Annotated in this window: 51 protein-coding genes, 5 tRNA genes and 3 other annotated features (1 of these 59 running past the window's edge); of the genes, 48 read left to right on the top strand and 8 right to left on the bottom strand. The window is 31.8% G+C overall.

Annotation, left to right across the window (positions count from 1 at the left end; genetic code table 11):
- The 5 genes from IAI10_RS07800 to IAI10_RS07780 form a co-directional block, all read left to right on the top strand.
- Positions 1 to 3,707, top strand: the 3' portion of a protein-coding gene (locus IAI10_RS07800; protein ID WP_315672737.1) for an acyl-CoA dehydratase activase-related protein. Its footprint begins 577 nt before the window's first position; the window shows 3,707 of its 4,284 coding nt (coding positions 578-4,284); its start codon lies off the left edge, out of view; its stop codon occupies positions 3,705 to 3,707.
- 53 nt (positions 3,708 to 3,760) lie between these two features.
- Positions 3,761 to 3,988 (top strand) — a binding site (T-box leader).
- A gap of 43 nt (positions 3,989 to 4,031) precedes the next feature.
- Positions 4,032 to 6,677 carry a valine--tRNA ligase gene (locus tag IAI10_RS07795; protein ID WP_315672736.1) on the top strand — a complete coding sequence of 882 codons (2,646 nt, stop codon included), beginning with the start codon at positions 4,032 to 4,034 and terminating at the stop codon, positions 6,675 to 6,677.
- A 9-nt stretch (positions 6,678 to 6,686) separates the two neighbouring features.
- Complete coding sequence (locus IAI10_RS07790) at positions 6,687 to 7,991, top strand: folylpolyglutamate synthase/dihydrofolate synthase family protein (RefSeq protein ID WP_315672735.1); 1,305 nt, start codon at positions 6,687 to 6,689, stop codon at positions 7,989 to 7,991.
- A complete protein-coding gene (locus IAI10_RS07785; RefSeq protein WP_315672734.1) occupies positions 7,978 to 8,223 on the top strand; it encodes a TIGR03905 family TSCPD domain-containing protein in 246 nt (81 codons plus the stop codon). Before IAI10_RS07790 ends, IAI10_RS07785 begins: the two co-directional genes overlap by 14 nt.
- A gap of 194 nt (positions 8,224 to 8,417) precedes the next feature.
- The gene (locus IAI10_RS07780) at positions 8,418 to 9,296 is read left to right on the top strand and encodes a YncE family protein (protein ID WP_315672733.1); all 879 of its coding nucleotides are present in this window, start codon (positions 8,418 to 8,420) and stop codon (positions 9,294 to 9,296) included.
- Here IAI10_RS07780 and IAI10_RS07775 read toward each other — a convergent pair.
- On the bottom strand, positions 9,293 to 9,820 hold the full coding sequence (locus IAI10_RS07775; protein ID WP_315672732.1) for a DUF4364 family protein: 528 nt from the start codon (positions 9,818 to 9,820) through the stop codon (positions 9,293 to 9,295). The genes IAI10_RS07780 and IAI10_RS07775 overlap by 4 nt on opposite strands.
- Positions 9,821 to 9,949: 129 nt before the next feature.
- On the opposite strand from IAI10_RS07775, the gene IAI10_RS07770 reads away from it, so the two are divergent.
- On the top strand, positions 9,950 to 10,708 hold the full coding sequence (locus IAI10_RS07770) for a polysaccharide deacetylase family protein (protein ID WP_315672731.1): 759 nt from the start codon (positions 9,950 to 9,952) through the stop codon (positions 10,706 to 10,708).
- 165 nt (positions 10,709 to 10,873) lie between these two features.
- A complete protein-coding gene (locus tag IAI10_RS07765) occupies positions 10,874 to 11,542 on the top strand; it encodes a single-stranded DNA-binding protein (protein ID WP_315672730.1) in 669 nt (222 codons plus the stop codon).
- A gap of 74 nt (positions 11,543 to 11,616) precedes the next feature.
- Here IAI10_RS07765 and dapD read toward each other — a convergent pair whose 3' ends face one another.
- Positions 11,617 to 12,327 carry a 2,3,4,5-tetrahydropyridine-2,6-dicarboxylate N-acetyltransferase gene (gene dapD, locus IAI10_RS07760; protein ID WP_315672729.1) on the bottom strand — a complete coding sequence of 237 codons (711 nt, stop codon included), beginning with the start codon at positions 12,325 to 12,327 and terminating at the stop codon, positions 11,617 to 11,619.
- A gap of 170 nt (positions 12,328 to 12,497) precedes the next feature.
- On the opposite strand from dapD, the gene IAI10_RS07755 reads away from it, so the two are divergent.
- The 6 genes from IAI10_RS07755 to IAI10_RS07730 all read left to right on the top strand — a co-directional run bounded on the left by IAI10_RS07755 (position 12,498) and on the right by IAI10_RS07730 (position 19,914).
- The gene (locus tag IAI10_RS07755; protein WP_315672728.1) at positions 12,498 to 13,637 is read left to right on the top strand and encodes an aminotransferase class I/II-fold pyridoxal phosphate-dependent enzyme; all 1,140 of its coding nucleotides are present in this window, start codon (positions 12,498 to 12,500) and stop codon (positions 13,635 to 13,637) included.
- Positions 13,638 to 14,245: 608 nt separating this feature from the next.
- The gene (locus IAI10_RS07750) at positions 14,246 to 15,943 is read left to right on the top strand and encodes a peptide ABC transporter substrate-binding protein (protein WP_315672727.1); all 1,698 of its coding nucleotides are present in this window, start codon (positions 14,246 to 14,248) and stop codon (positions 15,941 to 15,943) included.
- Between the two features lie 104 nt (positions 15,944 to 16,047).
- Positions 16,048 to 16,998 carry an ABC transporter permease gene (locus IAI10_RS07745; RefSeq protein ID WP_315672726.1) on the top strand — a complete coding sequence of 317 codons (951 nt, stop codon included), beginning with the start codon at positions 16,048 to 16,050 and terminating at the stop codon, positions 16,996 to 16,998.
- A 12-nt stretch (positions 16,999 to 17,010) separates the two neighbouring features.
- Positions 17,011 to 17,925, top strand: coding sequence for an ABC transporter permease (locus IAI10_RS07740; protein WP_315672725.1), 915 nt, complete (start codon positions 17,011 to 17,013; stop codon positions 17,923 to 17,925).
- Between the two features lie 11 nt (positions 17,926 to 17,936).
- Positions 17,937 to 18,953, top strand: coding sequence for an ABC transporter ATP-binding protein (locus IAI10_RS07735; protein WP_315672724.1), 1,017 nt, complete (start codon positions 17,937 to 17,939; stop codon positions 18,951 to 18,953).
- 1 nt (position 18,954) lies between these two features.
- A complete protein-coding gene (locus tag IAI10_RS07730; RefSeq protein ID WP_315672723.1) occupies positions 18,955 to 19,914 on the top strand; it encodes an ABC transporter ATP-binding protein in 960 nt (319 codons plus the stop codon).
- Positions 19,915 to 19,952: 38 nt separating this feature from the next.
- Here the strand turns inward: IAI10_RS07730 and dapB are convergent, their stop codons facing one another.
- Both dapB and dapA read right to left on the bottom strand, forming a co-directional pair.
- On the bottom strand, positions 19,953 to 20,702 hold the full coding sequence (dapB, locus tag IAI10_RS07725; protein ID WP_315672722.1) for a 4-hydroxy-tetrahydrodipicolinate reductase: 750 nt from the start codon (positions 20,700 to 20,702) through the stop codon (positions 19,953 to 19,955).
- A 10-nt stretch (positions 20,703 to 20,712) separates the two neighbouring features.
- Positions 20,713 to 21,591 (bottom strand): 4-hydroxy-tetrahydrodipicolinate synthase, encoded by an 879-nt coding sequence (gene dapA / locus IAI10_RS07720; protein ID WP_315672721.1) that lies wholly within the window; start codon positions 21,589 to 21,591, stop codon positions 20,713 to 20,715.
- Positions 21,592 to 21,841: 250 nt separating this feature from the next.
- Here dapA and IAI10_RS07715 point away from each other — a divergent pair, with 250 nt between their 5' ends.
- From IAI10_RS07715 to IAI10_RS07680, 8 genes are all read left to right on the top strand, one after another.
- The gene (locus tag IAI10_RS07715; RefSeq protein ID WP_315672720.1) at positions 21,842 to 22,093 is read left to right on the top strand and encodes a small, acid-soluble spore protein, alpha/beta type; all 252 of its coding nucleotides are present in this window, start codon (positions 21,842 to 21,844) and stop codon (positions 22,091 to 22,093) included.
- A gap of 80 nt (positions 22,094 to 22,173) precedes the next feature.
- Positions 22,174 to 22,929, top strand: a complete 756-nt coding sequence (locus tag IAI10_RS07710; RefSeq protein WP_315672719.1) for a class I SAM-dependent methyltransferase — start codon at positions 22,174 to 22,176, stop codon at positions 22,927 to 22,929.
- Between the two features lies 1 nt (position 22,930).
- Positions 22,931 to 23,809, top strand: a complete 879-nt coding sequence (hslO, locus tag IAI10_RS07705) for an Hsp33 family molecular chaperone HslO (protein WP_315672718.1) — start codon at positions 22,931 to 22,933, stop codon at positions 23,807 to 23,809.
- Positions 23,810 to 24,036: 227 nt separating this feature from the next.
- Positions 24,037 to 24,112, top strand: a tRNA-Val gene (locus tag IAI10_RS07700).
- Positions 24,113 to 24,123: 11 nt separating this feature from the next.
- Positions 24,124 to 24,200 (top strand) — tRNA-Asp (locus IAI10_RS07695).
- Positions 24,201 to 24,203: 3 nt separating this feature from the next.
- A tRNA-Phe gene (locus tag IAI10_RS07690) sits at positions 24,204 to 24,276 on the top strand.
- Between the two features lie 9 nt (positions 24,277 to 24,285).
- A tRNA-Gly gene (locus IAI10_RS07685) sits at positions 24,286 to 24,357 on the top strand.
- A gap of 13 nt (positions 24,358 to 24,370) precedes the next feature.
- Positions 24,371 to 24,444, top strand: a tRNA-Cys gene (locus tag IAI10_RS07680).
- 54 nt (positions 24,445 to 24,498) lie between these two features.
- On the opposite strand, the gene IAI10_RS24655 is transcribed toward IAI10_RS07680, so the two are convergent.
- Positions 24,499 to 25,200: a DUF6873 family GME fold protein gene (locus IAI10_RS24655; RefSeq protein WP_396334357.1), complete on the bottom strand. Its 702-nt coding sequence runs from the start codon at positions 25,198 to 25,200 to the stop codon at positions 24,499 to 24,501.
- 181 nt (positions 25,201 to 25,381) lie between these two features.
- Between IAI10_RS24655 and ytxC the strand changes: the two genes are divergently transcribed.
- The 11 genes from ytxC to IAI10_RS07620 all read left to right on the top strand — a co-directional run bounded on the left by ytxC (position 25,382) and on the right by IAI10_RS07620 (position 38,418).
- Positions 25,382 to 26,275 (top strand): putative sporulation protein YtxC, encoded by an 894-nt coding sequence (ytxC, locus tag IAI10_RS07670; protein WP_315672716.1) that lies wholly within the window; start codon positions 25,382 to 25,384, stop codon positions 26,273 to 26,275.
- 36 nt (positions 26,276 to 26,311) lie between these two features.
- Positions 26,312 to 26,417, top strand: a sequence feature (ribosomal protein L20 leader region).
- A gap of 230 nt (positions 26,418 to 26,647) precedes the next feature.
- Positions 26,648 to 27,160 (top strand): translation initiation factor IF-3, encoded by a 513-nt coding sequence (gene infC, locus IAI10_RS07665; RefSeq protein WP_315672913.1) that lies wholly within the window; start codon positions 26,648 to 26,650, stop codon positions 27,158 to 27,160.
- Between the two features lie 20 nt (positions 27,161 to 27,180).
- A complete protein-coding gene (rpmI, locus tag IAI10_RS07660) occupies positions 27,181 to 27,378 on the top strand; it encodes a 50S ribosomal protein L35 (RefSeq protein ID WP_315672715.1) in 198 nt (65 codons plus the stop codon).
- Between the two features lie 27 nt (positions 27,379 to 27,405).
- The gene (gene rplT / locus IAI10_RS07655; protein WP_315672714.1) at positions 27,406 to 27,765 is read left to right on the top strand and encodes a 50S ribosomal protein L20; all 360 of its coding nucleotides are present in this window, start codon (positions 27,406 to 27,408) and stop codon (positions 27,763 to 27,765) included.
- Between the two features lie 58 nt (positions 27,766 to 27,823).
- Positions 27,824 to 28,597 carry an RNA methyltransferase gene (locus IAI10_RS07650; protein ID WP_315672713.1) on the top strand — a complete coding sequence of 258 codons (774 nt, stop codon included), beginning with the start codon at positions 27,824 to 27,826 and terminating at the stop codon, positions 28,595 to 28,597.
- A 40-nt stretch (positions 28,598 to 28,637) separates the two neighbouring features.
- Positions 28,638 to 28,859, top strand: a binding site (T-box leader).
- Between the two features lie 80 nt (positions 28,860 to 28,939).
- Positions 28,940 to 29,959, top strand: a complete 1,020-nt coding sequence (gene pheS / locus IAI10_RS07645; RefSeq protein WP_315672712.1) for a phenylalanine--tRNA ligase subunit alpha — start codon at positions 28,940 to 28,942, stop codon at positions 29,957 to 29,959.
- Positions 29,960 to 29,971: 12 nt separating this feature from the next.
- Positions 29,972 to 32,350, top strand: a complete 2,379-nt coding sequence (pheT, locus tag IAI10_RS07640; protein WP_315672711.1) for a phenylalanine--tRNA ligase subunit beta — start codon at positions 29,972 to 29,974, stop codon at positions 32,348 to 32,350.
- A 120-nt stretch (positions 32,351 to 32,470) separates the two neighbouring features.
- A complete protein-coding gene (locus IAI10_RS07635) occupies positions 32,471 to 33,064 on the top strand; it encodes a cell division protein ZapA (protein WP_315672710.1) in 594 nt (197 codons plus the stop codon).
- Between the two features lie 141 nt (positions 33,065 to 33,205).
- Complete coding sequence (locus IAI10_RS07630; protein WP_315672709.1) at positions 33,206 to 35,545, top strand: U32 family peptidase; 2,340 nt, start codon at positions 33,206 to 33,208, stop codon at positions 35,543 to 35,545.
- A 33-nt stretch (positions 35,546 to 35,578) separates the two neighbouring features.
- A complete protein-coding gene (locus tag IAI10_RS07625; protein ID WP_315672708.1) occupies positions 35,579 to 37,942 on the top strand; it encodes an endonuclease MutS2 in 2,364 nt (787 codons plus the stop codon).
- Positions 37,939 to 38,418, top strand: a complete 480-nt coding sequence (locus IAI10_RS07620; RefSeq protein ID WP_315672707.1) for a DUF523 domain-containing protein — start codon at positions 37,939 to 37,941, stop codon at positions 38,416 to 38,418. The genes IAI10_RS07625 and IAI10_RS07620 overlap by 4 nt, the downstream gene beginning before the upstream one ends.
- A gap of 33 nt (positions 38,419 to 38,451) precedes the next feature.
- On the opposite strand, the gene IAI10_RS07615 is transcribed toward IAI10_RS07620, so the two are convergent.
- Complete coding sequence (locus tag IAI10_RS07615; protein WP_315672706.1) at positions 38,452 to 39,915, bottom strand: aminotransferase class I/II-fold pyridoxal phosphate-dependent enzyme; 1,464 nt, start codon at positions 39,913 to 39,915, stop codon at positions 38,452 to 38,454.
- Positions 39,916 to 40,081: 166 nt separating this feature from the next.
- Between IAI10_RS07615 and IAI10_RS07610 the strand changes: the two genes are divergently transcribed.
- The 10 genes from IAI10_RS07610 to IAI10_RS07565 all read left to right on the top strand — a co-directional run bounded on the left by IAI10_RS07610 (position 40,082) and on the right by IAI10_RS07565 (position 50,299).
- Entirely contained in the window at positions 40,082 to 41,815 is a 1,734-nt protein-coding gene (locus tag IAI10_RS07610) for a phospho-sugar mutase (protein ID WP_315672705.1), read from the top strand.
- Between the two features lie 253 nt (positions 41,816 to 42,068).
- The gene (locus IAI10_RS07605; protein WP_315672704.1) at positions 42,069 to 43,142 is read left to right on the top strand and encodes a tetratricopeptide repeat protein; all 1,074 of its coding nucleotides are present in this window, start codon (positions 42,069 to 42,071) and stop codon (positions 43,140 to 43,142) included.
- Positions 43,143 to 43,146: 4 nt separating this feature from the next.
- On the top strand, positions 43,147 to 43,815 hold the full coding sequence (locus tag IAI10_RS07600) for a GNVR domain-containing protein (protein WP_315672703.1): 669 nt from the start codon (positions 43,147 to 43,149) through the stop codon (positions 43,813 to 43,815).
- Positions 43,816 to 43,825: 10 nt separating this feature from the next.
- Positions 43,826 to 44,509: a CpsD/CapB family tyrosine-protein kinase gene (locus tag IAI10_RS07595; RefSeq protein ID WP_315672702.1), complete on the top strand. Its 684-nt coding sequence runs from the start codon at positions 43,826 to 43,828 to the stop codon at positions 44,507 to 44,509.
- Positions 44,510 to 44,533: 24 nt separating this feature from the next.
- Positions 44,534 to 45,298 carry a CpsB/CapC family capsule biosynthesis tyrosine phosphatase gene (locus IAI10_RS07590; RefSeq protein WP_315672701.1) on the top strand — a complete coding sequence of 255 codons (765 nt, stop codon included), beginning with the start codon at positions 44,534 to 44,536 and terminating at the stop codon, positions 45,296 to 45,298.
- Positions 45,299 to 45,396: 98 nt separating this feature from the next.
- Positions 45,397 to 46,290 (top strand): UTP--glucose-1-phosphate uridylyltransferase GalU, encoded by an 894-nt coding sequence (gene galU, locus IAI10_RS07585; RefSeq protein ID WP_315672700.1) that lies wholly within the window; start codon positions 45,397 to 45,399, stop codon positions 46,288 to 46,290.
- A 65-nt stretch (positions 46,291 to 46,355) separates the two neighbouring features.
- Entirely contained in the window at positions 46,356 to 47,774 is a 1,419-nt protein-coding gene (locus IAI10_RS07580; protein WP_315672699.1) for a flippase, read from the top strand.
- Positions 47,775 to 47,785: 11 nt separating this feature from the next.
- Positions 47,786 to 48,895: a glycosyltransferase family 4 protein gene (locus IAI10_RS07575; RefSeq protein ID WP_315672698.1), complete on the top strand. Its 1,110-nt coding sequence runs from the start codon at positions 47,786 to 47,788 to the stop codon at positions 48,893 to 48,895.
- 68 nt (positions 48,896 to 48,963) lie between these two features.
- Positions 48,964 to 49,524 carry a nitroreductase family protein gene (locus IAI10_RS07570; protein WP_315672697.1) on the top strand — a complete coding sequence of 187 codons (561 nt, stop codon included), beginning with the start codon at positions 48,964 to 48,966 and terminating at the stop codon, positions 49,522 to 49,524.
- Between the two features lie 133 nt (positions 49,525 to 49,657).
- Positions 49,658 to 50,299: a cyclodeaminase/cyclohydrolase family protein gene (locus IAI10_RS07565; RefSeq protein ID WP_315672696.1), complete on the top strand. Its 642-nt coding sequence runs from the start codon at positions 49,658 to 49,660 to the stop codon at positions 50,297 to 50,299.
- A gap of 60 nt (positions 50,300 to 50,359) precedes the next feature.
- Here the strand turns inward: IAI10_RS07565 and pdaA are convergent, their stop codons facing one another.
- Positions 50,360 to 51,262 (bottom strand): delta-lactam-biosynthetic de-N-acetylase, encoded by a 903-nt coding sequence (gene pdaA / locus IAI10_RS07560; RefSeq protein ID WP_315672695.1) that lies wholly within the window; start codon positions 51,260 to 51,262, stop codon positions 50,360 to 50,362.
- A 76-nt stretch (positions 51,263 to 51,338) separates the two neighbouring features.
- Between pdaA and IAI10_RS07555 the strand changes: the two genes are divergently transcribed.
- Positions 51,339 to 53,078, top strand: a complete 1,740-nt coding sequence (locus IAI10_RS07555) for an Eco57I restriction-modification methylase domain-containing protein (RefSeq protein ID WP_315672694.1) — start codon at positions 51,339 to 51,341, stop codon at positions 53,076 to 53,078.
- A 56-nt stretch (positions 53,079 to 53,134) separates the two neighbouring features.
- Here the strand turns inward: IAI10_RS07555 and speE are convergent, their stop codons facing one another.
- A complete protein-coding gene (gene speE / locus IAI10_RS07550; RefSeq protein WP_315672693.1) occupies positions 53,135 to 53,965 on the bottom strand; it encodes a polyamine aminopropyltransferase in 831 nt (276 codons plus the stop codon).
- A gap of 366 nt (positions 53,966 to 54,331) precedes the next feature.
- On the opposite strand from speE, the gene spoIIAA reads away from it, so the two are divergent.
- From spoIIAA to IAI10_RS07525, 5 genes are all read left to right on the top strand, one after another.
- A complete protein-coding gene (spoIIAA, locus tag IAI10_RS07545; RefSeq protein WP_315672692.1) occupies positions 54,332 to 54,667 on the top strand; it encodes an anti-sigma F factor antagonist in 336 nt (111 codons plus the stop codon).
- A 15-nt stretch (positions 54,668 to 54,682) separates the two neighbouring features.
- Positions 54,683 to 55,114, top strand: coding sequence for an anti-sigma F factor (gene spoIIAB, locus IAI10_RS07540; RefSeq protein WP_315672691.1), 432 nt, complete (start codon positions 54,683 to 54,685; stop codon positions 55,112 to 55,114).
- 10 nt (positions 55,115 to 55,124) lie between these two features.
- On the top strand, positions 55,125 to 55,880 hold the full coding sequence (gene sigF, locus IAI10_RS07535) for an RNA polymerase sporulation sigma factor SigF (protein WP_315672690.1): 756 nt from the start codon (positions 55,125 to 55,127) through the stop codon (positions 55,878 to 55,880).
- Between the two features lie 185 nt (positions 55,881 to 56,065).
- Positions 56,066 to 56,758: a response regulator transcription factor gene (locus IAI10_RS07530; RefSeq protein WP_315672689.1), complete on the top strand. Its 693-nt coding sequence runs from the start codon at positions 56,066 to 56,068 to the stop codon at positions 56,756 to 56,758.
- Positions 56,748 to 57,671: hypothetical protein (locus IAI10_RS07525; protein ID WP_315672688.1), on the top strand; the 924-nt coding region annotated here is incomplete at its 3' end. The genes IAI10_RS07530 and IAI10_RS07525, both read left to right, overlap by 11 nt.

The following is a 57,671-nucleotide window of genomic DNA, read 5'->3' as shown; positions in this document are numbered from 1 at the left end:
TAGTTAATCAGACTATAAGTGGACTAGCGTGTGGTAAACCTATAAGAGGTAACATAGCATTTTTAGGAGGTCCGCTATATTTTTTGTCTGAACTTAGAAAAAGATTTATAGAAACATTAAATTTAACTGATGAACAGATAATTTTCCCTGAAAATTCTCAGCTTTTTGTGGCCATAGGAGCAGCTTTGAAATCTAGAGAAGAAAAACCTCAATTGTACTCTGATTTAATGGAAAAGTTACCAGGACTAAAGGGAAAAAATGCATCTGAGATACATAGACTTAGACCTCTTTTTGCAGATGAAGATGAGTTTAAAGAATTTAAAGCTAGACACGATAAGGATAGAGTTAAAAGAGGAGTTTTGGAAGATTATAAAGGAAACTGTTATCTAGGTATTGATGCAGGGTCAACCACTACTAAGGCTGTTCTTATAAGTGAAGATGGAGAACTTTTATATAGTTTTTATGGAAGTAATAAAGGAAATCCTTTAAAGCAATCTATAAATATACTAAAGGATATATATTCTAAGATGCCTAAAGAAGCTAAGATATTGAACTCTACAGTTACAGGTTATGGTGAAGGACTGATTAAGTCTGCATTAAACATAGACATTGGAGAGATTGAGACTATAGCTCATTTTAAGGCTGCTGAACACTTCTTGCCAGGAGTAGAATTCATATTGGATATAGGCGGACAGGATATGAAATGCCTAAGAGTTAAGGACGGAGTGATAGATAGTATACTGCTAAATGAAGCTTGCTCTTCTGGCTGCGGATCTTTTATAGAGTCCTTTGCTAACTCTCTTAATTTAGGTATTGAGGAATTTGCAAGTGAGGCTCTTAAATCAAAAAATCCAGTAGATTTAGGATCAAGATGTACAGTATTTATGAACTCAAGAGTTAAACAAGCTCAGAAGGAAGGGGCTTCAGTAGGTGATATTTCCTCTGGACTTTCCTATTCGGTTATAAAGAATGCCCTTCAAAAGGTTATAAAGATAAGAAACCCTGAAGAAATGGGAAATAAAATAATAGTTCAGGGAGGAACTTTTTATAATGATGCGGTACTTAGAAGCTTTGAATTAGTTTCTGAAAGGGAAGCTATAAGACCAGATATTGCTGGACTTATGGGAGCTTTTGGAGCTGCATTAATAGCAAAAGAAAGATATAAGGAAGGCTATAAGACTACTATACTGGAAGAAAGTAAGCTTGAAAGCTTTGAAGTAGAAAGCTCTCTAAGAAGATGCGGCCTTTGCGCTAATAACTGCCTTCTTACAATAAACAAATTCAACGATGGAAACCAGTTCGTTACAGGAAATAGGTGCGAAAGAGGAGCAGGAAAGCAAATAGTTAAGAATGAGCTTCCTAACCTCTATGACTATAAATATAAGAGAATGTTCTCTTATAAGCCTTTGGAAGCAAATAGCGCTAAAAGAGGAACTGTAGGAATACCTAGAGTGCTTAATATGTATGAAAACTATCCATTTTGGTTTACTTTCTTTACAGAGCTTGGCTTTAGGGTTGAAGTATCACCAAGATCCTCAAAGTCAGTTTATGAAAAAGGAATAGAAACTATACCCTCAGAATCTGTTTGCTATCCAGGAAAGCTAGTTCATGGACATATAATAAGCCTTATAGAAAAAGGAATTAAATTTATATTTTATCCTTGTGTTCCTTATGAAAAACAGGAGGACAAAAATGCAGACAACCATTATAATTGTCCGATAGTAACTTCCTATCCAGAAGTTATAAAAAACAACATGGATATAATAAAAGAAGATAATATTAATTTTATGAATCCTTTTGTTTCTTTAAATGATAAAAAGAAACTCTATGGTAGGTTATTCGATGAACTTAAGGGCTTCAACATTCCATTTGAGGAAATAAAATCTGCGATTAACAAGGCTTGGGAAGAAAGAGCAAATGTAGAAAAGGATATAAAAGAAAAAGGTAAGGAAGCTTTAGAGTACCTTAGAAAGACTGGCAAGAAGGGCATAGTTTTATCTGGAAGGCCTTATCATATAGATCCAGAAATAAATCATGGAATCCCTAATGTTATTACTGGTTTCGGTATGGCTGTACTTACTGAGGATTCAGTGGCAGATTTGGCAGAAACTCCTAGACCATTAAGAGTTGTGGATCAGTGGGTATATCACTCAAGAATGTATAGAGCGGCTGCTTATGTGGCTACTCAGGAAAATCTTGAACTTATCCAGCTTAATTCCTTTGGCTGTGGATTAGATGCAGTAACTACAGATCAGGTTCAAGAGATATTAGCTTCTAATGGTAAGATTTATACTGTGCTTAAAATAGATGAAGGAAGTAATCTAGGAGCTATAAGGATAAGAATAAGATCCTTAAAGGCAGCTATGGAAGAGAGAGAGAATAGTAATATTAAACCTCATATTGTTCCGCTTGAAAATAACAAAGTTGTATTCACAAAAGATATGAAGCTGATGCATACAATACTTGTGCCCCAGATGTCTCCTATACATTTTCAATTTTTAGAAGAGGCTTTTGGAGAGTCCGGTTACAATTTAGAAGTTCTGCCTTCAGTTGATACCAGTGCGGTGGATGAAGGATTGAAGTATGTAAATAATGATGCCTGCTATCCAACAATAATAGTAGTAGGGCAAGTGATTGAAGCTTTAAAATCAGGCAAGTACGATCTTAACAATGTATCTGTAATGATAAGTCAGACTGGCGGAGGCTGCAGAGCAACTAATTATATAGCTTTTCTTAGAAAAGCCTTAAAGGATGCAGGACTTTCTAATATACCGGTAATATCTTTAAGTGCTATAGGTATGGAGAAAAATCCTGGGTTTAAGATTAGTCCATCACTTTTAAATAAATCCATGATGGCGTTAGTTTACGGAGATCTTCTAATGAGAGTGCTTTATAGAGTAAGACCTTACGAGAAGGTTAATGGATCGGCTAATGCCTTATATGAAAAATGGGTGGAAGAATGTAAAAAATCTGTGGCTACTGGAAGCCACTCTAAGTTTAAAAATAATATTTACAGCATAGTAAATGAATTTGACAGCTTAGAAGTTTTAGATGTAAAGAAGCCTAGAGTTGGACTAGTTGGTGAAATATTAGTTAAATTCCATCCTACGGCTAATAATAATGTGGTTGATGTGGTAGAAAATGAAGGTGCTGAAGCCGTAATGCCTGATCTTATGGATTTCTTAATGTACTGTGCTTATGACGCTAATTTTAAATACGAATTTTTAGCAGGCAGCAAGGTAAGCCAGATAGCTAGCAATGCGGCTATAAAGGGAATGGAATTTTACAGAAAACATATGAAGAAAGCTCTATCTCAAAGTAAAAGATTTACAGCTCCTAAGTCCATAGAAGAATTGGCAGAAGGAGCAAAGGAGATTTTGTCTCTAGGGAATCAAACTGGAGAGGGCTGGTTCTTAACTGCAGAGATGATTGAGCTTATAGAAAGCGGAGTGGAAAATGTTATTTGCATGCAGCCTTTTGCCTGCCTGCCTAACCATGTAACAGGTAAAGGTATGATAAAGGCTCTTAAAAATAAGTATCCATTATCAAATGTGACTCCTGTGGATTATGATCCCGGCGCCAGCGAAGTTAATCAGCTTAACAGAATAAAACTTATGATGGCAACAGCCTTCAAAAATCTTCAGAGCAAAGAAGAAATGTCAGAAGATATAAGCATAAATACTGATGTAGCAGGAGAAAAAATGTAATACTATTGACAGTATATAAATAATGTATATAATATTGTTAGGTATGAATTTTATATAGGACTGTGATAAAGAGGAGTAAGGGTTAGGCACTATTATTGAAGAAAAGTGTTTTCTTCGAAAAGAGAGGGGTTTCTAGGCTGTAAGAATTCCATAGTGTTCCCTGAAGGTAGCTTTTGAGTTTCCTTTCTGAAATAAAAGTAGGATAGGACGGTTTTCTCACCGTTAATATATGAGTGCCCGTTTTGGGAAAAAAGGTGGTACCGCGAGTCTTCGTCCTTTTGGATGAAGGCTCTTTTTTTATTAATTGAAACAGGAGGAATAAACATGGAAGAGAAAATGAATATAGCAACTACATATAATCCAAAGGATTTTGAAGAAAGAATTTATAATACATGGCAGGAAAAGGGTTATTTTACACCAAAGGCTGATAAGAGTAAAAAGCCATTTACTATCGTTATGCCGCCTCCAAATATAACAGGAAAACTTCATTTAGGTCATGCGCTTGATAATACTATGCAGGATATACTTATAAGATTTAAGAGAATGCAGGGTTATAGTGCTCTTTGGCTTCCTGGTGAAGATCATGCAAGTATTGCAACTGAAGTAAAGGTGGAAAATGAACTCTTAAAGCAGGGCATAAAAAAGAAGGAGATCGGAAGAGAAGCCTTTCTTGAAAAAGTTTGGGAATGGACAGATGAATACAGAGAGAGGATAAGACAGCAAATAAAGAAGCTTGGATGCTCAGCGGACTTTACTAGGGAAGCCTTTACCATGGATGAAAACTTAGACAAAGCAGTAAAGCATGTATTTGTTAAGCTTTATAATGAAGGATTAATATATCAAGGAAACAGAATAACTAACTGGTGTCCAAAATGTCAGACAGCTCTTTCAGATGCTGAGATAGAATATGAAGAACAGGAAGGAAATTTTTGGCACATAAAATATCCTGTAATAGGCAGTGAGGAATTTATAGAAATTGCCACAACAAGGCCAGAAACCTTGCTGGGAGATACTGCAGTGGCTGTAAACCCTGATGATGCTAGATACGCTAGCCTTGTAGGTAAGAAGCTTATGCTTCCATTAGTAAACAGAGAGATACCTATTGTAGCAGACAGCTATGTAGATATGGAATTCGGAACAGGGGCAGTTAAAATAACTCCAGCTCATGATCCTAATGATTATGAGGTTGGAAAGAGACATAGCCTTCCGGAAATCAGAGTATTAAATGACGATGGAACTATCAATGAAAATGGTGGCAAATATGCAGGGTTAGATAGATATGAAGCAAGAAAAGCCATTGTTGAGGAGTTGAAAAATCAAGGCTTCTTAGTTAAGATAAAACCTCATGTACATAATGTAGGCTGCCATGATAGATGCGGCAGTGTAATAGAACCGATGATCTCAAAGCAGTGGTATGTAAAAATGGAATCTCTAGCTAAACCAGCTATAGAAGCTGTAAAACAAAATAATACTAAGTTTGTTCCTGAGAGATTTGAAAAAATTTATTTTAACTGGATGGAAAACATACAGGATTGGTGCATATCAAGACAGCTTTGGTGGGGACATAGAATACCTGTGTGGTATTGCAAGGACTGCGGAGAAATTATAGTATCAGAAGAAGCACCAACAAGCTGTTCAAAATGTGGAAGCCATAACTTGGAGCAAGATAAAGATGTTTTAGATACATGGTTTAGTTCAGCACTCTGGCCTTTTTCTACTTTAGGATGGCCAAGAAAAACTGAAGACCTAGAGTATTTTTATCCAACCAATGTTTTGGTAACTGGTTATGATATAATATTTTTCTGGGTTGCTAGAATGATGTTTTCAGGAATACACAATATGGGTAAAGTACCATTTGATACTGTGCTTATTCACGGAATAATAAGGGATAGTCAAGGAAGAAAAATGTCTAAATCTCTTGGAAATGGTGTGGATCCATTAGATGTAATAGAAAACTATGGAGCAGATGCTTTAAGATTTATGCTAGTAACTGGAAGTGCTCCAGGAAATGACATAAGATTTTATGAAGAAAAAGTAGAGGCAGCAAGAAACTTTGCTAACAAGATATGGAATGCTTCAAGATTCGTTATGATGAATTTTGATGAGCAGCTTATGAAAAAATATGAAACCTGCACTGACTATAATTTGGCAGATAGATGGATACTTTCAAGATTAAATACTGTGACTAAGGAAGTGACAGAAAACATAGAAAAATATGAGCTTGGAATAGCTCTTCAGAAGGTATATGACTTCCTATGGGGAGAGTTGTGCGATTGGTACATTGAACTGTGTAAACCTGTATTATACGGAGATGATGAGAAAGCCAAAGCAGTTACATCAAATGTGCTGTACAGAGTATTAACTTCAGGATTGCAGCTGCTTCATCCAGCGATGCCTTTTATCACAGAAGAGATATACACTCATCTTGGGGCAGAATATGAATCTATAACTATATCAAAATGGCCAGAATATGAAGATAAACTTTATGATGAAGAAGCAGAAGAAAATATGTCTTATATTATAGAAGCAATAAAAGCCATAAGAAATGTTAGAACAGAGATGAATGTACCGAATTCAAGAAAAGCAAAGCTTATAGCTTATGTTAAGGAAAATGCTAAAAATGCTTTTTCTGCTGGCAAGATATATTTTGAAAAGTTAGCTTCTGTAAATGAAATTGATATAGTAGAGGATAAGGAGAATATACCTGAAAATGTAGTGTCTGCAGTAACAAAGGGTGCAGAGTTATTTATGCCGCTTTTAGATTTAATAGATGTAGAGAAGGAAATAGAGAGATTAAATAAGGAAAAAGTAAAACTTTTGTCTGAAATTGAAAGAGTAGAAAAGAAGCTAAATAATGCAGGTTTTGTCAGCAAGGCTCCTGAGAGTGTTGTGGCAGAAGAAAAAGCTAAAGGTGAAAAATACAAGGAAATGCTTAAATCAGTTTTAGACAGGATAGATAGTTTGAAATAGGTGATTAATATGAATTATGAAGAAACTATGGCCTATATAACTGAAACCACTAAATTCGGAAGCAATTTAGGCCTTGAAAGAACCTATAAGATTCTAGAGTTTTTAGGAAATCCTCAGGATAAAATAAAATGCATTCACATAGCTGGTACTAATGGCAAAGGCTCTACTTCAGCCATGATAAACCAAATACTTATAGAAAACGGCTATAAAGTTGGGCTTTATATCTCACCATATATAGAATGCTTTGAAGAAAGAATGCAGATAAATAATGTAAATATACCTAAGAATAGGCTTTGTGAAGTTGTGGAAAAAGTATCTGAGGCAGTAAAGAAGGTCGTAGCAGCAGGTTATGATCATCCTACAGAATTCGAAATTATAACCTGTGCTATGTTCCTCTATTTCTACGAGGAAAAAGTAGATTTTGGGGTTATTGAAGTAGGACTTGGAGGAAGGCTTGATTCAACTAATGTTATAACTCCTATCTTAAGTGTTATAACTTCTATAAGCTATGATCATATGAATATACTTGGAAACACACTTGCTGAGATAGCTTATGAAAAAGCTGGAATAATAAAAGAGAAAATTCCAGTTATAAGCTATCCTCAACAGGAGGAAGCACTAGAAGTAATACAAAAAGTTTGCGCTGAAAGAAATGCTAAGCTTACTATAGTTTTCCAAAATTCTGGGGAATTTATAAGAATTGAAGACTATAAGCAGATAATAGAAATAAATACAAAAGTGCAATCTTATGAAATAAAACTTCCTTTGCTGGGGATACATCAAATTAATAATTGCTCAGTAGTTATAAGTGCCATTGAAGCTTTGATTAGCTTAGGTTATAATATTAATGTAGATTCCATGAAATCAGCACTTTTAAAGGTAAAATGGAAGTGCAGGATGGAAGTGCTTGGTACAAAGCCTACTGTTCTTGTAGATGGAGCTCACAACATAGATGGTATTTCAAAATTATCTGAAAGCATAGGCAAGTATTTCAGTTATAAAAAAATGTATCTTATAATAGGAATACTGGCAGATAAGCAGGTTGATGAAATGCTTAGGACTATAACACCTATGGCTTCAAGAGTTTTTGCTGTAACACCTCACAGCGATAGGGCTGAGGAAGCAGATGCACTAAAGGATAGAATAGTGTCTATCAATACAAATGTGGAAGCCTTTATGAATTATGAAGAGGCCTATAAGGAGGCACTTCAATGCTGTGAAAAGGAGGATTTGCTTGTAATATGCGGATCTCTATACATGGTAGGAGATATGAGAAAAATTATAAGGGGAGATGGATGTAATGTACACATATGAAACTAAAGGGGTATGCTCCAAAAAAATTGATTTTGACATAGTGGATAACAAGGTAGCTGAGGTTAGATTTACTGGCGGATGCAATGGAAATTTGAATGGCATATCTAAGCTTATTGAAGGTATGAAGGTGGAAGAAGCCATAGATAGACTTAAAGGAATAAAATGCGGAACAAAAGCTACTTCATGTCCAGACCAGCTTGCCATTGCTTTAGAGCAATGCTGCAATAAATAATTATAATCAAAAGCATAAGTCATTAAAAGAGGTTGCTGCACAACTAGCATTTATATAGTTGTGCAGTGACTTTTTTTATTTGATTTTAAATTTAGAGGTAAAAATTCTTATGAAATTTTATAAAAATAATTATAACGCAGGCAAACATTTCTACATATTATAGTTTTATGAACAGTAGAAAAGTGGTGGGTAAAGTGGATTACTTATTTGTTTGCAATTCAGGATCAGACGATGTATCAAAAATAAATTTGAAAGATTTCCATGAGGACAGTCGAATTCCTATGAATGGAATAGGCGGGAGAATAGGCCCACACGGAATTTGCGGCTGGAAAAGCAATATAATTACTGCTGATAATTATAGTAATAGTATAACTATAATAGATGTATTATCAGAAGAATCTCAAAGTTATTATATTGGTGGATACTGCAATGATATTGCTATTTATAGAAATGAAGCTTTTATTGCTTGCGGAGAGAGTAATGATATAGTTGTTTTTGATCTGCTGTCTGAAAAAGTTGAAGAGGAATTGCCAGTAGAAAATTTGCCTCATTCTGTGGAGCTAAATGCAGAGGGGAATCTAATGGTCACTACCAATATGTTAAGTGACAGTATAACCATAATAGACGCAGTAAAGAGAGAAACTTTAGTGAATATAAAAGTTGGACATTGCCCTACAAAAGCTGTTTTTTCTAGTGATAGCAAATATATTTTTGTATGTGAAAGCAATTTAGGCTCCGAAAAAGGTGGCTTTATAAATATTATCTCTACAAAAACTTTTTCCTCCATAAAGAAAATTCCTGTAGGAAAGGGACCGATTGATATATTTTGTGACAATGTTATTTGCTATATATCAAATTTCCTTGAAGGTTATATAACTTTAATTACTGTTATTGATTTTAATGTGGTGAAAAAAGTATATATTGGTGGAATGCCGAGAGGAATAATAAAAAAAGATAATTTTTTGTATGTGGGTGATAATTATAATGGAAGAATTTTTAGATATAACTTGTTTAATGGAGAAAAAAAAGCCATAGCAGTAGGTAAAGAGCCCACTGGAATGACTACTATTTAATGATTTATTAAAAGTTTCATTATATCATTATATATTTGAGAAGAATTTGATTTCCAATTAGCACACAAATCTATAGCGTGTTTCTTGGTGGGTACATTTACTTTAACATCAATTAATATTATATCATTTTCCATAGCTTTTAGATTTACAATAAAGGTATTGCTTTTCTCTATTGTATAGTCAGAGTAGAGAGAAATTTCACGTTTTATGTTATCTTTAGCTGTTTCGAGATAATTATCGACTTTTAAGATGATATCATCTGGTATTCTGCTTTGAAACATTTCCAATACCTTGGATCCTCTATCAGTAATAGAGAGCAGCTTCTGATTATTTTTATTTGTATAAACTAAAAAATCAGAATCTATTAAATCTGCTAGATATTGCTGGAGAGAAAAATAGTTTACTAAGTTATTTTCAAGTACAATTTGAGTTAGTTGGTTTTTTGAAATAGGTAAATTGATGTTATGCATTATATATAATAAAATCAATTTGCTTTCCGCAAGTTGGCTTATGTCTTCGTACATTCATGGTCCACCCCCAAGTGCTAAAATACTATTAACATTATATCATATAGTTTTTTATATTCAAATGAACTATTTTTATGTGGAAATTGAATATAATTTACAGAGACTATTTTAAGGAGATGTAGTGTATTGATTGTATTTATAAGCCATAGAAAAAAAATAATAAATTCTGCATTAATACTACTTTTGATTGCAGCTGCAATTTTAATTTCAGGGAGAACCTTATCTGCGTTTATGGGACTTCAAAAGAAGGTGCCTATATACTCTGTAGACACAAAAGAGAAGAAATTAGCATTAACTTTTGATGTAAGCTGGAAAGAAGATAATATGGACGAGATACTTGATATTTTGCATAAGTATAATGTGAAAGCAACTTTTTTTATTGTGGGGGTTTGGATAGATGGAAATGAAGAAAAGCTGAAGAGGATATTTGATGAAGGCCATGAGATAGGTAATCATACCAATAGTCATCCAAGCATGCCTGGAATATCAAAAGAAAAATTAGTAAAGGAGATAGATGCTGTAGACGAGAAAATTGAAAAGGTAACAGGAAAAGAAACATCACTGTTTAGGTTTCCAAGTGGCGAGTATAGTGATTCCACCATAGATGTAGTTAGCGGATTAAATAAATATTCTATTCAGTGGGATGTAGATAGTATTGATTGGAGAAACCAAGGGGCCGATATAGAATACAATAGAGTTATAAAAAAAAGTAAGCCAGGCTCCATAATTCTTTTTCACAGCGAAGCAAAATATACTCCAGAGAATTTGCCTAAGATTATTCAATATTTAAAGAACCAAAATTATGAATTTGTAACAGTATCTAACCTAATTTATAGAGATAATTACAGAATAGACAGCGCTGGCAAACAAATTTCAAATAAGTAATTGCAATTAAGACTAAAAATGTATTATAATGGAATAGTGATTGGTAATTGATATTTAGCTTATAAATTATAAGCATATATAAAAATAGTAATAATTAAATGATGTGGTGAATAGGTATTATCTATAAGATGAATTTAATGAAAACCAATGGAGAGAGGGGTTCAAATGGATAATTTAATGCTAAATAATAAAATCTATTTAGAAGGAAAGGTGGTATCAGGACTATCTTTCAGCCATGAGATGTATGGAGAGGGGTTCTACATATTCAATCTTGAAGTGCCAAGATTGAGTGATACTAAAGATATACTGGCAATAACAGTATCCGAAAGATTGATAACAGGAATTGGTATAGATGAGGGGAAAGAAGTTATAGTTGAAGGTCAACTGAGATCCTACAACAAATTTGTTGATGGAGCTAATAGACTCATATTAACAGTATTTGCAAGAAATATAGAGCCTTGCATAGAAAGAAGTAAAAATCCAAATCAAATATACTTAGATGGATTTATATGCAAGACACCGGTTTATAGAACCACACCTTTTGGAAGAGAAATAGCAGATATGCTGCTGGCTGTAAATAGGGCGTACAATAAATCAGATTATATCCCAACTATTGCTTGGGGAAGAAATTCAAGATTTTGTGAAACTCTTAAGGTAGGAGATAATATTAAAATTTGGGGGAGACTTCAAAGCAGAGAATATCAAAAAAAATTAACAGAGGAAGAAGTTATAAAAAAGGTTGCTTATGAGGTTTCTATTTCCAAGATGGAAAGAATAAACAAGAACGGAGATACTGTCACCGAAGAAATTAATGATACTCAAAGCGCTATTTAGTTTAGAGGCTTAAATAGTTTAAATAAAAAGGACTGAAATTTACCATAATGGTGAGTCTCAGTCCTTTTTAAACGTTATTTCCTTAAATCATCTAATATTTGAGTCTTATTTTTAGTTTTGTCATCTACAAATTTTATTATTTTTGCAGGGGTTCCAGCTACAACAACTCCTTCAGGAATATCTTCTGTAACAACAGATCCTGCTGCCACTACTGAGCGAGCACCTATTTTTACTCCTTCAAGTATCACTGAATTTGCGCCAATAAGTACATCGTCACCTATTTCGCAAGGAGATTTACTTGGTGGCTCTAGTACTCCAGCAACCACAGCACCGGCTCCTAAATGAACTCTTTTACCTAATTTTCCTCGAGCACCTACTACTGCGTTCATATCAACCATAGTGCTTTCGCCTATTTCTGCTCCGATGTTTATTACAGCTCCCATCATTATTACGGCATTTTTACCTATTACTACTTTATCTCTAATTATAGCACCAGGTTCTATCCTTGCTTCTATATTAGTGAGATCCAGCATAGGTATAGCAGAATTTCTTCTATCGTTTTCTAATTTATAATTACTTATCTTATCTTTATTTTCTTGTAAAAAATTAATGACATCAACACTTTCTCCAAAAAGAACATAAAAATTATTTGAACCAAAAACTTCAATTTCTCCAAATGAACAGTTAGATAAATCGCCATTTATGTAGGCTTTTACAGGAGTCGCTTTTTTGGCTTCTTTTATGTATCTTGCTATTTCATAGGGATCAGTTAAATTGTATTGCATTTTATCAATCCTTTCAAACAATTAAATTATATACAATATGAACATATTTTTTATTATAATCAATAATTTAAGAGAAATAAAGACTAATAACTGGAAGAAAATTTTTATTCTTGATTTGTCTGTTTTTAAATACTATAATTAAAGTTAAATTTTGATTTTTGGGGGAAAATATGAATAGAAATTTAGACTTGATTGAGATATCTGGGATAAGAAAATTTTATAATAAAGTAGTTGAAGTGCCTGGAGCGTTATCATTAACTATAGGCGAACCGGATTTTCCAGTTCCTAAAGAAGTAAAAAAGGCTATGATTGATGCTATAAATAATAATTTGACTAAATATACCTCCAATATAGGGATTGAACCTTTGAGAGAAAGTATCAGCGCATATTTAAGTAAAAACAAAATTAATTATTCAAAAGATGAAATTTGTATAACTGTCGGGGGAAGCGAAGGATTATTTAATGTATTCCAAATGCTTCTTAATCCGGGAGATAAAGTCATTATACCTACGCCTGCATATCCAGCCTATGAAAGCATAGTTAAGCTAATAGGGGGCAATGTAGTAAATTGTCCAGTTAAAGAGGATTTGTCTTTAGATCTAGAGGCTCTTCAAAATCTCATAAGGAATGAGAATGCAAAAGCATTAATTTTATCTTATCCAAGCAATCCTACAGGCAATTGCATGAGTAAAAATGAGTTCGATGTAATAGCTAAGATGTTAGAAAATGAAAATATAGTTATAATTTCTGACGAAATGTATGGTTCTCTATGCTTTAAGGAATACTATTCAATAGCTCAGCATGAAAAATTAAGAGAAAAAACCATACTGGTAGGCGGCTTTTCTAAAATGTTCTCGATGACCGGATTAAGAATAGGATATGTATGTGCTAAAGATGAGTATTTATCTCAAATATTAAAAGTACATCAATACAATGTATCTTGTGCACCATCTATAGCTCAATGGGGAGCGTATGAAGGATTAAACAATGCTATGTACCATGTGGAGCATATAAAGGAAGAATTAAAAAAAAGAAGAGATTATGTATATGGAAGACTGATAGAGTTGGGATTTGATACAATTAAACCAGAAGGCGCATTTTATATATTTCCAAACATAAAAAAATATTCTTTAAATAGTGAAGAATTTTGCGAAAAACTCCTTAAGCAAGCAAAAGTAGCCGCTGTTCCAGGGAGCGCCTTTGGTATAGGAGGAGAGGGGCATATGAGAATATCTTATTGCAGTGGTATGGATGCCCTTGTTGAAGGTATGAATAGAATACAAAATTTTGTTTATACTATAAACAATTGATTGATTCATAATATTTGATTTGCTTTTCAAAGCTAAAAATAAATTTAATAATTATGTATAAAAATTTTAATAAAATGTATATAATATGTATTAATTATTTAAAATTTTAATAACCACTAAAATACCCCAGTTATTAGTTTTCAAAGGTGTTTTTGATGCAAAGCATAAAAAATTATTCATATCATGAAATATAAAAATATGTAAAAAATGTTACAAACCAATGATTTACTACATTGACAGCTAAAAAAAATTATGATAATATGAGTAACAACGAAAGTAAAACTTGCAAAATGCTATGCGTTAAAAATTACCAATCACAATTTGATAAAACATAGTTAATAAATAGAACTATAATTGATAATTTAATAAAAAAATAGCTTTTTTTTGTTAAATTAATCATAATTGGCATTTTCAAAGTAAAAAGCTTTCAATGAAAAGAAATATGTAATAAAATGAAAACTGTGATTCAAGCAAGTCGATAAAGATTCCTAATACTTAAGAGGGGCAAACTCGAATTATAAGGATTAAGGAACATTATCAAATAAATATTTACATAGGGCTTTCATTCAAATTAGAATTTTAGCCTAATAAAAAAAGGGGGAGTAAAAATGAAAGGAAAAAAACTTTTGACTCTTGTAGTTGCAGGAGCAATGGTGTCCACAGCTCTTTTATTCGGTGGATGCTCAAAATCAACAACACCAGATACTACAAAAACAGCGGATACTACTAAGATAGATGCTGATCAGACAATTAATCTAGTGGGGTATGATTATACATCATTAGATAGTGGAAAAGTTAGTGATGCAGAAAGTATAACTGCTATAGGAAATACTCTAGAAGGTCTATATGTTGAAGGCAAAAAAGATGGCAAAATAGTAGAAATACCTGCAGGTGCAGAATCTTACACTACTAACAGTGATAAGACAGTTTACACTTTCAAATTAAGAAAAGATGCAAAATGGTCAGATGGACAACCTGTTACTGCTAAAGACTATGTTTATTCTTGGGAAAGACTTACAAATCCTAATACAGGCAGTGATTATATGACTATACTTGCTGATCTTGGAGTTAAGAATGCAGATAAAATATCAGATCCAGATGTAAAAGCTGACCCTACTACATTGGGAGTAAAAGCAGTTGATGATTACACTTTTGAAGTAACATTAGCTCAGGCTAATCCAGCATTTCAAGCAGCGCTAGCATTTAACTTGCTTGCTCCAATGAGACAGGATATAGTTACAAAGCTTGGAGATAAGTATGGAGTTGATTACAAAAATATGGTTTATAATGGAGCTTTTGTAGTTTCTGATTACCAAAAAGGTTCCAAGTTAGTATTTAAGAAGAATGATTCTTATTGGGATGCTAAAAATGTAAAGCTTCAGACAGCTGTATGCAATATATTAGATGAACCAAACACAATTGTTAAAATGTTTGAAAATGGAGAGCTTGATGTAGCTGGTGCTTCAAAGGATAATATAAAGAAACTTGAAGATGAAGCAAAACAAAAGGGAACTTTTGCAGAAACTACTGGAACAACTCCAAGTACATCATATTATATATTTAACACTACCAATAAATATCTTTCAAATGCTAAGGTTAGAAAAGCTCTTTCTTTAGGATATGACAGACAGACACAGATAAATGCAGTTTGGAAGAGATATATTCCAGCATATGGCTTGATACCACCTGCAATAACTGTTGGTAGCAAGGAATTTAGAGGAGCAACTCCAGAACCACTTAAGAACTCTAAAGATGATGCTAAGAAACTTATGCAGGAAGGTCTTAGCGAACTTGGTATAACTGATGCATCTTCAGTACATTTGAAATTATTGATGGGCCAGAGTTCATCTACAACAACAGCTCAAGCACAGTTCATACAGAATCAGTGGGAAAAACTAGGCATAAAGATTGATATCACTTATTCAGTAGACAGTCCAACTTACTTCAAAGACAGAAGCAAAGGCAACTTTGATGTAGTTTCAGGTGGTTGGGGAATGGATTACAATGAACCAAACAATTTCTTAGGAACATTTGCTTCAACAAGTGGTAACAATAATGGAAAGTATAGCAATCCTAAAGTAGATTCTTTAATAAAAGCAGCTTCTACAGAATTGGATGATGCTAAGAGACTTAAAGATTATCAAGATATTGAAAACACTATAGTTAATGTTGATGCAGCCGTATCACCTTACTTATATCAAGATATTCATAGTTTCAAATATAACTATGTTAAAGGTTTCTATATTCCACAATTTGGACCATACTTCTATTTAAAGAATGTATATATTCAAGGAAAAACAAAATAGTAATAATAGAATATGAATCACAAAACATCAACAGGATTATATCCTGTTGATGTTTGATGTTTAATGCTTCATTGTCTTATGTTGAAAGAGGAGGAAATATTTATATGCTAAAATATATTCTTAAAAGAATAGGATATATGGTGCTTACGCTGTGGATAATAGCTACATTAACTTTTGCTTTAGTTAATGCGGTTCCAGGAGATCCTATAAACAATCAAGCTAAGCAGCTGCCAGAAAGTACTTACAAAGCTATAAGAGCTAAATATCATTTAGATGATCCAATAACCACGCGTTATTTTGATTACCTTAAGGATTTATTACATGGTAACATGGGAGAATCCATAAAATATCCAGGTAAAACTGTTAATGAAATGATAGCACAGGAATTACCTGTATCAGCAAAGTTGGGAATTCAAGTAGTAATAGTTGGACTAGTAATAGGTATTACTATGGGAGTTATTGCTGCTTTTTATAGAAATAGATGGCCAGATTATTTAGTTATATTTATTGCCCTCATTGGAAGCGCAATACCAGGTTTCGTATTGGCACTTTTATTACAATTCTTCTTAGGAGGGAAAATGGGACTACCTACTGCAGGATGGTATTCCACAGGCGGTTGGTTCTCTAACTTAAAATACACTATACTTCCTACAATTGCGTTAGCTGTTGCTCAAATTGCATCTAATGCAAGATTTATGAGATCATCTGTTTTGGATGTAATAAATCAGGATTATATTTTGACAGCCAAATCTAAGGGTGTTAAAAAAGTTTCTGTAATCATGAAGCATATTCTTAGAAATGCAAGTATACCTGTGGTTACAATACTTGGACCTAGAATAGCTAGCATTATAACAGGAACTCTTATTGTAGAGCAGATGTATGCGATACCAGGCCTTGGAAGAGAACTCTTTAATGCTATAAATAATAGAGACTATACTGTTATCATGTCTCTTACAGTTTTCTTTGCGTTCTTATATATAGTTTCTCTATTAGTAGTAGATATTGCCTATGTGCTTATAGATCCTAAGATTAAATTAGCATCGGCGAAGAAATAAAGGGGGATAAAAATGATTCTGAATAAAGATAAATTTAAAATTATTGGTTACAATGAAAATGATTCAGAAGCAATAGTTAGACCCAATATTGGTTATTGGGCTGATGCTTGGAGAAGACTTAAGAAAAATCCAGTGGCAATGGCATCTTTGATCGTATTAGTTGTTGTCACATTGGCTTGTATTATAATACCTTTCCTTTCACCTTACGGTTTAAATGATCAAAATTATGATATTCTAGATAAAAGTGCTAGCATAAAGCATTTATTTGGTACGGATAATCTTGGTAGAGATTTGTTCCTAAGAACTTGGAAGGGCGGAAGAGTTTCACTTATCATAGGCTTTGTTGGTACTTTAGTTGAACTGATAATAGGTCTATTATATGGTGGAATAGCAGGGTACATAGGTGGAAAAGTTGACACAGTGATGATGAGAATCATAGAGATAGTTTCAAGTCTTCCATTTATGTTAATAATAATATTATTATTATTAGTGCTTAGTCCTGGAATCACTACAATAATTATTGCTCTAGTTATAACTGGATGGATGGGAATAGCTAGACTTATAAGGGGTCAGGTAATGCAGCTTAAAAATTCAGAATATGTAATGGCTGCAGTGGCTTTAGGCTCAAGCCCTTTAAGAGTAATATTAAAACATCTTTTACCAAATACCTTAGGAGTAATATTAGTTTATTTATCTTTTGATGTACCTGACTATATATTTTCAGAAGCATTTTTAAGTTATATAGGCTTAGGTATACAATCTCCAAATACTAGCTGGGGTTTATTAATTAGTGAAGGACAGGGTAATTTAACTAACTATCCTCATGAAATATTTTTCCCAACAGCAATACTTTTTGTAACAGTGTTAGCGTTTAATTTATTGGGTGATGGACTAAGAGATGCATTAGATCCTAAGCTACGTCAGTAAGGAGGCATAGTATGGCAAAAATATTAGAAGTTAAAAATCTTAGAGTTTCCTATCATACCTATGCAGGTGAGGTGCAGTCTGTAAGAGGAATAAACTTTTATATAAATGCAGGAGAAACTCTTGCTGTGGTTGGTGAATCTGGCTGTGGAAAGACTGTTACTGCAAAATCACTAATGAGGCTTTTACCTACGCCTCCAGCAGAAATAAAGGAAAGTTCTGAGATAATATATAATGGCAAGGACATTGTTAAGATGTCTGAAGAAGATGTAAGAAAGATTCGCGGGAGCGAAATAAGTATGATATTTCAAGATCCAATGACATCTTTGAATCCTACCATGACAATAGGTAAGCAAATAGCAGAGGGTCTTATAATTCATAAAGGAATGAAGAAGAGTGAAGCCATAGCAGAAGCAGTGAATATGTTAAGACTTGTAAATATACCAAATCCTGAGAAAAGAGTTAATCAATATCCTCATGAGTTTTCAGGCGGTATGAGACAGAGAGCTATGATAGCTATAGCTTTGGCTTGTAGTCCTAAGATACTTATAGCAGATGAACCTACTACAGCTTTAGATGTGACAATTCAGGCACAAATTATGGATTTAATAAAAGATTTACAAGTCAAGCTTGGAACAGCTGTAGTGCTTATAACTCACGATTTAGGTGTTGTAGCGTCCGTAGCAGATAGAATACAGGTAATGTATGCTGGACAGATAGTTGAACGTGGAACTAAGGAAGAAATCTTTAGTAACCCTCAGCATCCATATACTTGGGCGCTTCTTCAGTCAGTGCCAAGACTTGATACAAAACACAAGGATGTACTTTATTCAATTAATGGTACACCTCCTGATTTACTTAAACCTCCTGTAGGATGCCCATTTGCATCAAGATGTGAGTATGCAATGGAAGTATGCAAAGAGGTACCTCCAGAAGAGACTGTTATTACAGATAGCCATAAAGTTAATTGCTGGCTAAAGCATGAGTTGGCACCTAAAGTTAAAAATCCAATAGCAAAGGAAGGTGCTTAAATTGCCAAATAATGAAACTTTAATAGAAGTTAAAAACTTAAAGAAGTATTTCCATGTTGGTAGAAAAGCTACATTAAAAGCAGTAGATGATGTAAGTTTTAGCATAAAAAAAGGTGAAACCTTGGGCTTAGTTGGTGAATCTGGTTGTGGTAAAACTACTTGCGGAAGAACAGTTATGGGCCTTTATGATGCAACTGCAGGAGAAGTTTTAATAGATGGAGTAAATATTCACGCTTTAAGCGGCAAAGAAAAGAAAAAATTTACTAGAGCTGCTCAGATAATATTCCAGGATCCTTATGCTTCCCTAGATCCTAGAATGACTGTAGGAGATATAATTGCAGAAGGAATAGATATTCACGGTATTTATACTGGTGAAAAGCGTATGGAAAGAATTTATCACCTTCTTTCTTTAGTAGGTCTTAATAAGGAGCACGCATCTAGATTTCCACACGAGTTTTCAGGTGGGCAGAGACAAAGAATAGGTATAGCAAGAGCTCTCGCTATTGAACCACAGTTTATCGTATGCGATGAGCCTATATCTGCTCTTGATGTTTCCATACAAGCTCAGGTAGTTAATCTTCTTATTAAACTTCAAAAAGAATTAGGATTAACATATTTATTCATAGCTCATGATTTGTCTATGGTTAGACATATATCTGACAGAGTTGGAGTTATGTATCTTGGAAAAATGATGGAATTAGCTCCAAGTAATGAATTATATGAGAATCCTAAGCATCCATATACTCAAGCGCTTATGTCAGCTATTCCAGTTCCTGATCCAGAGATTGAGAAAACTAGACAAAGAATAATGCTTGAGGGAGAAGTAACAAGCCCAATTAATCCTAAGCCTGGCTGCAGGTTTGCTAGCAGATGTAAATATGCTAAGGAAGCTTGCTTTAAAGAAGAGCCAGTATTTAAAGAGATTGCCCCAGATCATTTTATAGCATGTCATTTATTTTAAAAAAAGGTTGTGCATTGCACAACCTTTTTAATATAGTATTATAATTTAATCACATCATCCATGGAGTAAAGTCCGGTTATCTTATCTTTCATAAATTCACAAGCCTTTAAAGCACCTACCGCAAAAACTTCTCTAGATAAAGCTGTGTGTGTTAATTCTATAGTCTCGCCTTTTCCGGCGAATAAGACTTCATGTTCTCCCACGATACTTCCGCCTCTTACTGCATGTATTCCGATATCATTCTTTTCTCTTTTTTTCATTCCAGATCTTCCGTTAACATAATTTGTAGTTTCATCTAAAGAGTCTCTTATGGTATCTGCTAGAAGCAATGCTGTTCCGCTAGGAGCATCCAATTTCTGATTGTGATGTTTTTCGATGATTTCAATATCAAAATCTCCATAGAGAAGAGGAGATACTTTTTTTAATAAAGAATTTAAAATATTTATACCTATAGACATATTGGCAGATCTAAAAATTGCAATTTCTTTACTGGATTCTTCGATTAATTTTAAATCTTCACTGCTATAGCCAGTAGTACATAAAACTAAAGGCAAGTTTTTTCCTTTAGCAAAAGCAATCAATTTAGAAAGAGAAGATACATTGGAAAAATCTAAAATTACATCAGCTTCACCATTAAAATCATTTATATTATCTAAAATAACATAACCATTTTCACCTGGAAATCTATCTATGCCAACTGCTATTTTCATGTTTTCGTAAGTTTTTATTGTATCGGATACAGCTTTACCCATTCTTCCGTTACAGCCATTTAGAATTATATTAATCATAATTGCCTCCTTAAATTAAGCCATGTATTTTGAGCTGAGATTTTAATTTTAGTAAGTTATTCTCTTCCATGCTGCAAAGAGGTAACCTTAAAGGACCAACTTCTAAATTCATAAGATTCATGGCAGTCTTTATTGGAATAGGATTTGTTTCAATAAATAATGAATTTATAAGAGATAAATATTTAATTTGAAAATCTAGAGCTGATTTTAAATCACCGTTAAAGTAGTTTTCACAAATATTATGAATTTCAGCAGGAAGAATATTTGCTGCTACAGAAATCACTCCTAACCCTCCTAGAGACAGTATAGGAATTATCTGATCATCATTACCAGAGTAAATATCTAACCTGTCGCCGCATAGTTCCTTTATTTTCGCAACTTGGCTTATGTCTCCGCTAGCTTCTTTTATTGCAACTATATTTTTATATTTTAGTAACTGCATAAGTGTTGAAGGTAAGATGTTCATACCAGTTCTAGAAGGTACGTTGTAAAGTATTATAGGAATATTAATACCTTCAGCAATAGCTCCAAAATGATGAACTAGTCCGCTTTGAGTAGTTTTATTGTAGTAGGGAGTTATTATAAGAACTCCATCTACTCCAATTTCTTCAGCCCATTTACTCATTTCTATTGAAGCAGCAGTATTGTTATTTCCAGTACCTGCAATAACAGGTATTCTCTTATTGACTTTGTCTACAGTATATTTTATTGCAGCCTTTTTTTCTTTTTCCGTCATAGTAGATGCTTCACCTGTAGTGCCGCAGATAACTATTGCATCAGTTTTATTTTCTATGTGCCAATCTATAAGTTCGCCTAATTTATCGAAATTAACTCCGTCCTTGTTAAAAGGTGTTATTATGGCTACAGCACTGCCTTTGAATAAATGCATTTATATCCCTCTCTCCTAAGTGTTCTAATGAAATATAATAGTTTCAATACTAAAGTATTAAAAATAATTATAAATGTGATAATTCTTTAATTATGTAAATTCCTAAAGTACCATCAAAAAAATTATATACTGAAAATATTATAAATTCAAATATAAACTGTATAAATAATACCCCTTTGAGAAAAATAATTATTAGTGAAGCTGGGAATATACGAATCGATTCAATAATGTAATTGGAAGGTGATATAATATGACAAAAACTCCTTTAAAAAAAGTAATTAAAGCAAAATTAAAGGCTAATAGAGAATTAACATATGAGGAAAGATTAAGAGAAAAGATTAAATATGAAATAGCAGAAGAATTAGGGCTTGCTGACAAGGTGAAAGCTGATGGGTGGGGAGCGCTTACTTCTGAAGAAAGTGGACGAATAGGCGGAATAATGAATAAAAGAAAAAAGATTATGCATCTTCCCACTAATAAGGAAATAATGTCTAAAAATTAATTCTATATAAATGTTATGTTGACTAAGAATATATTAATAGATAATATATAAGGGGTAAAATAATTAAAGGGGGATGTGCTTTGGATTCCTATGAGAAGTTTGCTAAAATATATGATAGGTTGATATATGAGGATATAGACTATAAAAGTTGGGCAAAATTTATATTAGATTTAAATTTAAAGCTTGATATAAATAAAGAAAATTATTTAGATATAGGCTGTGGGACAGGTAATATGGCAGCAGAAATCTGCTCAAGCTTTAAAAATTGTTTTTGCGTAGATATATCCGAAGATATGCTTATGATAGCTCAAGAAAAGTTCAGAGAAAAGAGGTTAATGGCTAATTTCATATGTCAGGATATGAGGGAGTTAAAACTTAATAAAAAGTTTGATTTAATTACATGTTGCCTTGATTGTACAAATTATTTGGCTGAAGAGGGGGATTTAGACACCTATCTTAATAAAATATATGAGCTTCTTAAAGATGATGGCATATATATTTTTGATATAAATAGCGAATATAAACTAAGAGAAGTAATGGGGGAAAATATATTTTCCTATAATGAAGAGGATGTAGTATATCTATGGGAAAATAGAACTGTAGAAAATATAGAAGAAATGTATCTTACATTTTTTATTCAATCTCATGGCAGTACATATGAAAGATTCGAAGAGATTCATAGAGAAAGAATATACTCCCAGGAAGAAATAACAGCATCAGTAGAAAAAAATAATATGAAGGTTTTGTACAAGTTTCAAAATTATACTTTTGGAAATGTAGACAGTAAAACTCAAAGAATAACCTATGTGGTTTCAAAAAAAGGAAAGGATGAATAAAATGGGTGATAAACTTATTATAGGCACGGCTTCTAATGCTTATGTTAGAATTATAGCTGCTGAAACTACAGAGCTAGTAAAAGAAGCGTGCAAAATTCACAACTGCAGTGCTACAGCATCGGCGGCTCTAGGAAGAATGGCTACAGCAGGTGCACTTATGGGAGCTATGCTTAAAAATGATAAAGATGTGCTTACGCTTCAGGTAAATGGAAAGGGTATAGCTGGTAATGTGGTTGTAACAGCTTATAGCAATGGAAATGTAAAGGGATATATAGGAAACCCTTCAGCTGATTTGCCTCCTAATAGCAAAGGAAAACTAGATGTGGGGGGGATTATAGGCACAGATGGGAATTTAACTGTCATAAAGGATATGGGATTAAGAGACCCTTATGTGGGTCAAATTCCTCTAGTGAGTGGAGAAATAGGAGATGATTTAACTTATTATTTTGCTATGTCTGAGCAAACTCCTTCTGCAGTGGCTCTTGGGGTATTGGTAGATAAAGATTTGTCCGTATTATGCAGCGGAGGCTTTATTATTCAAATGATGCCTGGTGCAGATGAGCTATTAGCAGATTTATTAACTTACAGAATACAAGAAATGCCTCATATTACGTCTATGCTGACATCGGGAAAAACCATTGAAGATGTAGTAAGTTATGTGTTTGAAGATATAGACTTTAAAATACAAGAGCAGAGACAAATAGCCTATGAATGTGATTGCAACAGAGAAAAAGTAGAAAAAGCTTTGATTAGCATAGGCAAAAAAGATCTTCAGGAAATATACGAGGAAGGTAAAACTGAGGAGCTTAAATGTCACTTCTGCAATAAGAGCTATTCCTTTACCCATGAGCAGATAGGTGAAATTTTAAAGAATATATAGATTCATTGTAGAAGTAATAAGTAAGAGATAAAAAGTAATAGTTTATGTTGAAATTCTATCTTTTAAATTCTAAACTTTTACTTCTTACTTTTTACCTCTTAACTGTTCTTGCCTATTATCTATTGAGAAATTTAATAGTTCAATCATAAAATATTAAATTTTTGAATTAAAATAGTTGACAATAATTGAAACAGCAATTATAATATTATTTGTCTTGAAAAACTAATGGGCGCATAGCTCAGCTGGGAGAGCATCTGCCTTACAAGCAGAGGGTCACAGGTTCGAGCCCTGTTGTGCCCACCATTAGTACATATGGCCCAGTGGCTCAGTTGGTTAGAGTGCCGGCCTGTCACGCCGGAGGTCGAGGGTTCGAGTCCCTTCTGGGTCGCCATATGGCCAGATAGCTCAGTCGGTAGAGCAGAGGACTGAAAATCCTCGTGTCCCTGGTTCGATTCCTGGTCTGGCCATTTTTTTATGCGGGAGTGGCTCAGTGGTAGAGCGTCACCTTGCCAAGGTGAACGTCGCGAGTTCGAATCTCGTCTTCCGCTTTTAATTTAATAGGGCGCTATAGCCAAGTGGTAAGGCACGGGTCTGCAACACCCTCACCCCCAGTTCAAATCTGGGTGGCGCCTCCATATAAAAATAGCTTATACCAATATTGGTATAAGCTATTTTTATATAAATTAATTTTAGATACACATCAAAGTACCTCTATCGCTCAATTTGTCATCGGAAAGGCAATAGGCTTCGATATTGTGCTTCCTTAGAAAATGCTTGACCTCACTTCCGTATTTATAACGATTTATGTTGCCAAAGAAAGCTAAATTGTTATAATCTAAAAGCCCACAGGCACCGCCTATAAAGCCATAAGCTAAATCAGGCAGTAAAATATCTCCGGGGGGCAGAAATAAGACTTCAACTTTATTTTCTAATAAAGCTTTAGCTATGCATTTGTCGCTAGTCATTACGGCATTTTTGCTTATTATAGCTGTGGAACATTTTGTATAACCTTGATTTACAGAAATTCTTTTTATGCTAGAATTTAAACTATCTAAAATAGTTTTATCGGTATACTTCAAGTTATGCATAAATAAGTCACCTAATATAACACAGTTCAATATTATATCAAGAGGATATTTTTCTGTTAATGAGGCATTGGATAAAAGTATATTTATATGCTTTTCCTTCAGAGAATGAACTAATTTTGGATCTAAATTTTTTTGAACAATGATATTTTTTTTATTTAATATAAATAATTGCATATCGGGATGCCCGCATACGGCTGAATAAAGGTTATCACAAGGAGGGCATAATAAAATATCTAAATTTAGTTTTAAAAGAGAGGAGATTTCCTCGTCTGAAATTCTAAAATCAACAATGCAGGTATTAATAGATCTCATCACCTTTCGCTAAAAATATATAAAAAGAAGGTATATACCTTTAGTTTACATTGTGAATGTAGCTAATTCAAATGTTTTGTTCTAGTTTAACTTATTTTGTCGATTATTATACAAAAGTTATTGAATATACATTCATATAAAACACATACTATTTCTGAAAGGAGTGAGGTTAATGCTGCTGCTTACTATAGTATATCAGGGTGAAAATGACTTAGTTTTTAAGCTTAATGAACTCAAAGAATATTTTAAAGAAAAAAATGTGATTTTAGGAATATCAGAGAGTATAGAAAAAGATACTCATTTTATAAAAATATTCTGCGGTGATGATAACATCACGGATAAGTTTAAAAAGACTTTTCTCCATTATGTAGCAAATATAGTATTTAAAATATTGATATCTGAATTCTATGACAGAGAGATGACCAATTTAGTCAGTGATAACTATTTTTTTCTACAGCAAGATGAAATTAGAGATATAGAAATAATAACCATGAAAATGCTTAAAGAAGAAAATTTTCAGATGGATGATACAGGTATATACTGCATGAATAGAAAAAATAATATTATCAGGAATATAATTGGATGTATTGAAGAAAATAATCAAATTAATATAAATGGATTTATGACTTTTAGATTGAACTGTATGAGAAATGATATAGAGGCAATAATAGATAAGGTTGTTGATAAGTATATGATTGAAAAAGAATATACAGAATTCATAAGGCTGCTAAAATATTTTGTGGATTTTCAAGAAAGTAAAATGGCGGAGATAAACATTGTCGTTGATATTAATGGGAAATATAATGTTTTGGACTCTAAAGGAAAAGAAGCCTTCGACGAATTTTTAAACGATATTGATAAGGATAAAATCTTAGATAATAATGTTGAGGATTTAATAATAAGTGGGCTTATAACCAATTCTCCAGAAAAGATAAATATATATGGATTGAAAAATTGCCAAAATAAAGAATTTATAGATACTATTAAAAATGTGTTTACAGATAGAGTGAGCATTATGAATGAAGATAATATGTATAAACATAGAGTTACAGAAAAAATAAAATAAATATTGACAATAAAAATTTATCAGTGTATAATACTCTATGTTAAGAAGAAACAGCCGTTTCTCACCTTACGGTAGGACTGTTAAGGTTACTTTTATGATTTTGATTATAGAGGCGGCTATTGAGCCGCCTTTTTATTTGCTTTAAAAACCAGATGTGAACTTCTATATTAGATTTTGCAGTTTTTACTCTAAAAGTTGTTTGAAACACTTTTAATACATAAAGTCGCACATCTATGATACGGCTGTATATAAGCCTGTGCTAAAATTAATATTAGGCAAAGGTTTAATAATAGGATATTAATTATTTTAAGACGATATGATTCTAAAAGCTTAGAATAGTATATCTAAAAAAATTTTTGGAGGTGAAAGGCTATTAGCAAAAATTTTATAGTAAATGAGGAAATCAGAGAAAAAGAGATTAGATTGATTGACAGCCAAAATGTGATGTTAGGTATAGTATCTAGCAATGAAGCATTGAAAATGGCTGTAGAGCAGGAATTAGATTTAGTAATGATATCACCTAATGCTGTTCCGCCAGTGTGCAAAATAATGGATTTAGGAAAATATATCTATGAACAATCTAAAAAGGATAAAGAAGCTAAGAAAAAACAAAAGGTTGTTAATCTTAAAGAAGTAAGACTTAGCCCAACTATAGAAGAGCATGATATCGAAATAAAGGCTAACAATGCTAGAAAGTTTCTTTTAGATGAAGATAAAGTAAAAGTTACAGTAAGATTCAGAGGAAGAGAAGCTGACTACTCATATATAGGACATAAGATACTTGAAAGCTTTGTTAATAAAGTTCAAGATGTAAGCGTGGTTGAAAAACCTGCGAAACTTGAAGGAAAGAACATGATATTAATTTTGGCTCCAAAAAGAGCTTAAACCTGGGAGGAGGATTTATAATGCCAAAAATGAAAACCCATAGAGGTGCAGCAAAAAGATTTAAGAAAACAGGAAGTGGAAAATTAAAGAGAGCTAAAGCTTTCAAAAGCCATATATTAACTAAGAAGAGCTCAAAGAGAAAGAGAAATCTTAGAAAAACTGGTTACGTTTCTACAACTCAAGAAAAAACAATGAAGAAATTATTACCATATCTATAATAGGGATAAGTAAAGGAGGTATATTAAATGGCAAGAGTTAAAAGAGCAATTAATTCACATAAGAAACATAAAAAAGTACTAAAGCTTGCAAAGGGATACTATGGTGGTAAGAGCAAGTTATTTAGAACTGCTAATGAAAGTGTTATAAGAGCATTAAGAAATGCTTATGTTGGAAGAAGATTAAAGAAGAGAGATTTCAGAAAGCTTTGGATAGCTAGAATAAATGCTGGAGCAAGATTAAATGGATTATCTTACTCAAGATTTATGAATGGTTTGAAGTTAGCTGGCGTTGATATAAATAGAAAAATGTTATCTGAAATAGCTATTAATGATCCAAAAGGGTTTACTGAATTAGTAAATGTAGCAAAAAGTCAGTTAAATGCATAAGATAAATGCGGCAAGAGTCGCATTTTCTTTTTTTATATAGACTTTGAGGAGGCATATTTTGAATACTATAACCAGTAAGGATAATCACTTATTTAAAGATGCTAAAAAACTAAAGGAAAGAAAATATAGAGAAGAAAAAGGAAAATTTATAATAGAAGGAATTAGATTTGTTGAAGAGGCTGTGAATGCTAATGCATCTATAGATAAAATATTTGTAAGTAGTTCTTTCTCACAAAAAAATAAAATCTTTAAATGGAATGATTATGACACATATGAACTGAAAGATGTTCTTTTTAAAGAACTATGCAGTACAGAGAATCCTCAAGGAATTGCAGCTGTTGTCAATGCAAAGAATGAGGCTATATCCAGTGGTGATGGTATATATGTGCTTGTAGATAAGTTACAGGATCCAGGTAATATGGGCACTATAATAAGAACAGCACATGCAGTAAATGCTTCTGGAGTTATATATACGGCTGGAACTGTTGATCCTTATAATGATAAAACTTTAAGATCTACCATGGGATCGATTTTTTATATTCCAGTGATGAAAGATGAAAAATTTGAATTCTTATCGAAGCTTAAAAGAGATGGATATTTATTAGTGGTAAGTGCTCTTGATGCTCAGGAAGATTTTTATGAACTGGATTATACTTCAAAAACAATAATTGCAGTAGGAAATGAAGGCAATGGAATAAGTGATGAAGTGCTTAGTAAAGCGGATGTAAAGGTTAAAATACCTATGCCAGGCGGGGCTGAATCATTGAATGCATCTGTGGCTGCTTCTGTAATGCTTTATGAAGTATTAAGACAAAATGTTAAAAAGGCTTGAAAAAAGTCTGTTATATGATTATAATACTATTAAATAAAGATTTAATGCATTGATGAAGAGAGTAGATATTGAATTGTTACCAGGGATAAAAGGTCATGGACTGAGAGCCTTTTTTAATAGGAAGATATTGAAGTTCACTTCGGAGCACTAATTGTGAAATTTATTTAAATTTAGCAATTAGCGGTTAATACCGTTATTATAACTAAGAGAACAGAGAATAATCTGTTAATTAGGGTGGTACCGCGGAATATCCGTCCCTTTTGGGGCGGTTTTTTTATGCTCTTTTTTATAATACAGTACATAAATTTTGAAAAATATTTAAATTAGGAAGGGAGATTTACTATGAAAGAAAAGTTAGAGGTCATAAGGAAGGCAGCATTAGACGAAATAAAGTCCTCTGTGGATAGTGCTGTGCTTGAGAATATAAGAGTAAAATATCTTGGCAAAAAAGGTGAACTTACTACTATATTAAGAAGTATGGGAAGCTTAAGCGCTGAGGAGAGACCTGTAATTGGAAAGCTGGCTAATGAGGTTAGAAGTTCTATTGAAGAATCTCTAGAAAAAATAGTAACATCCATAAAGAATAAGGAAAAAGAAAATACTCTTAAGAATGATATTATAGATATATCACTTCCAGGTAAAAAACAGGTGATAGGGAAAAGAAATCCTTTGGAACAGACCTTGGAAAGAATGAAAGAAATATTCATATCTATGGGCTTTTCAGTAGAGGATGGACCTGAAATCGAGCTTGATTATTACAACTTTGAGGCTTTAAACATTCCTAAAAATCATCCAGCTAGAAGTGAGCAGGATACATTTTATATAAATGATAATTTAGTTTTAAGAACTCAAACTTCTCCTGTTCAGATAAGATATATGGAGAATAATAAGCCACCGATAAAGATGATATCGCCAGGAAAGGTTTTTAGATCAGATGCTGTAGATGCTACGCATTCACCTATATTCTTTCAATTTGAAGGGCTTGTAGTGGATAAGGGAATAACTTTTGCAGATCTTAAAGGTACTCTAGATACCTATGCTAAGAAGATGTTTGGAGATAAAATAAAAACAAGATTCAGACCGCATCATTTCCCATTTACAGAACCTTCAGCAGAAATGGATGCTTCCTGCTTCGTGTGTGGAGGAAAGGGCTGCAAGGTATGTAAAGGAAGTGGATGGATTGAAATATTAGGCTGTGGTATGGTTCATCCCCAGGTATTAAGAAATGGAGGAATAGATCCAGAGGTTTATAGCGGATTTGCTTTTGGTATGGGCGTAGATAGAATGGTTATGCTCAAATATGGTCTTGATGACATAAGACTGCTTTATGAAAGTGATATGAGATTTTTAAATCAATTCTAGGAGGTATATTTTATGAAAGTTCCAGTTAGATGGTTAAAAGATTATGTTAATGTTAATATATCACCGGATGAAATAGGAGATAGACTTACCTTATCCGGTTCAAATGTAGAAGAAGTAATAAAAGGCGGAGAAGAGATCCAAAATGTGGTTACTGGCAAGATACTAAAGATAGAGCCTCATCCAGATGCAGAAAAATTAGTAGTATGCTCTGTAGAGGTAGGACAGGAAGAACCAATACAAATAGTTACAGGCGCTAAGAATATGAAAGAAAATGACATAGTTCCAGTAGCTCTTCATGGTGCATCTCTTCCTGGTGGAATAAAAATAAAAAAAGGGAAGCTTAGGGGAATAGTATCTAATGGAATGATGTGTTCAGAAGAAGAACTTGGAATAGCAACTGAAAATCCAGTTCATGGTCTCATGATACTTCCTGAAGATACGGAAATTGGAGTGAATATAAAAAGAGTACTGGATTTGGAGAATGCAGTTATTGATTTTGAAATAACTTCTAATAGGCCTGATTGTCTTAGCGTAGTAGGAATAGCAAGGGAAACTGCAGCTACTCTTGGATTAAAATATAGTTTACCAGATACAAAATTTACAGCATCAGCTGGTAAGAATGTTAAAGATTTTGTAAATGTAGCTATTAAAGATTCACTATGCAAAAGATATATGGCTAGAGCTGTATTTAATGTAAAAATAGGTCCATCTCCAGAGTGGATGAGAGAAAGGCTGATTGAAGCAGGGGTTAGACCTATAAATAACATAGTCGACATAACAAATTTTGTAATGTTAGAGCTGGGTCAGCCTATGCATGCCTATGATAAGAGAGAAATCTCTACAGGAAATATAATAGTAGAGAGGGCTAAAAAAGGAGAAAAATTTGTAACCTTGGATGAAGCTGAAAGAGAACTTTCAGAAAATGTATTATGCATAAAGGATGGAAAAACAACTATCGGTATAGCTGGAATAATGGGTGGACTTAATTCTGAAATAAAGGATGATACTACTGAGGTTGTATTTGAAAGTGCCAGCTTTGATGGAACTAATATAAGAGTATCTTCTCAGGCTTTAGCACTTAGAACAGAAGCATCATCAAGATTTGAGAAAGATATAGATGAAGAAACAGCTAGACTTGCTTTAGATAGAGCTTGCTATTTGGTAGAACTTTTACAGGCTGGTACAATAGCAGAGGGAACCATAGATATATATGAAAACCCAAAACAAGAAAAAAGTCTAACTGTAGATGGTCCATGGATAAATGAGTTTTTAGGAACAGATATTCCATTGGAGGAAATGAAAGAGTATTTAGATAGATTAGAGCTAAAGACTGAGGTAGAAGGAAACTTATTGAAAATAGAAGTACCTAACTTTAGGATAGATATTAATATAAGAGAAGATATCGCTGAAGAAGTTGCTAGAATATATGGATATGACAAGGTGCCCACTACAATAATAAGCAGTAACTCTACTAAGGGCGGAAAAAATATAAAACAGCAGACGGATGATAAGGTTATAGCAGCTATGATGGCTAGCGGCTTAAACGAATCTATAAGCTATTCCTTTGTAAGTCCAAAAGTTTTTGATAAAATCTGCCTGCCTGAAAATCATGAGCTTAGAAAAGTGGTGAAAATTAAAAATCCTTTAGGAGAAGATTATAGTGTTATGAGAACCTCCATGATACCTTCAATGATGGAGAGTCTTTCAAGAAACTATTTAAGAAGCAATGAAGAAGCTTATTTATTTGAAATGGGGAGAATTTATATACCATTAGAGGATGAAAATATTCTTCCGATTCAAAAAAATGTACTTACAATAGGTTTCTATGGCAATGCAGACTATTTAAATCTAAAGGGTATAATTGAAAATCTTTTAGAGGTTTTAGGTATCGAGGATTATTCAGTAGCAAGAGAGAGCGAAAATCCTAGCTATCATCCTGGAAAAACTGCTTCTTTATATATTAAAAAAGAAAAAGTAGCTACATTAGGAGCTGTACATCCGGATGTATGTGAAAATTATGAATTAGATAAAGAAGCTTATATAGCTGAGATAGATTTAGATACACTATATAAATATGCTAATTTAGATAAAAAATATACACCGCTTCCTAAATATCCTGCAGTAACTAGAGATATAGCTTTACTAGTAGATGATTCTGTACTTGCAACAGATATCGAAAGTACTATTAAAAAGCAAGGCGGTAATTTAGTAGAAAAGATTAAGCTATTTGATATCTATAAAGGAAAGCAAATACCGGCAGGTAAGAAATCAGTGGCTTATTCCATAGTATATAGGGATGAAAATAAAACTCTAGTAGATGCTGAAGTTAATAAAGTTCATGATAAAGTATTAAAAGCATTAGAATTTAAATTAGGTGCTCAACTTAGATAGTATAATTGGAATTTACACAACTAAAAAGATTTCTGTTGTGTAAATTCTTCAATATATATTTAATATAATTGTAGTTTATGTTAAAATATATAATAAACATTATCTAAGAGGGTGTTTTGCATGAATGTAATTACAGTTAATATAAATGGGGTTGAATATAATTTAAAAGGAGAAGAAAAGGAAGAGTACTTACAAAAAGTTGCGGGATATGTGGACAAAAAAATTAAACTTATACTAGAAAACAATCCTAAGCTTAGTGTGACTTCTGCTGCTGTATTATCTACAGTTAATGCTGTAGATGATCTTTTTAAATGCGACTCAGCGTATAGAGATCTTTTAGATGAGCTAGAAGAATTAAAGGTATTAAAGAAAAATTTATCATTGCAGTTAAAAGACTCTAAGGAAGAAGTAGATAAGGTAGAGGAAGAAAAAAAACAGCTGTTAGCTAAGGTCAATTCTCAGGATGAAAATATTTTAAAAGATAAAGATACAGAGATTGATAAACTTAAAGAAGAGCTTTCCAAGCTTAGAAAGGAAGCAAAAGAAGCTGAAGACAAATGTTTGAAATATAAAGAAGATAACAGGGAACTAAAATTTCAGCTGCAAACTGCTAAGTTTAAGGTTATAGATCTTCAAAATAAATTAGTTGATAAACAAATAGATTTGGTTAAAGCCAAGAAGATTAAAAATCCTCTTTTGAATGAAAACAAATAATAAAAGCCCATGTCATATATTGTGACAATGGGTTTTTGTTATTTATTATCCTATAAAGTGGCTTATAAACTAATAATATGATATTATATAAGCTGTATCAGATTTTTATAGGGTTTTATTTAAATAGGAGAGATGATTGAGATGAATAAGAAAATAGAGTTATTAGCTCCTGCTGGAAATTTAGAAAGTATGTATGCAGCCGTTTCTAATGGTGCTGATGCCATATATATGGGGGGAAGCAAATTTTCTGCCAGGGCCTATGCTCAAAATTTCACTCTAGAAGATATGAAATCAGCAGTAGATTATTGCCATATCTATGGTGTGAAGGTGTATATTACGGTAAATACTTTAATAAAGGATTCTGAGCTCAAAGAGGCTATTGAATATATAAAACATATGTATGAAATGGGAGTGGATGCTCTTATAATACAGGATCTAGGTCTTCTAAATATTATGCAGAGTCAATTTAGTGACTTTGAAATACATGCATCTACTCAGATGACTGTGCACAATAAAGAAGCTTGTGAGCTTTTAATAGATAACGGATTTAAAAGGATTGTGTTATCAAGAGAATTAAGCTTAAAGGAAATAACAGAAATATCTAAAGACTATGAAACAGAGATATTTGTCCATGGAGCGCTTTGCGTATGCTATTCTGGACAATGCCTTATGAGCAGCATGCTTGGAGGCAGAAGTGGGAATAGGGGAAGATGTGCTCAAACCTGCAGACTCCCATATAAACTTATAAATAATAGTAATCAAATACAAAGGTCTGGGTATCTTTTAAGTCCTAAGGATATATGTACTTTAGCAGATATAAAATCCATAATCCAGGGTAATGTTAGTTCTCTGAAAATCGAAGGAAGAATGAAAAGGCCTGAATACGTGGCTGGAGTGGTGTCCACCTATAGGAGGGTTATAGATAGTTATTATGATAATAACTGGAGTAACGACTTAGAATATGAAAATAAAAGACTTCTTCAGCTGTTTAACAGGGAAGGTTTCTCAAAGGCATATCTTTTTGGCAATACAGGAAAAGATATGATGGCTTATGGAAATCCCAAAAACACTGGAGTACCTATAGGAAAAGTATTGGAAGATGGTTCCATAAAGCTTTTAGAAGCTATTAGTGTAAAAGATGGTATAAGAGTAGATGAAAGCGGAACCATAGTAAATAAAATACTAAAAAATGGAGTAGAGATTGAAAAGGCGGCAGAAGGTACGATTGTAAAATTGCAGCCTAAGATATTTAAGAAAAATGATGTAGTATATAAGACTAATGATAATCAATTTAATGAAGAATTAAAAGAAAGTTTTAAGGACAAATATATTAAAAAATTACCTTTAGATGTAATTGTGAATTTTGAAATAGGAAAAAATATTGTTATAGAAACTAATTATTTAGGTAAAGAATATATTGCTAGCGGCAGTAAAGTGGAAAATGTTCTTAAAAAACCCGTTTCGAAAGAATTCTTGGAAGATAAAATAAAAAAAACAGGTAATACGCCATTTATCATCAATAGAATCCAATTTATAAATATTGAAGAAGGATTTTTATCAGCTGCAGCAATTAATGATGTGAGAAGAGAGCTTCTGAAAAATATAGAAGAGGATATCACAAGTAGCCATAGAAGAAATTATATTTGCAAGGAACTTACTTTAAAGCATAAATCAAAGGATAAAAATAAGGTGAGCGGAGTCCTGTTTATAGCTTCTACTTATGAGCAATACGAAGCGCTTAAAGACCTAAATGTAGATAACCTGGCAATAGATTTTTTTAGGAAGGGAAAGGATTCTATAAAAATAGGAAGTATAGATATACAAGGACTTTACTTAAAGATTCCTAATATTATAAAGGAAGAATTTGGATATGTGCAAGACCTTATAGAAAAAAATCTTCACAGAATTAAAGGGATAATAACAGCTAATTTAGGAATTATAAAAATATTTAGCGGCAAAACAAGCATAATTGGAGATTATAAATTGAATATTTTTAATAGCGGTGCTGCACAATTTATTGAGGAATACTGTGATAGTGCATCTCTAAGTTTGGAACTAAACAAAAATGAAATATATAATATAGGTAAAAAAAATAAAAAGCTTCAATATCTAATTTATGGTAAAATAGAACTTATGGTAAGTGAATATTGTCCCATAGGAAGTATAGCAGGCGGAAAAACAGCTGCTTCTAAATGCAGTCAGCCTTGTTTAAATGGTAAATATTATCTTAAAGATAGGATGAGCGAAGACTTCATAGTATGTACAGACATATATTGCAGGAGCCATATATATAATAGCGTGCCAATAAATCTGACTGAACAGATAAAGGAATTAAAAGATCTTGGCATGGATAGTTTTAGAGTAGACTTTATAGATGAAAACTATGAAGAAACAAAAAAAATAGCTCTAGCAATTAAGGAAAACAAGGTTTTCCAAATGGATAAATTCACTAGAGGGCATTATAAAAGAGGAGTAGAGTAAAATTTGCATTTTGTAGTATAGGAGTTGATATACATGGATGAAAAAGCTTTAAGAGTATTAGAACTTGGCAAAATAAAAGAAAAAATAAAATATTATGCCCAAACTGCTGCAGCTAAAGAACTAATAGATAATTTAAAGCCTTACGAAAATATATATGACATGAGAGAGAGACTTCAGGAAACTAAAGAAGCCTTAGATATATACATTAAGAAAGGCGCAGCTCCCTTTGAAGGCGTTTATGATGTAAGAGATGGATTATCAAGGGCTGAAAAGGGTGCCAGTCTAGGCTGCAGCGAGATATATAGGATAGCTAATATATTATCTGCTACAAGAAGACTAAAAGAATACGTTATACATAAGGATGAAGAAGAGCCTTATGAAGCTTTAGAAAATATTTGTGAAGGCATAGTTCCTTTTAAGAAGTTAGAGGACGAGATATTGTCTGCTATTATAGCCGAAGATGAAATTAGCGATAGAGCCAGTGAAACCTTATATTCTGTGAGGAAAGAACTTAAAAATAAAAATTCATCTGTTAAGGATAAGGTAAATGAACTTATTAGGAAGTACTCTAAATATCTTCAAGATAATCTTTACACTGTAAGAGGAGATAGATATGTAATACCTGTAAAATCAGAGCATAGGGGTTCAGTTCCTGGACTAGTTCATGACCAAAGCTCTACAGGGGCTACTTTATTTATAGAACCTATGAACTTAGTGGAACTAAATAACGATATAAGAGAACTCATGCTAAAAGAAAAGGCTGAGATAGAGAGGATACTCTCAAATTTTTCGAAAAAAATTGCGAGCAACATAAAAGTTATAAAAAATAATGCTGATATATTATGGGAAATGGATTTTATATTTTGCAAGGCTAAGTATGCTTACCATATTAATGCAACCTGCCCTATAGTCAGCGAGGATGGAAGCTTCTATATAATTAAAGGAAGACATCCTTTGATAGAAGAATCAAAAGTGGTGCCTATAACTGTGAGTTTAGGGAAAGAATATACATCTTTAGTTATAACAGGCCCTAATACTGGAGGAAAAACAGTTACATTAAAGACTATAGGACTTATTCATTTAATGGCTATGAGTGGAATATTAATACCGGCTGGTGAAAATTCAGTAGTTAGCTTTTATGAAAAGATTTTTGCCGATATAGGAGATGAGCAGAGTATAGAACAGAGCTTATCAACTTTTTCTTCACATATGAAAAATATAGTAAACATCATGGATAAAGCGGATAAAAATACTTTAGTTTTATTCGATGAACTTGGAGCAGGAACTGATCCGGTGGAAGGAGCAGCTCTTGCGGTTGCAATTCTTGAAAATCTTAGATCAAGAAGCACTAGGATTATAGCGACAACTCACTATAGTGAGCTCAAAGGTTATGCTCTCAAGACCCAGCATGTGGAAAATGCCTCCGTTGAATTTGATGTGGAAACTCTTAGACCTACCTATAAGCTTTTGGTGGGGATTCCAGGTAAATCTAATGCTTTTGAAATATCTAGAAGATTAGGTTTGGAAGACTATATAATTGAGGAAGCTAGAAAGAATATATCCAGTAATGCTTTAGTATTTGAGGATCTTATTATGAATCTTCAAGAAAAAAGTATTGAAGCCGAAAAGAATGCTCATGAAACCTCAGTACTAAAAGCGGAAACAGAAAAAATAAAATTGAAATATCAAGAAAAATTATATAATCTGGAAAAGCATAGAGAAAATATTATGCAGAATGCCCAAAGAGAAGCTAAGTCTGTTTTGAGAGATGCTAAAGAAGAAGCAGATTTAGTAATGAAAAATGTAAGAGAATTAGAGAAAATGGGTTATGATGGTGATATAAGAAACAAACTTGAGAATGAAAGAAAAAGGCTAAAGGATAAGCTTGAAGGTATTTCTAGCAAAGACAATAGTACTAAGACTGATGAGGGAGAGCATATAAAGAATGTAAAAGTCGGTGAGGAAGTTATGCTTTCATCATTAAATCAAAAGGTTACCATATTAACACTGCCAGATAATAAAGGAGACTTACAGGTGCAGGCAGGCATAATGAAAGTAAGTGTTAATATAAAGGATCTTAGAGCTTCAGGAAAAGTAAAAACTAATACTAAAGTACCTAATTCTAAAAGAGAATTGAAGTTGAATTTAAGAAGTGTGCCTATGTCTATAGACTTAAGAGGACTTGATGCAGAAGATGCTATATATAATGTAGATAAATATTTAGACGATGCATATATGGCAGGGCTTACAGAGGTCACAATAATACATGGGAAGGGAACTGGAGTGCTGAGAAAAGCAGTAAATGATTTGCTGAAAAGTCATCCTCATGCTAAAAGCTATAGATTAGGAGCTTTTAACGAAGGTGGAAGCGGCGCAACAGTGGTAGAATTAAAATGATACTTATAAGTGCATGTTTAATGGGTGTAAATTGCAAATATTCGGGAGAAAATAATTTATCGCAAGCATTAATGAATATTATAGATAAATATGAAGTTATACCAGTATGCCCAGAGCAACTGGGAGGACTTACAACCCCAAGAAATCCGGCAGAAATTTTTAATTCTAAATCCTCTGAAATACTAATGGGGGTAGGGAAAGTCATAGATAATAAAGAAAATGATCGTACCCTAGAATTTGTCAAAGGAGCACAGGAGACATTATATATAGCTAAAAAGTTTAACATAAAATATGCTATATTGAAAAGCAATAGTCCTTCCTGTGGTAATAAAAAGGTATATGACGGAACCTTCAGCGGTAAGATTGTAGCAGGCAGCGGAGTAACTGCAGAACTCTTACTGGAAAATGGTATAAAAGTATATAATGAAAATGAACTGGCAGAATTTGAAGAAGATTATAATAAAACGAGAGAGTGAATTCAATTCTCTCGTTTTGCCTGTAAAAATATATTAAATTTTAACTACTTTTATATATTCAACATTAGGATCTTCTGTACCTTGGACATAGAGACCTGCTTTCTTAAGGTTTTGTATATAATCTACAATTTCAAAAGTGATTTTTTCACCTGGGCATAGTACTGGAATTCCTGGAGGGTAAGCCATTAAAAATTCGCCACTTATTTGTCCTACGCTGTCCTTTAAGCTCACAGGAGTTTTATAGGAATTAAATGCTTGCCTTGGATTTAATACTAAATCAGGAATTGGAGGCACATCTATGAAATCAGGCTTTTTATTGGTTCTGTTTGAGAATTCTTTGCTTATCTCTTTTAATGCCGAAATAAGAGAATCGATGCTTTCACTTGTATCTCCAAAGGATCCTACAGCTAAAATGTTGTATAAATCAGATAATTCCATCTGAATATGATATTTGTTAGATAAAATCATATCTAAGTCATAACCTGTGATACCCAAGTCCCTGCAGGTTATAGTCAATTTAGTTGGATCTAAGGCATAGACTCCTGGATTGCCTAAAATTTCATCACTAAAAGAATAAAAACCTGGAATTTTATTTATTTCATTTCTAGCATAATTTATTAAATCGATGGTTTTGTCTAAAAGCTCTTTCCCATGAAGTGCTATTTGTCTTCTTGAACAATCTAAAGATGCCAATAATATATAGGATGGAGAAGTGGTTTGCAGCAAACTCAAAATTTGCTGCACTCTTGATGCGTCAACCCTTTTTGTATTAACTTGAAGTAAAGAGCATTGAGTAAGGGCTCCTATTATCTTGTGCGTACTTTGCGAGCAAATATCAGCTCCCGCATCTATGGCAGATACAGGAAGTTTAGCATTAAATTTTAGATGAGGGCCATGAGCTTCATCTACTATTAAAGGAATATCATATTTGTGAACTATATCAGCTATTTTCTTTATATCAGTAGCAACTCCATAATAGGTAGGATTGATTACAAGTACAGCCTTAGCATCAGGATTAGCTCTTAAAGTATTTTTCACGGTCTCTGGAGTTACTCCGTGAGCTATACCTATTTTTTTATCCAATTCTGGTTGCATGTAAACAGGTACAGCACCAGTTAAAATTATACCTGCAGTAACTGATTTATGAACATTTCTAGGTATCAGTATTTTATCACCATTGTTTACTACGGACATAATCATTGCTTGTATTGCTCCAGAAGTTCCGTGAATAGAAAAAAAACATGCATCAGATCCATAAGCATCTGCCGCTAGTTCCTGGGCCAATTTTATAGACCCTGTGGGGTGATGGAGACTGTCTACTTGTTTAAATACGGTAACGTCTATTTTAAATGGATTATCACCAATAAAAGCTTTAAATACACCATCCATTCCTACTCCTTTTTTATGACCGGGTACATGAAAAGGAATAGTATCATTTTTAACATATTCCATTAATGCGTCAAATAATGGGGTTTGGTTTTGATCAAATTTGTACACCGCTTTATAACACCGCCTTCTTTATAAAATGCAATAATAGTATATGTAATGCTCTTTTAAAATACAATAAAAACTATAAAAAATCACAATATTTTCTTAAACTAGTTTTTCATTAATACTATTTTGTAGTATAATAACAAATGTTAAATGTGTTAGGAGGGATAATATGGATTACAAAGAAAAATACAACCTTTGGTTGAATTCAACATTAATTGATGAAAGCACAAAGAATGAATTGAAAAATATATCCGAAGAAAAAGAACTAGAGGATAGATTCTATAAAGAATTAGAGTTTGGAACAGGTGGACTCAGAGGGGTAATAGGCGCAGGAAGCAACAGAATGAACATATATACTGTTGGAAAAGCAACTCAAGGACTTGCAGATTACATTAATGCAGCTTATTCCGATGAGAAGAGTGTTGCAATTGCCTACGATTCAAGAAATATGTCTAAGGAATTTGCTCAGACTGCAGCAGAAATATTGAGTGCAAATAATGTAAAGGTATATTTATTTGAAAGCTTAAGACCTACTCCAATGTTATCTTTTACAGTAAGAGAATTAAATTGCAAAGCAGGAATAGTTATCACTGCATCTCATAATCCAAAGCAATATAATGGATATAAAGTATATGGAGAAGATGGAGGTCAGGTTACTGACAATAATGCTAAAACTATATTAAACTGCATAGAAAAGGTTGACAACTTTGAAAAAATTAAAAAAGTTACCTTAGACGAAGGAATTAAAAGTAATTTAATAAGCATCATAGGTGAAGATGTAGATAAAGTGTATTATGAAAAGGTAAAGAGCCTTACAATTAGAAAAGAGCTTGTTAAGGAAAAGGCTAAGGATTTAAAAATAATTTATACACCTATACATGGTAGTGGTAATGTTCCTGTAAGGAGAGTACTTAATGAACTAGGGTATACAAATTTAGTTGTAGTAAAGGAACAGGAACTTCCAGATGGAAACTTCCCTACAGCACCTTATCCAAATCCAGAAGAACCAAAGGTATTTAATATAGCAATGGAGATGGCAAAGGATGTTCAACCAGATATAATATTTGGAACTGATCCTGATTGTGATAGAATAGGTGTGGTAGTCAAGGTAAGTGAGGGAAACTACAAAGTACTTACTGGAAATCAAACAGGAGCACTTCTTACAGAATATATACTTTCATCCTTAACTGAAGAAGGAAAGCTACCAAAGGATGGAGCAGTTGTAAAAACTATAGTTACCACAGAGATAGCAAGAAAAATAGCAAAAGAATACAATGTAGAATTGATGGATGTGCTTACTGGATTTAAGTACATAGGTGAAAAAATAAAAGAATTTGAAGAAAATAAAAATCATTCCTACATATTTGGTTTTGAAGAGAGCTACGGATACCTTTCTGGAGATTTTGTAAGAGATAAGGATGCAGTAATTGCAGCTACTTTAATTTGTGAAATGACACTTTACTATAAATCAAAAGGAATTTCACTATATGAGGCATTAATAAACCTATATAATAAATATGGCTATTACAAAGAAAAGTTAGTATCTTTAGAACTAAAAGGAAAAGAAGGTCAAGAAAAAATAGCAAAAGCTATAGATTTTCTTAGAAATAACTTGGATGATTCGGTAAATTCAGTAAAGATAACTGAAAAAAATGATTATAAATTAAGTATATCCTATGACAAAATTAATAATACTGAAAGTAAAATCAATCTTCCTAAATCCAATGTACTTAAGTTTATATTAGAGGATGGTTCTTGGTTTGTGGTAAGACCTTCAGGAACAGAACCTAAGATGAAAGTCTATCTATCCGTAGTATCTGATGGATTAGATAAATCAGATGCAGAAATTAAAGAATTAGAAGAAGCAGTAATGAAAATAATCAATGATGCTTGCAATAGATAATAATAGAAATTAAAGTTTACAAATTTATGTCTCTATTTAAGGCAGTAAAAATTGTGGTGAATTTTTATGCTTATAGCTTTAAATAGAGCATTTATTTTGATATAATGAAATAGTATTTTAAGGCAAAAAATGGTAAATGTATATTTGACTTTACTAGTTTTAGGTGTTAAGGTATAATAATAAAGTATTAATTATAACGATTATTTATTATTTTAAAAATTTTTTGTTTAGTTAATTGTGAAATTGGAGGAATATGTTTACAAAAAGTTATTTAGCGTCGAAATTATCGGATTTTATTTTTTTAAATATAAATAAGGATGCTTTGGCAAGTCTATTTAGAAAATTGCCACAGGGTGATATATATATGCCTATGAAAGCATCTAAAATAATTGGAGATGTAAAAACCTCAGGAAATATTGATAAAATTGATATGAAAGATTTAATTGAAGGAATGTTTTTTGTAATTGGCTGTGATGAAAAATTTAATTATTCAAAAAACTATATGGATATGCTGAAGGATAATGAATTTTCAAGTAAGCTAGTAAAAGGAATAATTGCTAAAAATATAAATGAAAATAATGAAGCGAATGCTTACTTGTTATTACGCGGATTGTATATTATAGAACCAAGTGAAGATGTATATGACAAATTATTATATTGTCTTGCCATTATTTCTGAATCAAACAAGGATCTGGAATCAGAAAAAGATGGTATTATAAATGTAGGAAAAGAATTTTCATATAAATTAGCCTATTTGTACGAAAGTAAAAATAACTATGATAAATCTAACTATATTGAAGCTTGGGATAATTTAAATTTGTATTTTTCATATGGTGGAAAATCTGATGAGAGCATAGAAGAATTTAGGAATGATTTAAATATTTTAAGTAAATTGCAGGAAGCTAAGGGGATTTTAATTGAAAATCCTAAACATGCATTGGAACTTCTTGTACCATTACTTGATGAGTGCAGTGATAATGCTACAATACCATTGTATATAGCTATGGCTTGCAGAAATCTAGGACTTTATGAAAAAGCGATATATTACTTAAATGAAGCAAAAAATATAGATAATGAAATTATAGAAATTTATAATGAGTTTGGATTAAATTTTGCATGTCTTGGAGACTTTCCAGTTGCTATAAATTATTTTAAGAAGAGCTTTGAGGTGACTAAATCTATAGAAATATGTACTAATATTATTATGTGCTATTTAAATATGGGAGATAATAGGAGCGCAAAGTTACATTTAAAAATAGCGGAAAAATTAGATCCAGAAGATGATGTGGTATCTAAGCTTAAAAATATACTTAGGGAGGCAGAGTAATACAATGGAGATAAAGGAATATTTTAGTATTCTGAAAAAAAGGTATAAACTAATATTGTGGATTACACTTTTAGCAGTGATAACTAGTGGAGTATTTAGTTATATCGTGATAAAACCTACTTATAAAACTAATATATCAGTTATTATAGGAAAAGGAGAGTCTACTAAGGATTCAACTTATAATTATAATGATATAATGATGTATCAAAATCTTGTAAAAACTTATGTAGAACTTACTACTAGTGCAAAAGTTATGAATGATACAATAAGTAATTTGGGATTGAGTTTAACTGCTGACCAATTAGAGGCCATGATTTCAGTATCACCCAAGGCTAGCACTGAATTTATGGATATAACAGTTAAATCCAAGAGTCCTAGCGATGCTATGAATATAGCTAATCAATTGGCTAAATCTTTAAAATCAATTAGTGCCACCGTAATGAAGGAAGATAATGTTCAAATATTAGATGAAGCTAAACTACCCACATCTCCAGATAGCCCTAAACCATTGCTGAACATGATGATAGCATTTTTACTAGGATTAATGCTTTCCATTGGATTATTATTCTTATTGGAATACATGGATAATACTGTAAAAACAGAGGAAGAAATAGAAAAACTATGCGGCGTACCAGTAATTGGAATAATACCGCTAGTAACTCAAGACGAGTAGAGGTGATAGTATGCTTAAAAATATAATCTCTTTTAAAAATCCGAAATCCAGAGCTGCTGAAGCTTTTAGAACTTTAAGAACAAACATACAGTTTTCTTCTTTGGATGATCAAATTAAATCTATAGTAGTTACCTCTGCCGGCCCTGGAGAAGGTAAAAGCACTATTATGACTAATTTAGCTGTGACTATTGCTCAAAGCGGAAAAAGAGTTGTTGTAGTGGACTGCGATTTAAGAAAACCAACAATTCATAAAAAAATGGGATTGCCAAACTCTGATGGAATTACAAATTTGTTAGCACAAAGTAAGAACTTAGATGAAGTTATTTTGTCTACTATGGTACCAAATCTTTTTGTTATAACAAGTGGTCCTATACCACCAAATCCAGCCGAATTGTTAGGCACTAAAAAGATGAGACAAGTTTTATCAGAGTTACAAGAAGCTTTTGATATAGTTCTTATTGATGCACCTCCTGTTATTGCTGTAACTGATGCACAAATTTTATCAACTCTGGCTACTGGTGTATTATTGGTTACGAGTTATGGTGTAACTGAAAAGTTTGGAATTGCTAAGGCTAAAGAGCTTCTTGACAAAGTTGGTGCTAAGGTGTTTGGAGTAATCCTCAATAAGGTTCCAGAGAAATCTGAAAACTATTATTATGGTAAATATTATTATAACTATTATAAAAACGAATAGAATGATAGACTAGGATGTGGTAAAATGATTGACTTTCATTCTCATATTATTCCTGCAGTTGATGATGGATCTAAAGATATTGATATGACTATGAATATGCTTGAAAATTCAATAAAAGAAGGTACTGAAATTATATGTGCCACACCTCATTTTATATATGGAGAATGCGAAACATCTTTTGAAGATTATAATACTAAGCTTAATCAAATATTAGGGAGATGTTCATCTAATATTAAGGTTGTATCTGGTGTAGAGGTCTATATAAATCCTGAACTGCCAACATTATTTAAAGAAAACAAAATATGGGGATTGAATAATAATAAGTATATATTAATTGAACTTCCTATGGAGCAGTTTCCAATATATACAGAAAAGGTGTTTTACGATTTGAGACTTTTAGGATTAGTACCAGTGCTGGCACACCCGGAACGTAATATGGCTATTCATAAAAATATTGAACTTCTCATAAATCTCATTGAGCAGGGAAACTTAGCTCAGATGAATTCTGGAAGTCTTATGGGACTGTATGGTGGAGAAATAAAAAGACAGGCTGAAAAACTGGTACATATGAATTTGATTCATATGCTTGGGAGCGATGCTCATAATGACGGAAAAAGAAACACTTATCTATCTGAAGCGTATTTTAAAGTGAAGGAGCTAAATGAACAGCTGTATAATTGGATTTGTGATAATGAAAATAATATAATTAGCGGCTTAGATGTAGAATGCCTTAACATTAAAGAAATCACTAAAAATAAAAAGTCTTTCTGGAGCATATTTAAAAAATAATTTTATTGTGATGTTGAACTTGAATAAATATATATTTTATATTACTCGGGTAAACATTGTTTATTGATAAATTTATTAAAAGTGAAGGGAGTCATAAAATGAAAGTTAAAAAAGCGGTTATTCCAGCGGCAGGACTGGGAACAAGATTCTTACCAGCAACAAAAGCCCAACCTAAGGAAATGCTTCCTATTGTGGATAAACCAACAATACAATACATAATTGAAGAGGCTGTTAATTCAGGAATAGAAGAAATATTAATAATCACTGGTAGAAATAAGAGAGCAATAGAAGATCATTTTGATAAATCTGTAGAATTAGAGCAGGAATTAGAAAATCATTCTAAGGATGCTATGCTTAGCATGATAAAAGATATATCTAATATGGCTAATATTTACTATATAAGACAAAAAGAACCTAAAGGATTAGGTCATGCTATAAATTGTGCCCGTACTTTTGTAGGAAACGAACCTTTTGCTGTTATGCTTGGAGACGATGTAGTAGACAGCGAAGAGCCTTGTTTGAAGCAGTTAATAGACTGCTATAATGAATATAAAACTACTATACTTGGTGTTCAAGATGTACCTCAGCATGATGTAAGCAAATACGGAATCATCAAAGCTATGAATATAGAAGATAGAGTTTATAAAGTGAAAGATATGGTTGAAAAGCCAAAACCTGAAGAAGCACCTTCTAATATAGCAATACTTGGAAGATACATAATTACTCCGAATATATTTGATGTACTTGATAATACAAAGCCTGGAAAGGGTGGAGAGATACAGCTTACTGATGCTCTTAAGTCCTTAATGAACTCAGAAGCTATGTATGCGTATAATTTTAAAGGAAGAAGATACGATGTAGGAGATAAATTGGGATTTTTGGAAGCGAATATAGAATATGCATTGAAGAGAGAAGAACTTAGAGCAGGCTTTGAGGATTACTTGTTAAGAATTACAAATACTATTAAAAAAAGCAAAGCAGCTGAAAAATAGCAAAGAATAAATTATCCGCCACTAGGCGGATTTTTATTAACTATATTTAGTATAAGGGTGAAAATATGACGAAGGTTACTAGAAATTTTATAGTTAATGGGCTATCAAGTATATTATCTCAATTTGTGACTTTCTTAACTATGACATATTATGCGAAAGTTATTGGTCAGAGTTATTTCGGAAGTTTTACTTTAGCTCAGCAAATAGTGCTGTATTTTTCAATGTTTATAATGTTTGGAATGCAGACATTGGGAATACGCATGGTGGCAGAAAGCGGAGAGAAACTAAATGATACCATAAATGAAATACTTTCTTTTAGATTAATAAATGCAATAGTTTCATTTATTATATTGATTATCTTGTACGCTGCAATAAATAAAGGATATTATTTTAATAATTTTTTATTTATATTTTCTTTTAGTCTATTTCCTCTGGCGTTAAATACTGATTGGTTATTTAACGGCTTACAGGAAATGCAGCATAATGCGGTATATAATATACTTAAAAATATTGTTCCATCAATTATAATAATTATATTTATACGAAACACAGGAAATTTATATATGATTCCAATGGCATTGGTAATCGGAAATGTTTTAGGTATAATATATCAGATAAGCATTATAAAGATTAAATATAAATTTAGAATTAGATTTAAAATAAGAAAAAGCATCATTTTAAAATATGCTAAACTTGGAATGCCCTTTTTAATATCCTCTTTATTAGCAATGGTTAATGGTAATATAGATAAAATAATAATGGGTTTTTCTAGAACAGAGGCAGAACTAGGAGTGTATCAAGCTGCTTATGTATTTATAAATTTTCTAATAAATGTAGAGGCTCTAATATTTACACCTTTTTTTCCTATGTATATAAATTATTTTTCAAATAAAGATATTAAGGCTATAAAGAATTTAGGAAGAAATGTAGCTAAGATAGTATGGATTGCAATAATACCTATTACAGTAGAAATAATGATTTTGTCAAAGGATATAATACAGCTATTTTATGGCAAAAAATATATAAATGCCTACATTTCACTTAGAATATTAACAATTTATATATTGATACTCTATATAAGAGAAATATATGGTTATCAATTAAATGCCTGGAAGGGAGAAAAATTTTATCTTAAGGCTGTTAGCATATCAGCTGCTCTTAACGCCTTATTGTGTATCATTTTTATACCATATTTTGGATATGTTGCAGCGGCGATAATAACTCTTGTAACAGAAGTAGTTAATCTTTTTGTAATGAAATATTATAGCGATAAAATAGTAAAAATAAATATTTTTCAAGATACGATTAGATTAATTTTTCCTTGTATTTTTCTTGTGTTAATCACATTAATATTATATTATTATCACGTAGAAATAATAATTAATGCATTGATTTCAGTGATGCTATATTTTATTGTTTTGATACTATTTAAGGTTTTAACATTAAATGAGATAAAGCTTGTATTTAGAAAAGAGGCGAAATAATGAGGTACTATATGCAGTACTTAAAAACTAGAAATGTGAATTTAATAAAAGATATGGGTACAATTCCTTTTAAATTATATAGCAAGCATGGAATAGATGCTTCAGTAGTAACCTACAAAAATGGAGAATATCCATATTTGAATAATGAAGTAAAAGGTTTAAAAATAGATTTTGTAAAAAAAGTATTTCACAGCTTTACACTAGATGGGGCTAGGTATCTGTTATTAAATTCAAAAAAAATTGATGTGCTACATATATTTCATTGTACCTTAAGTTCTGTAGTATATTCTTATACATATAAATTAATTAATCCAAAGGGAAAAATATATTTAAAATTGGATTGCAGCCATAAATTAGTAGAAAGAATTAGAGGATTAAGTTCCTTTCAAATTAAGTTTTTAAATAAATTTTTAAATAAGGTGGATTTAATAAGTGTGGAACAGGTTAATTTATTTAATCAATTAAAGGAACTTTTACCGCAGCAAAACAAAAAAATGATAAATGTACCAAATGGAATTGATTACGATTATTTAAATAGAAATAAAATTTTCTACGATTATTCTAAAAAAGAAAACACAATAGTGTATGTGGCAAGAATAGGAGCAGAGGAAAAAAATACGCAACTGCTATTAGAGGCATTTGCTAAAATTCCAAATATAGATGGGTCTGATTGGACGCTAAAACTTATAGGACCTATAGAGGAGTATTTTAAAGAATATATACAAGATTATTTCAAAAAATATCCTAAACTAACAGAAAAGGTCGTTTTCACAGGTGAGATATCTGATAGAAAAAGCTTGTATGAGGAGTATAGAAAATCAAAAATATGTGCATTGACTTCTGACTTTGAAAGCTTTGCTATAGCCTTAATTGAGGCAGCTTCCATGGGAAATATAATTATTTCTACAGATGTAGGTATAGCAAGAGAACTTGTAAGAGAAGACAATGGGCAAATTGTTCCCATAAAAGACGTGGATGCTTTTTCTAAAGCACTGTACTATTTTATTAATAATGAAGATAATAAAAAGCTATGTGATAAAAGTGCTGAGATTTGTAAAGAAAATTTTGATTGGAATAATATAGTATCTAAGTTATATGATTCACTTTTAAATTTAGGATAAGAATCGTATATTAATTTTATATAAACACATAATAAATTCACAAACATTTAAAACAAGGAGGAATGAATGTGGATTTTTATGATGTGGTAAATGAAAGAAAAAGTATAAAAGATTTTAAAGATACACCCATTGATAACTCCAAAATAAACAGAATAATAGAGGCTGTAATGAGGGCACCTTCTTGGAAAAATAAAAGTTGCTATAAGGTTATATTGGTTGATGACTATATTAAAAGACAAGATTTGTCAGAGTGTATAGATAATGATGATTATAGTGCTATAAGTGCCGTAAAGAAAGCTCCAATTATAGCTTTAATAGTCGCTAACCCCTACAAATCTGGAAGAGTTGATGGAAAAGATTTTTATTTAGTAGATGCTGGAATAGCTATGGAGCATTTGGTATTAGCAGCTACAGCAGAAGGCTATGGAACTTGCTGGATAGGTTCGCTTTTAGAAGATAGGATAAGGGAACTGCTGAATATTCCTGAAGAGTATAGGGTTATAGCTATGACTCCTATAGGAGTTACAGAATTAAAGTCATCACATTATCCTGAAAAGGAAGAACAAAATTATGTTTTTCATAATGAATGGAATTCTGAATATACTTCAAAGGAATATGTTATAAAATAAATTTATAGATGTTCATAAGTGCCGATTTATTTTAAAAATGCTACTTATGAGCACTCTTTTTTTAATAATTGGTACATGCTGTTTTTAGCTTTAGATAATCGTTAATTAAAAATATACTGAAAGGATGATTTTTTTGGAATTTGAAAAGAAATCAATTAAACAATTTATAGATGAATTGGCTTCCAATGCGCCTGTACCTGGAGGAGGAGGAGCCGCAGCTTTATGCGGAGCTCTAGCAGCAGCTCTTAGCTCAATGGTATTTAATATAACGAATTTAAAAAATAAATTCGATACTTTAGATAGTGAAAAGAGACAGAAAATTATAAGTGCAAGAGAGCAGGCAGAAGAACTTACTTATGAATGTATTTCATATATAAATAAAGATGCGGAAGCTTTTAGTTCTCTTATGGAGGCTTATAAATTTCCTAAAAGCAATGATACAGAGACAAAGAACAGAAAAATTGCTATAAATGAAGGCCTTAAAAAGGCTATGATGGTACCTTATAATCTTGCAGAAAAAACATTAAAGGCTATGGAATATATAGATGTGGCTGCTACTTATGGAAATAAAAATGTTGTATCTGATGCAGGAGCAGCTGCTATCTGTGCATATGCAGCAGTAGAGTGTTCAATAATAAATGTAAAAGTAAATTTGTCATATATAGATGAAGAGCTTGATAGTAATGTAGTTTCAAATTGCAACGAGATTTTAACAAGAGCCGCAGAGATGAAGCAAATTATATTGGACAAAGTTTATAAAGCTATAGAAGGATAATAAAAAAACTCCACTTGTAAATTTTTTTATAGGTGGAGTTTTGGTTTGAACATTTAACTTTTATTTAAGATCATTTAAGGTTTTAAAGGAATAGCCTTCATCTTTCCATTTAGTAAGCAATTCGTCTAAAATATCTGCATTTGTTTTTGAAACTGCGTGAAGTAAAATTATTGCTCCATTGTGAGTTCTGGTAAGAATCTTTTTCATAGCCTCTTCATGAGAAGGCTGCTTTTTTACATCCCAATCAAAATATGCAAAGCTCCAAAACACAGTTTTATATCCAAGATCTTGAGTGTAACTAATAGATAAATCACTATATTTGCCCATGGGTGGTCTAAAAAATTTAGGCATAGTTTTACTAGTAACTTCTTCATAGGCTTTTTCAACATCTTCTAACTCTTTATTAAACTTATCAAAGTTTTTTACTTTAGCCATAGATGGATGGTGAGAAGAATGATTACATACTAGATGATCCTCAGCATCCATTCTTTTTATAATATCAGGATTAGAAGTGATATAGGGTTTTACCACAAAAAAAGCTGCTTTTACATCATGCCTTTTTAATATATCTAATATTTTGTTAGTATATCCATTTTCATATCCTTCATCAAAGGTTATATATAACTCTTTTTTATTTGTGTCTCCTACATAATAGCCTGAATATTTTCTTAAGAGCTCATTAACGTCATCCTTTTGGGAAGGAACTAAGCCTTTATTATTTGGGACTATAAACCAAGATTTTTCTTTAGTGCTTAAAGTATAATCCTTTTTTTTATCTTCTTCTAATTTTTCCCTACAATCTTTTTCGCATTCTAAGTAGTCTTGAATATAAAATGGAACATTATCTTCTTGTTCAGTTTTTGATGCCTCAATACTTTTTGTATTAGCACTAACAGAAGAAAAACAGGTACTTAAGATTAAAAAAATTAATATAATATGTTTAAGCAGATAATTTTTCTTCATTCTTCTAAGGACCACCTTTCTATGTTATACTTTAGACTATAGTACTCACTAATTTTGCAATAATAAGGAGCAATACATGAAATATAATTTCATAGAATATATTCAGGGTTTATACAAATTTATTAACTCGCCTGTTGATATTATAAGCAAGTACAATGAAATTAATAAATGTAAATCTTGCTTTGGTATATCAAATAAACAAAGTATGGGTGAATATTACTATAAAAATATATTGGAAAATAAACAGGGAATTGTATATACACCATATTTAATTTCTAAATATATGATTGAAAATACTGTACTTGAAGAAGATATAATAAATAATCCATTTTTAAAAATATTGGATCCAGCTTGCGGAACAGGAAATATATTATTAAATTTATATAAGCACCTTACAAAAATATATGAAAAAAATATAGATGAAATAAATATTAAGCATAAACTTGATTTAAGTAAAAGCAGCATAGGCAAGCATATAATTAATAATAATATTTATGGTGTGGATATTGACGAAAATGCTATTAAGATATTAGCTATAGAGATATTTCATCATAGCGGCATAGCTAGTGAAAATTTCATAAAGCAAGATTACTTAGCAGATAACTGGGAAGAAAGCTTTGATGTCATAATAGGAAATCCTCCCTATCTTGGAACAAAGACTATGGGAAGAAATTATTATACGTTGTTAAAAAATAAATATTCAGAGGTTTTTCTTGATAAGTCAGATATAAGTTATTGCTTTTTTAAAAAAGCTTTGGAGTCAGTAAAATCAAACTATAAAATAACTTTTGTCACATCTAGATACTTTATTGAATCTATCAGTGGCACAAATTTAAGAAGCTATTTATTAAAAAGCACTTACATTAAAGAGATGGTAGATTTTTATGGAGAAAGACCTTTTGATAAAATTGGTGTAGATCCGGTTATAATATTTTTGGATTCTAATATCCATGATGAGATTTTAGTAAAAAAACCAGGAAATAAAATTAATTTAAAAAATGATGAATATATAGGCAATATGAAAAAAGTATACGTTAAAAGATATGAATTAGAAAGCTCACCTTGGAGACTTCAAGATGAAAGGTCATTAAAAATATTAAAAAAAATAGAGAGCAGATGTAAGCATTCATTAAAGGATATATGTACTGCTTATCAAGGAATTATAACAGGTTGTGATAAAGCTTTTATAGTAAATAGAGAGCAAATAGAAAAATATGATTTAGAGAGAAATTTAATTAAACCCTGGATAAAGAGTAAGCATATAGCAAATTCGGGAGTAGAAAAAGGTGATTTATACATAATATATTCTGACTTAATAGACAATCCTAAAAATTATACAAATTCAATTAATTATATATCCAATTATAAAGAAAAGCTTGAAAATAGGAGAGAATGCAGGAATGGTAAAAGGCTCTGGTATAATTTGCAGTGGGGAAGAAAAATAGATATATTTGAAGATAGAAAAATTATATTCCCATATAAAAGTGCCAGTAACAAATTTATAGTAGATAAAAGCAACTTTTTTAGTGCCGATATTTATGCAATGAAAATAAATAGTAATGTGGATATGAAATATGATATATTGTCCGAAATACTTAACAGTTATTTGTATGAGTTTTACTTTAAGTGCTTCGGTAAAAAACTAGGAAACAACTTGTACGAATATTATCCTAATAACATTTTAAGGTTAAAAGTGCCTTTAGAAAATAATATAAAAACAGTGGAAGATTTATATGCATACTTTGAAATAACTAATGAGGAAAGAACCATAGTGGAAAATACAGTTGATAAGGCTAATAATAAAGGTAAAATTTGATTTTAATTAAAAAAGCAATGAAATTCCATTGCTTTTTTAATATGCAGAATTATTAATTAATCCAAAATCAAATCCTCTATGTATTTAGGAAGAGTAAAGCAAGCTCTGTGAAGCTTTTGAGTATAGTATTTAGTTTTAAAGGATAAAGGTCTTAAGGAACTAGTATTTTCTGGATCGTATTTTTTAGAACCAATGGTGAAGCTCCAATATCCGCTGGGATAAGTAGGTATGGCTGCCATAAATAATTTAGTTATTGGGAAAATAGCTTTTGCATCATTATAAACTTTTTTAACAACCTGAGGCAAATAAAAAGGAGTTTCGGTTTGAGCTATAAATATCCCGTCTTCCGTTAGGCATTCTGATATTTCTTTATAGAAACTGCCTCCAAATAATCCTTCAGCGGCACCAAAGGGGTCAGTAGAATCAACTATTATAATATCAAATTCGTTTTTATGCTCATGAACATATTTTATACCATCTCCAATAAAAACCTCACATCTTGAATCATTCAAGGCACAACTAATTTCTGGCAAGAATTTTTTACATTCTTCCACTACGCAGGCATCAATTTCGCATAGTACTGCTTTTTCCACAGAGGGATGCTTAAGGATCTCCCTTATAGCACCTCCATCGCCACCTCCGACAACTAATACTTTTTTAGGATTTGGATGGGTAAATAGAGGTATATGGGTTATCATTTCATGATACACATATTCATCTTTTATAGTAGTTTGAACAATACCATCTAAAACTAGCATGCGTCCAAAGGCATGAGTATCCAGAATAGCAAGGTCTTGAAAATAAGTTTTTTTCTTTACAAGAGTTTCTTTTATTTTATAAGTCATTGCTGCATCAGCTATTTGACCTTCTTTTAACCATAGATCCATAATTGTCCTCCTAAAAATAATTGTATATTTACAGATTAATTATAACAAGCAGTTGTAAAACTAGCAACTAATCCATAAGGCTTCTTCAGATTAGGGTGCGCTCTAAAATAAATTATTATTACTTTAGAAAAAATAAGCAACCAATGAATAAAATATAGCAAAAATGTTAATAATAAATAAAAAATAGAAAAAATTTCAATATTAAGGAGGATTATTATTACTCATATAGAATAATAAATAAAGAAAGCACTTAGTTTATTATGTAGTAAAATTTTATTATTGATGAACTTTATAATAAAACCCTAAGGGACTTACATAAAAAATTTGTTGTTACATATAAGGGGGGAGCTCGTCTGAGCAAATATTATGTATATCAGATTTGATAAGAAAGATAACATATTAATAGCATATTTGTTAGGTGAATTGGATCATCATAGCGCAGAAGAGGTTAGAAGCAAGATAGACGATAAAATCGATAGGGAAAAAGTAAATAAGCTTATAATAAGCTTTTATGGAGTAACATTTATGGACAGTTCAGGAATAGGAGTTGTAGTTGGGCGATATAAAAAACTATCAATGCGCAAAGGTATTGTATGCATTGCAGAAGCTAAGGATCCAGTTAAGAAGGTTTTTGAATTATCGGGGATGTTTAAAATAATTCATTCATATGAAAGTATCGATGATGCCGTAGTTAATATGTAAAAGGGGGACGGTTCTATGTATGATAACAAAATGAAAATAGAGTTTATAAGTAAATCTCAAAATGAAAGTTTTGCAAGAGTTGCAGTAGCTGCTTTTATATCACAGCTAGATCCTACAATAGAAGAAATAACAGATATAAAGACAGCAGTATCAGAAGCCGTTACTAATGCTATAATACATGGCTATGAAAATTCTAAGGATAAAATTATTGAAATTGAAGCTCAAATTGAAGGAAATGTAGCTATAGTTACAATAACTGACTATGGAATAGGAATAGAAAACATCGAGGAAGCAATGCAGCCATTATATACCTCAAAACCGGATATGGAGAGATCTGGAATGGGATTTACGGTAATGGAAACATTTATGGATAGTCTTCAGGTAGAATCAGAAAAAAATAAAGGAACAAGGGTTACTATGAAAAAAATATTTAAATCAGTAGGTTAGGTGGAATGTTATGGAAGGTGAAGCTTTAAAAAAGGAGTGTTACAACTATGAAGACAACATAGACTTGTTAAAAGCCGCTCGTGATGGTAACAAAGATGCTCTTGATAAGCTTATTGAAATGAATCTTCCTCTAGTTTCTTCCATAAGCAAAAAATTTGTTAATAGGGGATATGAGTATGAAGATATATTTCAAATAGGTTCTTTAGGCTTGGTAAAAGCTGTGAATAATTTTGACCCCAAATATAATGTGAAGTTTTCTACGTATGCAGTTCCTATGATAATAGGTGAAATAAAGAGATTTTTAAGAGACGACGGAATAATAAAGGTAAGTAGAAACATAAAGACTATTGCAAGAAAGTTGCATTATGATAAAGAAGAATTAACAAAAAAATTAGGTAGGTCACCAACTATAGAAGAGCTTTCTGAATACTCAGGAATAGATAAAGATGACATCATAATGGCGGCAGAGTCTTCCATGGGAATGAATTATCTTTATGATACGATACATCAAGACGATGGAGCACCAGTATTATTAATAGATAAACTTAGTGAAAACGCTGAAGATGATAGTGATGTAATAGATAAGATCGCTTTAAAAGAAGCTTTAAGCAATTTAGATATAAAATCTAGGCAGATTATAATGCTTAGATATTTTAAGGATAAAACACAAATACAAGTGGCAAAAATGCTTGGCATAAGCCAGGTGCAGGTTTCAAGAATAGAAAAAAGGGTCTTAAAGCATATGAAAGATGCTTTGAAAGAATAAGATATACTAAAATTTTTGCTTGGAATATATTTTCCTTGTTAAAAATTTTAGTATATTTTTTTGCCTAATTAATTTGAAAAATAATGTATAATAGATAATATTAAGAAATTGTTAAGAATTACAATATGTAAATCTTAAGTTTTATACATTACAATTTATTTGTAGCTACAAGAGGGGGAGAAAAATTGAATAAGTACAATGTTTTAATAGTGGACGATGATGATGAAATACGTGATGCCATAGAAATATATTTAAAAAATGAAAATGTCAATGTATATAAAGCAAAAGATGGATTGGAGGCTTTGGAGGTAATCGGAGAAAAAGATATACATACTGTTCTTATGGACATAATGATGCCTAGGCTTGATGGTATAAAGGCAACTTTTAAAATAAGAGAGAAAAAGAACATACCAATAATAATGCTTTCTGCTAAATCAGAAGATATGGACAAGATATTAGGACTAAATGTAGGTGCTGATGATTACATAACAAAGCCCTTCAATCCATTGGAATTAACAGCTAGAGTTAAATCCCAGCTTAGAAGATATATGAATTTAGGGGTTTATAACAAAAAAGAAGATGAAATATCAGTTAGAGGGTTGATATTAAATAAAGTAACTAAAATAGTATTGGTGGATGGCGAGGAGGTTAAGCTTACACCTAGAGAGTTTGGTATATTAGAAGTCTTGATTGAGAATGCGGGGAGAGTTTTTTCTATAGATGAGATTTATGAAATTGTTTGGAAGGAACCTTCTTATAATGCAGAAAACACTGTAGCAGTTCATATAAGAAGGATAAGAGAAAAAATCGAAATAAATCCAAAGGATCCAAGATATTTGAAAGTGGTGTGGGGAATTGGGTATAAAATTGAAAAGTAATAAATTAAGTGCTGTATGCTTTTTGTTAGCAGGAATAATGATAAGCTTATCTTTAATATCATATAACAATTATATTAGTAATAAAGATAAATTTAAAGAAAAAAATTATTTTGAAACAAATGATTTTAAAAGTATTTTAGCAAGGATGAGCGAAGATATAGTTGAATTAAATAATACAGAATTTAAGGATTATGAAAAGAAAAGTGATAAAGAAAAAGTTGCTGACAAAGAAATAGCTGATAGGAAAAAATCTTATCAAGCTAACTTGGATAATCAATTAAAGTACATTAATGATAAATATGATAGTAAAATAAAGTATGCGCAATCTATTAAAGATAATGATCAAGTGAATAAGCTTACAGATGCTAAGGAAACAGAAATTGAATTGATAAAAAAACAATACTCTTTAAGTGATGATGAAATACGAAATAATATAATAGAGGAAAAAAATAATTTTTATAAAGCTGTAAAAAGGGAATTATCTAATTTCAAAGGAGTTTTTTACTATATAAAAGATAATCGAAATAATGATATATATACTAACTTGGTCGATGTAGCGGATATAGAGACATATTTGTCAGAGCATGCATTTTATTATATAGATTCGGTGCAAAAATTAAGTATAAATGCTAGCCTGGTAGATAATTCTTATAATTATATTGTGGAACCATTAAATCAAAATAGCTTGGATGGATATTTTGTAATTTTAAAAGATAATAAAGAATCATATCCTTACATAAATGAATATAATAATTATGATGCTAATCGAAGCAAATTTATATATCTTTCTTATGGTGGGATTTTGGCAGCAATTTTAGCAATAGCGATTATGCTAGTTAGTAAAAAAACAAAAAAACAAGAATTTAAAATAAATAAAAATATATTAAAAATATATTTTAAAATTCCAATTGAT

Origin of the sequence: Clostridium sp. 19966 (genome assembly GCF_032335695.1) — a bacterium.
In the GTDB taxonomy this organism is placed as follows: Bacteria; Bacillota; Clostridia; order Clostridiales; family Clostridiaceae; genus JACTOJ01.
This window is presented reverse-complemented; position numbering and strand designations above follow the sequence as displayed.

What these genes read in the sequence shown, in the direction of transcription:
- hslO (WP_315672718.1), top strand. Translation starts at nt 22,931, where the DNA reads ATGGGTGATAAACTTATTATAGGCACGGCTTCTAATGCTTATGTTAGA.
- IAI10_RS07735 (WP_315672724.1), top strand. Translation starts at nt 17,937, where the DNA reads ATGGCAAAAATATTAGAAGTTAAAAATCTTAGAGTTTCCTATCATACC.
- IAI10_RS07600 (WP_315672703.1), top strand. Translation starts at nt 43,147, where the DNA reads ATGGAGATAAAGGAATATTTTAGTATTCTGAAAAAAAGGTATAAACTA.
- spoIIAA (WP_315672692.1), top strand. Translation starts at nt 54,332, where the DNA reads ATGTATATCAGATTTGATAAGAAAGATAACATATTAATAGCATATTTG.
- IAI10_RS07575 (WP_315672698.1), top strand. Translation starts at nt 47,786, where the DNA reads ATGCAGTACTTAAAAACTAGAAATGTGAATTTAATAAAAGATATGGGT.
- IAI10_RS07590 (WP_315672701.1), top strand. Translation starts at nt 44,534, where the DNA reads ATGATTGACTTTCATTCTCATATTATTCCTGCAGTTGATGATGGATCT.
- IAI10_RS07755 (WP_315672728.1), top strand. Translation starts at nt 12,498, where the DNA reads ATGAATAGAAATTTAGACTTGATTGAGATATCTGGGATAAGAAAATTT.
- IAI10_RS07610 (WP_315672705.1), top strand. Translation starts at nt 40,082, where the DNA reads ATGGATTACAAAGAAAAATACAACCTTTGGTTGAATTCAACATTAATT.
- rpmI (WP_315672715.1), top strand. Translation starts at nt 27,181, where the DNA reads ATGCCAAAAATGAAAACCCATAGAGGTGCAGCAAAAAGATTTAAGAAA.
- galU (WP_315672700.1), top strand. Translation starts at nt 45,397, where the DNA reads ATGAAAGTTAAAAAAGCGGTTATTCCAGCGGCAGGACTGGGAACAAGA.
- IAI10_RS07790 (WP_315672735.1), top strand. Translation starts at nt 6,687, where the DNA reads ATGAATTATGAAGAAACTATGGCCTATATAACTGAAACCACTAAATTC.
- dapB (WP_315672722.1), bottom strand. Translation starts at nt 20,702, where the DNA reads ATGATTAATATAATTCTAAATGGCTGTAACGGAAGAATGGGTAAAGCT.
- IAI10_RS07785 (WP_315672734.1), top strand. Translation starts at nt 7,978, where the DNA reads ATGTACACATATGAAACTAAAGGGGTATGCTCCAAAAAAATTGATTTT.
- dapA (WP_315672721.1), bottom strand. Translation starts at nt 21,591, where the DNA reads ATGCATTTATTCAAAGGCAGTGCTGTAGCCATAATAACACCTTTTAAC.
- pheS (WP_315672712.1), top strand. Translation starts at nt 28,940, where the DNA reads ATGAAAGAAAAGTTAGAGGTCATAAGGAAGGCAGCATTAGACGAAATA.
- IAI10_RS07635 (WP_315672710.1), top strand. Translation starts at nt 32,471, where the DNA reads ATGAATGTAATTACAGTTAATATAAATGGGGTTGAATATAATTTAAAA.
- IAI10_RS07605 (WP_315672704.1), top strand. Translation starts at nt 42,069, where the DNA reads ATGTTTACAAAAAGTTATTTAGCGTCGAAATTATCGGATTTTATTTTT.
- pheT (WP_315672711.1), top strand. Translation starts at nt 29,972, where the DNA reads ATGAAAGTTCCAGTTAGATGGTTAAAAGATTATGTTAATGTTAATATA.
- IAI10_RS07775 (WP_315672732.1), bottom strand. Translation starts at nt 9,820, where the DNA reads ATGTACGAAGACATAAGCCAACTTGCGGAAAGCAAATTGATTTTATTA.
- sigF (WP_315672690.1), top strand. Translation starts at nt 55,125, where the DNA reads ATGGAAGGTGAAGCTTTAAAAAAGGAGTGTTACAACTATGAAGACAAC.
- IAI10_RS07580 (WP_315672699.1), top strand. Translation starts at nt 46,356, where the DNA reads ATGACGAAGGTTACTAGAAATTTTATAGTTAATGGGCTATCAAGTATA.
- IAI10_RS07765 (WP_315672730.1), top strand. Translation starts at nt 10,874, where the DNA reads ATGGATAATTTAATGCTAAATAATAAAATCTATTTAGAAGGAAAGGTG.
- speE (WP_315672693.1), bottom strand. Translation starts at nt 53,965, where the DNA reads ATGGATCTATGGTTAAAAGAAGGTCAAATAGCTGATGCAGCAATGACT.
- IAI10_RS07630 (WP_315672709.1), top strand. Translation starts at nt 33,206, where the DNA reads ATGAATAAGAAAATAGAGTTATTAGCTCCTGCTGGAAATTTAGAAAGT.
- IAI10_RS07625 (WP_315672708.1), top strand. Translation starts at nt 35,579, where the DNA reads ATGGATGAAAAAGCTTTAAGAGTATTAGAACTTGGCAAAATAAAAGAA.
- ytxC (WP_315672716.1), top strand. Translation starts at nt 25,382, where the DNA reads ATGCTGCTGCTTACTATAGTATATCAGGGTGAAAATGACTTAGTTTTT.
- IAI10_RS07740 (WP_315672725.1), top strand. Translation starts at nt 17,011, where the DNA reads ATGATTCTGAATAAAGATAAATTTAAAATTATTGGTTACAATGAAAAT.
- pdaA (WP_315672695.1), bottom strand. Translation starts at nt 51,262, where the DNA reads ATGAAGAAAAATTATCTGCTTAAACATATTATATTAATTTTTTTAATC.
- IAI10_RS07750 (WP_315672727.1), top strand. Translation starts at nt 14,246, where the DNA reads ATGAAAGGAAAAAAACTTTTGACTCTTGTAGTTGCAGGAGCAATGGTG.
- IAI10_RS07715 (WP_315672720.1), top strand. Translation starts at nt 21,842, where the DNA reads ATGACAAAAACTCCTTTAAAAAAAGTAATTAAAGCAAAATTAAAGGCT.
- IAI10_RS07795 (WP_315672736.1), top strand. Translation starts at nt 4,032, where the DNA reads ATGGAAGAGAAAATGAATATAGCAACTACATATAATCCAAAGGATTTT.
- dapD (WP_315672729.1), bottom strand. Translation starts at nt 12,327, where the DNA reads ATGCAATACAATTTAACTGATCCCTATGAAATAGCAAGATACATAAAA.
- IAI10_RS07555 (WP_315672694.1), top strand. Translation starts at nt 51,339, where the DNA reads ATGAAATATAATTTCATAGAATATATTCAGGGTTTATACAAATTTATT.
- IAI10_RS07745 (WP_315672726.1), top strand. Translation starts at nt 16,048, where the DNA reads ATGCTAAAATATATTCTTAAAAGAATAGGATATATGGTGCTTACGCTG.
- IAI10_RS07595 (WP_315672702.1), top strand. Translation starts at nt 43,826, where the DNA reads ATGCTTAAAAATATAATCTCTTTTAAAAATCCGAAATCCAGAGCTGCT.
- IAI10_RS07620 (WP_315672707.1), top strand. Translation starts at nt 37,939, where the DNA reads ATGATACTTATAAGTGCATGTTTAATGGGTGTAAATTGCAAATATTCG.
- spoIIAB (WP_315672691.1), top strand. Translation starts at nt 54,683, where the DNA reads ATGTATGATAACAAAATGAAAATAGAGTTTATAAGTAAATCTCAAAAT.
- rplT (WP_315672714.1), top strand. Translation starts at nt 27,406, where the DNA reads ATGGCAAGAGTTAAAAGAGCAATTAATTCACATAAGAAACATAAAAAA.